51 protein-coding genes, 1 tRNA gene and 1 other RNA gene (2 of these 53 cut by a window edge) are annotated in these 57,230 nt (G+C 66.0%); 34 read left to right on the top strand and 19 right to left on the bottom strand.

Going from position 1 to position 57,230, the window contains the following annotated elements; translation table 11 throughout:
• From NP825_RS12190 to NP825_RS12155, 8 genes are all read left to right on the top strand, one after another.
• On the top strand, positions 1-578 hold the 3' portion of the coding sequence (locus tag NP825_RS12190) for a heme o synthase (RefSeq protein WP_257543752.1). 334 nt of this gene lie to the left of the window's left edge; the window shows 578 of its 912 coding nt (coding positions 335-912); its start codon lies beyond the left edge, outside the window; it ends in the stop codon at positions 576-578.
• Positions 575-724 (top strand): hypothetical protein, encoded by a 150-nt coding sequence (locus tag NP825_RS12185; RefSeq protein WP_257543750.1) that lies wholly within the window; start codon positions 575-577, stop codon positions 722-724. The genes NP825_RS12190 and NP825_RS12185 overlap by 4 nt, the downstream gene beginning before the upstream one ends.
• Positions 721-1,302, top strand: coding sequence for a cytochrome c oxidase assembly protein (locus tag NP825_RS12180; protein ID WP_257543748.1), 582 nt, complete (start codon positions 721-723; stop codon positions 1,300-1,302). Before NP825_RS12185 ends, NP825_RS12180 begins: the two co-directional genes overlap by 4 nt.
• 81 nt (positions 1,303-1,383) lie before the next feature.
• Positions 1,384-2,259 carry a cytochrome c oxidase subunit 3 gene (locus tag NP825_RS12175; RefSeq protein ID WP_257543746.1) on the top strand — a complete coding sequence of 292 codons (876 nt, stop codon included), beginning with the start codon at positions 1,384-1,386 and terminating at the stop codon, positions 2,257-2,259.
• Between the two features lies 1 nt (position 2,260).
• Entirely contained in the window at positions 2,261-2,656 is a 396-nt protein-coding gene (locus NP825_RS12170; protein WP_257543744.1) for a DUF983 domain-containing protein, read from the top strand.
• Positions 2,640-3,281 (top strand): SURF1 family protein, encoded by a 642-nt coding sequence (locus NP825_RS12165; RefSeq protein WP_257543742.1) that lies wholly within the window; start codon positions 2,640-2,642, stop codon positions 3,279-3,281. Before NP825_RS12170 ends, NP825_RS12165 begins: the two co-directional genes overlap by 17 nt.
• 28 nt (positions 3,282-3,309) lie before the next feature.
• On the top strand, positions 3,310-4,707 hold the full coding sequence (thrC, locus tag NP825_RS12160; protein ID WP_257543740.1) for a threonine synthase: 1,398 nt from the start codon (positions 3,310-3,312) through the stop codon (positions 4,705-4,707).
• Positions 4,700-5,590 (top strand): class I SAM-dependent methyltransferase, encoded by an 891-nt coding sequence (locus NP825_RS12155; protein WP_257543738.1) that lies wholly within the window; start codon positions 4,700-4,702, stop codon positions 5,588-5,590. The genes thrC and NP825_RS12155 overlap by 8 nt, the downstream gene beginning before the upstream one ends.
• A gap of 68 nt (positions 5,591-5,658) precedes the next feature.
• Here NP825_RS12155 and NP825_RS12150 read toward each other — a convergent pair whose 3' ends face one another.
• Both NP825_RS12150 and NP825_RS12145 read right to left on the bottom strand, forming a co-directional pair.
• On the bottom strand, positions 5,659-6,789 hold the full coding sequence (locus NP825_RS12150; protein ID WP_257543736.1) for a diguanylate cyclase: 1,131 nt from the start codon (positions 6,787-6,789) through the stop codon (positions 5,659-5,661).
• A 54-nt stretch (positions 6,790-6,843) separates the two neighbouring features.
• Positions 6,844-8,085 carry an MFS transporter gene (locus tag NP825_RS12145; RefSeq protein WP_257543734.1) on the bottom strand — a complete coding sequence of 414 codons (1,242 nt, stop codon included), beginning with the start codon at positions 8,083-8,085 and terminating at the stop codon, positions 6,844-6,846.
• A gap of 387 nt (positions 8,086-8,472) precedes the next feature.
• On the opposite strand from NP825_RS12145, the gene guaB reads away from it, so the two are divergent.
• From guaB to NP825_RS12125, 4 genes are all read left to right on the top strand, one after another.
• Positions 8,473-9,930, top strand: coding sequence for an IMP dehydrogenase (gene guaB, locus NP825_RS12140; RefSeq protein ID WP_257543732.1), 1,458 nt, complete (start codon positions 8,473-8,475; stop codon positions 9,928-9,930).
• Positions 9,931-10,035: 105 nt separating this feature from the next.
• Positions 10,036-11,226, top strand: coding sequence for an RsmB/NOP family class I SAM-dependent RNA methyltransferase (locus tag NP825_RS12135; protein ID WP_257543729.1), 1,191 nt, complete (start codon positions 10,036-10,038; stop codon positions 11,224-11,226).
• 32 nt (positions 11,227-11,258) lie between these two features.
• Positions 11,259-11,783: a tetratricopeptide repeat protein gene (locus tag NP825_RS12130; protein ID WP_257543727.1), complete on the top strand. Its 525-nt coding sequence runs from the start codon at positions 11,259-11,261 to the stop codon at positions 11,781-11,783.
• A gap of 254 nt (positions 11,784-12,037) precedes the next feature.
• On the top strand, positions 12,038-13,435 hold the full coding sequence (locus NP825_RS12125; RefSeq protein ID WP_257543725.1) for a methyl-accepting chemotaxis protein: 1,398 nt from the start codon (positions 12,038-12,040) through the stop codon (positions 13,433-13,435).
• Positions 13,436-13,564: 129 nt separating this feature from the next.
• On the opposite strand, the gene NP825_RS12120 is transcribed toward NP825_RS12125, so the two are convergent.
• The 7 genes from NP825_RS12120 to NP825_RS12090 all read right to left on the bottom strand — a co-directional run bounded on the left by NP825_RS12120 (position 13,565) and on the right by NP825_RS12090 (position 21,208).
• On the bottom strand, positions 13,565-14,410 hold the full coding sequence (locus tag NP825_RS12120; protein ID WP_257543723.1) for a MoxR family ATPase: 846 nt from the start codon (positions 14,408-14,410) through the stop codon (positions 13,565-13,567).
• Positions 14,411-14,508: 98 nt separating this feature from the next.
• Entirely contained in the window at positions 14,509-15,195 is a 687-nt protein-coding gene (locus NP825_RS12115; protein WP_257543721.1) for a hypothetical protein, read from the bottom strand.
• 256 nt (positions 15,196-15,451) lie between these two features.
• Positions 15,452-15,877 (bottom strand): PspC domain-containing protein, encoded by a 426-nt coding sequence (locus NP825_RS12110; RefSeq protein WP_257543720.1) that lies wholly within the window; start codon positions 15,875-15,877, stop codon positions 15,452-15,454.
• A gap of 459 nt (positions 15,878-16,336) precedes the next feature.
• Entirely contained in the window at positions 16,337-18,349 is a 2,013-nt protein-coding gene (rpoD, locus tag NP825_RS12105) for an RNA polymerase sigma factor RpoD (protein ID WP_257543719.1), read from the bottom strand.
• A gap of 37 nt (positions 18,350-18,386) precedes the next feature.
• The gene (gene dnaG / locus NP825_RS12100; RefSeq protein WP_257543718.1) at positions 18,387-20,264 is read right to left on the bottom strand and encodes a DNA primase; all 1,878 of its coding nucleotides are present in this window, start codon (positions 20,262-20,264) and stop codon (positions 18,387-18,389) included.
• Positions 20,264-20,650 (bottom strand): endonuclease domain-containing protein, encoded by a 387-nt coding sequence (locus tag NP825_RS12095; RefSeq protein ID WP_257543717.1) that lies wholly within the window; start codon positions 20,648-20,650, stop codon positions 20,264-20,266. The genes dnaG and NP825_RS12095 overlap by 1 nt, the downstream gene beginning before the upstream one ends.
• 105 nt (positions 20,651-20,755) lie before the next feature.
• Positions 20,756-21,208 carry a GatB/YqeY domain-containing protein gene (locus NP825_RS12090; RefSeq protein WP_257543716.1) on the bottom strand — a complete coding sequence of 151 codons (453 nt, stop codon included), beginning with the start codon at positions 21,206-21,208 and terminating at the stop codon, positions 20,756-20,758.
• 132 nt (positions 21,209-21,340) lie between these two features.
• Here NP825_RS12090 and carA point away from each other — a divergent pair, with 132 nt between their 5' ends.
• From carA to NP825_RS12065, 5 genes are all read left to right on the top strand, one after another.
• A complete protein-coding gene (carA, locus tag NP825_RS12085; protein ID WP_257543715.1) occupies positions 21,341-22,513 on the top strand; it encodes a glutamine-hydrolyzing carbamoyl-phosphate synthase small subunit in 1,173 nt (390 codons plus the stop codon).
• Positions 22,510-22,896, top strand: coding sequence for a hypothetical protein (locus NP825_RS12080; protein ID WP_257543714.1), 387 nt, complete (start codon positions 22,510-22,512; stop codon positions 22,894-22,896). Before carA ends, NP825_RS12080 begins: the two co-directional genes overlap by 4 nt.
• The gene (carB, locus tag NP825_RS12075) at positions 22,896-26,228 is read left to right on the top strand and encodes a carbamoyl-phosphate synthase large subunit (RefSeq protein ID WP_257543713.1); all 3,333 of its coding nucleotides are present in this window, start codon (positions 22,896-22,898) and stop codon (positions 26,226-26,228) included. The genes NP825_RS12080 and carB overlap by 1 nt, the downstream gene beginning before the upstream one ends.
• 96 nt (positions 26,229-26,324) lie before the next feature.
• Positions 26,325-26,801 (top strand): transcription elongation factor GreA, encoded by a 477-nt coding sequence (greA, locus tag NP825_RS12070; RefSeq protein WP_257543712.1) that lies wholly within the window; start codon positions 26,325-26,327, stop codon positions 26,799-26,801.
• A 16-nt stretch (positions 26,802-26,817) separates the two neighbouring features.
• Positions 26,818-27,453, top strand: coding sequence for a rhomboid family intramembrane serine protease (locus NP825_RS12065; RefSeq protein WP_257543711.1), 636 nt, complete (start codon positions 26,818-26,820; stop codon positions 27,451-27,453).
• A gap of 173 nt (positions 27,454-27,626) precedes the next feature.
• Here NP825_RS12065 and NP825_RS12060 read toward each other — a convergent pair whose 3' ends face one another.
• The 5 genes from NP825_RS12060 to NP825_RS12040 form a co-directional block, all read right to left on the bottom strand.
• Positions 27,627-28,172, bottom strand: a complete 546-nt coding sequence (locus NP825_RS12060; RefSeq protein ID WP_257543710.1) for an NUDIX hydrolase — start codon at positions 28,170-28,172, stop codon at positions 27,627-27,629.
• 85 nt (positions 28,173-28,257) lie between these two features.
• Positions 28,258-28,938, bottom strand: a complete 681-nt coding sequence (locus tag NP825_RS12055) for a TPM domain-containing protein (RefSeq protein ID WP_257543709.1) — start codon at positions 28,936-28,938, stop codon at positions 28,258-28,260.
• Between the two features lie 12 nt (positions 28,939-28,950).
• A complete protein-coding gene (locus NP825_RS12050) occupies positions 28,951-29,775 on the bottom strand; it encodes a YgcG family protein (protein ID WP_257543708.1) in 825 nt (274 codons plus the stop codon).
• Positions 29,772-30,296, bottom strand: a complete 525-nt coding sequence (locus tag NP825_RS12045) for a YgcG family protein (RefSeq protein ID WP_257543707.1) — start codon at positions 30,294-30,296, stop codon at positions 29,772-29,774. Before NP825_RS12045 ends, NP825_RS12050 begins: the two co-directional genes overlap by 4 nt.
• Position 30,297: 1 nt before the next feature.
• Positions 30,298-30,900 carry a LemA family protein gene (locus NP825_RS12040; RefSeq protein ID WP_257543706.1) on the bottom strand — a complete coding sequence of 201 codons (603 nt, stop codon included), beginning with the start codon at positions 30,898-30,900 and terminating at the stop codon, positions 30,298-30,300.
• A gap of 118 nt (positions 30,901-31,018) precedes the next feature.
• Here NP825_RS12040 and mscL point away from each other — a divergent pair, with 118 nt between their 5' ends.
• Together mscL and ssrA are read left to right on the top strand one after the other, a co-directional pair.
• The gene (mscL, locus tag NP825_RS12035; RefSeq protein ID WP_257543705.1) at positions 31,019-31,435 is read left to right on the top strand and encodes a large conductance mechanosensitive channel protein MscL; all 417 of its coding nucleotides are present in this window, start codon (positions 31,019-31,021) and stop codon (positions 31,433-31,435) included.
• Positions 31,436-31,496: 61 nt separating this feature from the next.
• Positions 31,497-31,852: a transfer-messenger RNA gene (gene ssrA, locus NP825_RS12030) on the top strand.
• 100 nt (positions 31,853-31,952) lie between these two features.
• On the opposite strand, the gene NP825_RS12025 is transcribed toward ssrA, so the two are convergent.
• Positions 31,953-32,363, bottom strand: a complete 411-nt coding sequence (locus tag NP825_RS12025; protein ID WP_257543704.1) for a helix-turn-helix domain-containing protein — start codon at positions 32,361-32,363, stop codon at positions 31,953-31,955.
• A 69-nt stretch (positions 32,364-32,432) separates the two neighbouring features.
• Between NP825_RS12025 and NP825_RS12020 the strand changes: the two genes are divergently transcribed.
• The 4 genes from NP825_RS12020 (at position 32,433) to NP825_RS12005 (ending at position 37,424) form a co-directional block, all read left to right on the top strand.
• A complete protein-coding gene (locus tag NP825_RS12020) occupies positions 32,433-33,068 on the top strand; it encodes a cation transporter (protein WP_257543703.1) in 636 nt (211 codons plus the stop codon).
• 122 nt (positions 33,069-33,190) lie between these two features.
• Entirely contained in the window at positions 33,191-34,873 is a 1,683-nt protein-coding gene (locus NP825_RS12015; protein WP_257543702.1) for an MFS transporter, read from the top strand.
• Positions 34,870-36,072, top strand: a complete 1,203-nt coding sequence (locus NP825_RS12010) for an HlyD family secretion protein (RefSeq protein ID WP_257543701.1) — start codon at positions 34,870-34,872, stop codon at positions 36,070-36,072. The genes NP825_RS12015 and NP825_RS12010 overlap by 4 nt, the downstream gene beginning before the upstream one ends.
• Entirely contained in the window at positions 36,069-37,424 is a 1,356-nt protein-coding gene (locus NP825_RS12005) for an efflux transporter outer membrane subunit (protein ID WP_257543700.1), read from the top strand. Before NP825_RS12010 ends, NP825_RS12005 begins: the two co-directional genes overlap by 4 nt.
• Here the strand turns inward: NP825_RS12005 and NP825_RS12000 are convergent.
• Positions 37,421-38,056: a TetR/AcrR family transcriptional regulator gene (locus tag NP825_RS12000; protein ID WP_257543699.1), complete on the bottom strand. Its 636-nt coding sequence runs from the start codon at positions 38,054-38,056 to the stop codon at positions 37,421-37,423. The genes NP825_RS12005 and NP825_RS12000 overlap by 4 nt on opposite strands.
• A gap of 109 nt (positions 38,057-38,165) precedes the next feature.
• Between NP825_RS12000 and NP825_RS11995 the strand changes: the two genes are divergently transcribed.
• From NP825_RS11995 to NP825_RS11985, 3 genes are read left to right on the top strand one after another with little or no spacing between them, the layout of a single operon-like run.
• Positions 38,166-39,347: an efflux RND transporter periplasmic adaptor subunit gene (locus tag NP825_RS11995; RefSeq protein ID WP_257543698.1), complete on the top strand. Its 1,182-nt coding sequence runs from the start codon at positions 38,166-38,168 to the stop codon at positions 39,345-39,347.
• A gap of 10 nt (positions 39,348-39,357) precedes the next feature.
• A complete protein-coding gene (locus NP825_RS11990) occupies positions 39,358-42,525 on the top strand; it encodes an efflux RND transporter permease subunit (protein WP_257543697.1) in 3,168 nt (1,055 codons plus the stop codon).
• Complete coding sequence (locus tag NP825_RS11985; RefSeq protein ID WP_257543696.1) at positions 42,518-43,927, top strand: efflux transporter outer membrane subunit; 1,410 nt, start codon at positions 42,518-42,520, stop codon at positions 43,925-43,927. Before NP825_RS11990 ends, NP825_RS11985 begins: the two co-directional genes overlap by 8 nt.
• A 118-nt stretch (positions 43,928-44,045) precedes the next feature.
• On the opposite strand, the gene NP825_RS11980 is transcribed toward NP825_RS11985, so the two are convergent.
• The 3 genes from NP825_RS11980 to NP825_RS11970 form a co-directional block, all read right to left on the bottom strand.
• Complete coding sequence (locus NP825_RS11980) at positions 44,046-45,071, bottom strand: formylglycine-generating enzyme family protein (RefSeq protein ID WP_257543695.1); 1,026 nt, start codon at positions 45,069-45,071, stop codon at positions 44,046-44,048.
• 113 nt (positions 45,072-45,184) lie between these two features.
• The gene (locus NP825_RS11975) at positions 45,185-45,682 is read right to left on the bottom strand and encodes a M3 family metallopeptidase (RefSeq protein WP_257543694.1); all 498 of its coding nucleotides are present in this window, start codon (positions 45,680-45,682) and stop codon (positions 45,185-45,187) included.
• A gap of 88 nt (positions 45,683-45,770) precedes the next feature.
• A tRNA-Leu gene (locus NP825_RS11970) sits at positions 45,771-45,857 on the bottom strand.
• 316 nt (positions 45,858-46,173) lie between these two features.
• Between NP825_RS11970 and NP825_RS11965 the strand changes: the two genes are divergently transcribed.
• The 8 genes from NP825_RS11965 to NP825_RS11930 form a co-directional block, all read left to right on the top strand.
• Positions 46,174-47,799 (top strand): hypothetical protein, encoded by a 1,626-nt coding sequence (locus NP825_RS11965; protein ID WP_257543693.1) that lies wholly within the window; start codon positions 46,174-46,176, stop codon positions 47,797-47,799.
• An 80-nt stretch (positions 47,800-47,879) separates the two neighbouring features.
• The gene (locus NP825_RS11960; RefSeq protein WP_257543692.1) at positions 47,880-50,609 is read left to right on the top strand and encodes a TonB-dependent receptor domain-containing protein; all 2,730 of its coding nucleotides are present in this window, start codon (positions 47,880-47,882) and stop codon (positions 50,607-50,609) included.
• A gap of 260 nt (positions 50,610-50,869) precedes the next feature.
• A complete protein-coding gene (locus tag NP825_RS11955; RefSeq protein WP_257543691.1) occupies positions 50,870-51,736 on the top strand; it encodes a type II secretion system protein N in 867 nt (288 codons plus the stop codon).
• A gap of 5 nt (positions 51,737-51,741) precedes the next feature.
• On the top strand, positions 51,742-53,946 hold the full coding sequence (gene gspD, locus NP825_RS11950; RefSeq protein WP_257543690.1) for a type II secretion system secretin GspD: 2,205 nt from the start codon (positions 51,742-51,744) through the stop codon (positions 53,944-53,946).
• Positions 53,943-55,436 (top strand): GspE/PulE family protein, encoded by a 1,494-nt coding sequence (locus NP825_RS11945; RefSeq protein WP_257543689.1) that lies wholly within the window; start codon positions 53,943-53,945, stop codon positions 55,434-55,436. Before gspD ends, NP825_RS11945 begins: the two co-directional genes overlap by 4 nt.
• Positions 55,429-56,643 carry a type II secretion system inner membrane protein GspF gene (gspF, locus tag NP825_RS11940; protein WP_257543688.1) on the top strand — a complete coding sequence of 405 codons (1,215 nt, stop codon included), beginning with the start codon at positions 55,429-55,431 and terminating at the stop codon, positions 56,641-56,643. The genes NP825_RS11945 and gspF overlap by 8 nt, the downstream gene beginning before the upstream one ends.
• Before the next feature lie 4 nt (positions 56,644-56,647).
• Positions 56,648-57,130 carry a type II secretion system major pseudopilin GspG gene (gene gspG, locus NP825_RS11935; RefSeq protein ID WP_374046565.1) on the top strand — a complete coding sequence of 161 codons (483 nt, stop codon included), beginning with the start codon at positions 56,648-56,650 and terminating at the stop codon, positions 57,128-57,130.
• Positions 57,105-57,230 carry the beginning of a GspH/FimT family pseudopilin gene (locus tag NP825_RS11930; protein ID WP_257543687.1) on the top strand. The gene runs 351 nt beyond the window's last position, so the window shows 126 of its 477 coding nt (coding positions 1-126); it begins with the start codon at positions 57,105-57,107; its stop codon lies beyond the right edge, outside the window. Before gspG ends, NP825_RS11930 begins: the two co-directional genes overlap by 26 nt.

The following is a 57,230-nucleotide window of genomic DNA, read 5'->3' as shown; positions in this document are numbered from 1 at the left end:
TGATGCTGTTCGCCGCCAATTGGCAGGCGGCGCTGCTGCTGACCGTCTCGATCCTCTTCTATGTCTTCGTCTACACCATGTGGCTGAAACCGCGGACGCCGCAGAATATCGTCATCGGCGGCGCCGCGGGGGCCTTTCCGCCGCTGATCGGCTGGGTCGCCGCGACCGGCGGCGTCGCGCCGCTGCCGGTGCTGCTGTTCCTGCTCATCTTCCTGTGGACGCCGCCGCATTTCTGGGCGCTCGCGCTGTTCGTGCGCTCCGACTATGCCGCCGCGGGCATTCCGATGATGCCGGTCGTCGCGGGCGAAAGCTCGACCCGGCGCCAGATCCTTTTCTATGCGCTGATCATGGCGGCGGCGGCGATCGCGCCTTGGCCGCTCGGCTATACCGGCGCACTCTATGGCTGGACCGCCGTGCTGCTGTCGGCGCTCTTCGTGCTGCTCTCGATCCAGGTCGGCACGCGCCGCACGGGCGAGGACGACCGGATGCAGCCCGAAAAGCGGCTCTTCGCTTATTCGATCGCCTATCTTTTCATCCTGTTCGGCGCGGTCGTCGCCGATCATTGGTGGCCGCTATGACCGACGAAAATCCGCAAGAGCCATTCGACGAGGCCGAATATCGTCGCCGCCAGCGCAGCCGGGCGAACCTGATGGGCTGGATATTGGGGGCGCTCGCGCTGCTGTTCTTCTTCATCACTATGGCGCGGATGGTGCCGCATTCATGACCGCCCTGATGCCCCGCCCGATCGCCCGCATGTCCAAGAACGCGAAGACCGCTTCGCTCGCCGCGCTGCTCGCAGTGGCGATGGTCGGGCTCGGTTTCGCGGCGGTGCCGCTCTACAATCTCTTCTGCCGCGTCACCGGCTTCGGCGGCACGACGCAGCGCTATGATCCCGTCGCGGCGGCCGAAACGCCGAAGGTTCTCAGCGACACCATCTCGGTGCGCTTCGACTCCAATGTCGCGCCGGGACTGCCGTGGAAATTCTATCCCGAGCATCCGACCGACACGGTCAGCATCGGCGCGCGCGACATGGCGATCTTCATCGCCCAGAATGAATCGACGCACGACCTGACGGGCACCGCGAGCTTCAACGTCACCCCCGACGCCGCGGGCAAATATTTCACCAAGATCCAGTGCTTCTGTTTCACGCAGCAGACGCTGAAGGCGGGGGAGCAGATTCGCATGCCGGTGCTGTTCTTCGTCGATCCCAAGATCAAGGACGACCCCGACGCGCGCGACATCGAAGAGATCACCCTCAGCTACACCTTCCACCCTGTAGACGGGGACAAAAAGGCGAGCTAAGGCCGCGATCGAAGAGTCTTAATCCAGGACCGGCGGGTGATGGGGAATCACCGGGCTGGGGCAAAAAACGGGAACTGCGACATGGCTGGTGCCAAACATCATGACTATCACCTCGTAAACCCCAGCGTCTGGCCGATGATCGGCTCGATCGCGGCGCTCGTCATGTTCTTCGGCGGGGTGATGTGGATGCACGCCGATTATTTCGGCGGCGCCGGCAAGTGGGTGTTCGGCCTGGGCGTCGCGGGCGTAATCGCCACCTTCTTCAGCTGGTGGTCGGACGTCATCGCCGAGGCGCACGCGGGCGACCACACGCCGGTCGTCCAGCTTCACATGCGCTACGGCATGATCCTGTTCATCGCGTCCGAAGTGATGTTCTTCGTCGGCTGGTTCTGGGCGTGGTTTGATTTCTCGCTCTTCCCGGTGCCGGTCGAGATCGTCGACGGCGCGGTGACCTCGCTGTTCGGGCAGGACGGCGCCTCGGCGATCACCGTCTGGCCGCCGAAGGGCATCCATGTCATCGACGCTTTCTCGCTGCCTTTGCTCAACACGCTGATCCTGCTCTGCTCGGGCACGACGATCACCTGGGCGCATCACTCGCTGATCCATGGCGACCGCGAGGGGCTGAAGAAGGGGCTGTGGCTGACGATCATCCTCGGCGTGACCTTCAGCTGCATCCAGGCCTATGAATATGCCGAGGCGCCGTTCCCCTTCGGCACGATCAACTATACCTCGGCCTTTTTCATGGCGACCGGCTTCCACGGTTTCCACGTGCTCGTCGGCACGATCTTCCTGATCGTCTGCCTCGTCCGCACCTACAAGGGTCACTTCACCCCGCAGCAGCATTTCGGTTTCGAAGCGGCCGCCTGGTACTGGCACTTCGTCGACGTGGTGTGGCTGTTCCTCTTCATCATCGTCTATGTCTGGGGCGGCTGGGGCGCGCCGGTCGCCGCGCACTAAGTTGCCGGACGACAAACCAGCAGCAAAGGGGCAGCCGCCGGTCTGGCGCGCTGCCCTTTTTGCGACCTGCCCCGAATGCGGAGCGCCGGGCCTATTCGAGGGCGCGGCCCGCTTTCGCGAGCGTTGCCCGTCGTGCGGGCTCGAATATAGCCGCTACAATGTCGGCGACGGTCCCGCGGCCTTCCTGACCCTGATCGTCGGCGCGCTGCTGATCGTCTTGGCGCTGTTGCTCGATGCCGCGGTGCGGCCGCCGATCTGGGTGCATGTGATATTGTGGGTGCCGCTGACGATCGTCGCGGTGATCTATGGCTTGCGCGTCGGCAAGGCGGCGCTGCTCGCCAGCGAGCATCAGCGGCAAGCGGCCGAAGGAAAACTCAGCGATGACGGAAAGCCCTGACGCGCCGCGCCGCTGGCCGGTGATCCCGACGATCCTCGTCCTCGCCGCCGCCGCGGCGATGGTTGCGCTCGGCATTTGGCAGCTTCAGCGCAAGGGCGAGAAGGAAGCGCTGATCGCGCTTTACGAGCGCAACCGGGCGATGTCGTCGCTCGTGACCTATCCCAAGCTACCCCCCGTTCCTGACGCGATGCTGTTTCGCAAGAGCAGCGTCGTTTGCCTGGAGGTGGTCAAATGGGATCCGCGCGGCGGCACCGACCGCAAGGGGCAAACGGGCATCCGCATGATCGCCGACTGCCGCACCGGCGCCGAGGGGCCGGGCGTGCTGATCGACGTCGGGATCGCCGACGATTTCACGCCGCCCGCGTGGAAGGGCGGAACGGTGCAGGGGACGATCGTTCCCGGCCCGGAGCAGCCGACGCTGATCCAGCGACTGACGGGGAAAGCGGTGCCCGCGCGCGCGATGCTCGTCGCCGATACGTCGGTTCCGGGGTTGCGCGCCAGCGAGGTGCCGTCGGGGGCCGACGTGCCGAACAATCACCTCGCTTATGCCGTCCAATGGTTCTTTTTCGCCGCGATCGCGCTGATTATCTACGCCCTCGCGGTACGGCGCCGCTTGCAGCGGTGACGGCGCGCCGTTAGGGCGCATTCCCGTGATGGACTATATCAGCACCCGCGGCTCCGCGCCGACCCTCGACTTCCGCGCCGCCACGCTTGCCGGCCTCGCCAGTGATGGCGGGCTTTATGTTCCGGCCGAATGGCCGCAGATGTCGGCGGACGAAATTCGCGCGCTTGCCGGGCTCGACTATATCGAAACCGCGGTGCGGGTGATGGCGCCCTTCGTCGCGGGTATCCTGAGCGAGGACGAACTGCGGGGTCTCTGCAAGGCCGCCTATGGCCGGTTCAGCCACGATGCCGTGACGCCGCTGGTGCAGCTCGACCATCGTCACTGGCTGCTCGAATTGTTTCACGGTCCGACGCTGGCGTTCAAGGACGTCGCGCTGCAACTGCTCGGCCAGCTTTTCGAAAAATTCCTCGCGGGCGGCGAGACCGACCTCACCATCGTCGGCGCGACCTCGGGCGACACCGGCTCGGCGGCGATCGAGGCGGTTGCGGGGCGCGAGCATATCCGCATCTTCATGCTTCATCCCGAAGGCCGGGTCAGCGACGTCCAGCGCCGCCAGATGACGACCGTGCTCGCTCCCAACGTCCATAATATCGCGATCGACGGCAGCTTCGACGACGCGCAGGCGATGGTGAAGCGGCTGTTCGGCGATGCCGAGGCGCGCGGCCAACTGACCCTGTCGGCGGTGAACAGCATCAACTGGGCGCGGCTGATGGCGCAGGTCGTCTATTATTTTTACGCCGCCGTCCGCCTCGGCGCACCCGATCGCCCGGTTGCGTTCAGCGTGCCGACGGGCAATTTCGGCGACGTCTTCGCGGGCTATGTCGCGGCGCGCATGGGGCTACCCGTGGCAAGGCTGGTGGTGGCGACCAACGTCAACGACATCCTTCACCGCGCGCTGTCGTCGGGAGACTATAGCGCGGGCAGCGTCACCCCGACCGCGACCCCCAGCATGGACATCCAGGTCAGCAGCAATTTCGAGCGGTTGCTGTTCGATCTGTCGGGGCGTGACGGCCCCGCGATCACCGGCATGATGGGCGAGTTCGACGCGAACCGTGCGATGACGATCCCAGAGGATATGTTGCGCGGCGCGCGCGACCTGTTCACGAGCGCGCGGGTCGACGGCGACGCGATGACGCTCGCACTGCGCTGGGCGCAGGAGCATGGCGGCCAGATCATCGACCCGCACAGCGCGGTCGGCCTCGCCGCCGCGCGTACGCTCGGCATCGACGCCGACATTCCTGTCGTCACCCTCGCGACCGCGCATCCGGCGAAGTTCCGCGATGCCGTCGAGCGCGCGACCGGCGTGCGCCCGTCGCTTCCCGCGCGGCTCGGCAATCTGTTCGAGCGCGAGGAGCGCTATGTGACGCTTCCGGGCGACTATGACGTGGTGAAGGCGCATATCCTGGCCGAGGCGGCGCGTGGCTGAGCTGCAACCCCTCGTCACGCTCGTCGGCGAGGCTTGGGACGATTATGGGCTGGTCGACAGCGGCGGCGGGCGTAAGCTCGAACGCTATGGCCCGTACCGCTTCATCCGTCCCGAACCGCAGGCGATGTGGCAGCCCGCGCTCGCGGCGAGCGAGTGGGAACAGGCCGATGGCGAGTTCATTCCCGCGTCGGACGAGGATGGCGGCGGCCGCTGGTATTTCAGCAAGCCCGTGCCCGCCGAGGGCTGGCCGCTTGGCTGGCGCGAGGCGCGCTTCACCGCGAGCTGCACGCCGTTCCGCCATCTGGGTTTCTTCCCCGACATGGCGCCGGTGTGGGACTGGTTGCGCGGCGAGATCGCGGACAAGCCCGATCCCGCCTTCCTCAACCTCTTCGGCTATACCGGCGTCGGCAGCCAGGCGCTTGCCGCGGCGGGCGCTGCGGTGACGCATGTCGATGCGTCGAAGAAATCGGTCGCGCAGGCGCGCGAGAATGCCGCGCTCGCGGGGATGAGCGAGAAGCCGATCCGCTGGATCGTCGACGATGCGGGGAAATTCACCGCGCGCGAAGTGCGGCGCGAGCGGCGCTACGATGCGATCCTGCTCGACCCGCCGAAGTTCGGGCGCGGGCCGAACAATGAGCGCTGGCAGCTCGAAGAGGGACTGGCGCTCCTGCTCGCCGATTGCCGGCAATTGCTCGACTCCGACAGCCGGGCGCTGTTCCTGACCGTTTACGCCGTGCGCATGTCGGCGCTCGCGATCGGCGAACTGCTCGCGCAGCTTTTCGCCGACCTGCCGGGCAAGGTCGAATGCGGCGAACTGGCGGTGCGCGAGGAGGCGCGGGGGCTGTTGCTGCCGACCGCGATCTTTGCGCGGTGGAGCCGATAGGAGTGGCGTAGAAAGAATAGCGTGCTCCCCCGCCTTCGCGGGGGAACACGCCTTTTTTTGGGTGCCGTCTATTCCTCCGGCGTCGCCAGCTCGATCCGGTTGCGTCCGCCTTCCTTGGCGCGATAGAGCGCTTCGTCGGCGGCTTTCAGCGCCGCGCGCACCTCGGCATAGCCGAAGACGTCGGCAACCCCGCCCGAGAAGGTGATCTGGCCGAAGGGCTGGTCGGTCTTGCGGTTGATCAGCCGCCGCTCGGACAGGCTTTCGCGCGCTTCGTCGAGCCGTTTCGCCGCTTCGCTCGGCGGCAGGCCGCGGAACAGCATCACGAATTCCTCGCCGCCGTGGCGTGCGACATGGCAATGATCGTTGGAAATCCGCGCCAGCGTGTCGGCGATCAGCTTGATCACGCGGTCGCCGGCTTCGTGGCCGTGGACGTCGTTGACCTTCTTGAACTCGTCGATGTCGCAGAAGGCGACCGACAATGGCTCGCACGCGCCGCGCGCTTCCTCATGATGGCGTTCGAGCAGTACCTCGAAGGCGCGGCGGTTGGGCAGGCCGGTCAGATAGTCGATCTCGGCGTCGCGTTTGGCGCGGGCGAGGCTGCGGCGCAGCGCTTTCGCTTCATCCTCGCTCTTGCGCATCTCGTCCTCGGCGTGCCGCGTGCGTTCGAGCATCACCTTGGCGATGTCGGCGAGGTGCGAGACGAGTTCGCCGGTCTTTTGTACCTGTTCGAGGTCGCTGACATGCGCCTCCAGCTTCGATCCATATTCGCTGGTCGCGCTGCGCGCCGCCTTGGTGTTGGTGTGGAAGGTTTCGAGGTTTGATTCGAGCCGCGCGACCATGCGGTCGAGGTCGGCGCGGTCGGCCACGGCCGGCTCATTCTCCATCAACTCGTCGAGCCATTGCTGGGTGATGCCCTCGTGCGTCTGCGAGCGCGCCGCGATCTGGCGCGCGAGCCGCGGGTTGATCCCCGAAAAGGCGCTGTGCGCGATCAGCAGATTGGCGGGCGAAATATCGAGATCATGGCCCAGAAGAAAGGACGTCATCGCCCCGAGCAGTTGCTCACGCGCCTCGCGGACCAGGTTGCGCGACCCCGGCGGGGCCTCGCTCCCTTCTTCAAAGGTTCCGCTTCGCGCGCGGAGCCCCAGCCAGCCCAGGAGCCGCCCTACCGGCTCGGTCGATGATGTTGCGTGAGTGGTCATGCGCCATTTAACGGGCGCGCGCGGCCCGATTTTAAGCGTCGCCGCAAAATTTGCTCAGCGGTCGATGCGGCCTTCGTCGCGGCCCGGCATGGGCGCCAGAAAGGGCAGGAGCAGCGCGGTCAGCACCAGCCAGCCGCTCGATGACGCCAGCGCGCCGGGCAGCGACCAGAGGTCGGCGAGCAGGCCGAACAGCCAGGCGCCGAGCGCCATCGCGCCGAACGTCACCGCCTGATAGATCGACAGGCAGCGGCCGAGGATCGCTTCGGGCGAGCGAAGCTGCATCGCGACGTTGAGCGTGGTGAGCGTCGATACCCAGGCGAGCCCCGCGACGAAGGTCGACGCCATCACCACCGCGACCGACGGGACGAGCGCCATCGGCACGAGCGCCGCGGCGAAGACCAGCGCCGACGTGCTGACGATCCGGTCGCTGCCCCAGCGGCGGCGAAGATAGCCGACCTGCAGCGCGGCGAGGATCGACCCGGCGCCGAAGGCCGCGAGGCAGAGGCCGTAAATTGTCTCGGTCCCGTGCAGGCGGTCGCGAACGAGCGCGGGGAGCAAGGCCTGGAAACTGATCGCCGCGATGCCGAAGGCAAAGCCGCGGGTCAGGATGCGCCGCACCGGGTTCGACTGGACGCAGAAGCGGATGCCGGTCGCGATCGCCGCGAGCATCGGTGAACGCTTCGGCGGCGCGACCTCGGGATGCCAGCGCAGCAGCACGACGATCAGTGCGAGATAGCTGACAGAATTGATCGCGAAGGCGGGCGCGGGGCCGGTGAGCGAAATGAGCAGCCCGCCGAGTGCGGGGCCGACGCTGCGGGCGAGGTTGAAGGCGATGCTGTTGAGCGCGATCGCCTGCGGCAGGTCCCTGGGCCCGACCTGCAGGCGCACCGACGCTTGCCATGCGGGACCGTTGAGTGCGGTGCCGCAGCCGACCGCGAGCGTGAAGAAAAGCAGCAACAGCGGGGAGATAGCGCCGATCCACGTCGTCACCGTCAGCGCGGCCGAGACGAGCAGCATCCCGGTCTGCGCCGCGAGCATGACGCGGCGGCGGTCGAAATTGTCGGCGATCGCCCCGGCGAAGACGCCCAGCAGCAGGATCGGGATCGTCGCGCCCGCTTGCACCAGCGCGATGAGCTGATGCGAAGTCGTGAGTTCGGTCATCAGCCAGGCGGCGCCCACCGACTGGATCATTGACCCCATGTTCGAGGCGAGATTGGCGATCCAGATCGCGCGGAAAGCGGGATAGCGGAAGGGGGCGAGAGAAGAAGGCGGGGAAGGGGTCTGCGTCGCGCTCACAGATCAAGCGCGTAGCTGCGCCGAGGGGCGGGTGCAATCGGAGCGGAAAGTTTTTTCGGTTTATGTGGCGGCTTTGGGGTGGGAAGCGGCCATTCCCCATCTTCGTCATTCCCGCGAAAGCGGGAACCCAGTGTGGGGTCAGCCCGCGCACGCTCTGGGTCCCCGCTTTCGCGGGGATGACAAAGTAGGGGGCTGCAATCGGTCGTTTCCAGACGTTTGTCATCCAGCATCCCTCCGATCCTCCTACCCGGCCTCGGCCGTGAAATAATCGTGCTTCCCCACTGGCGCGCTTGGCTCCGACTGGTTACATGGGCCGCCACCAAACGAGTCGCGTGTGCCGCCCCGAACCCCGCGGGCAGGCGCCGCCCGCATCAGAAAGTGGCACCCATGGAAATCATCACCGGCCTGACCTTCGACGACGTGCTGCTGGTGCCCGGCGCGTCGGACATCCTGCCGTCGGACGCCAATCTGTCGACCCAGCTTACCAGCGAGATCAGCCTCAACATTCCGATCCTGTCGTCGGCGATGGACACGGTGACCGAGGCCGACATGGCGATCTTGATGGCGCAGATCGGCGGCATCGGCGTCCTCCACCGCAATTTGACGATCGAGGAACAGGCGGCGGCGGTGCGGCAGGTCAAGCGCTTCGAGAGCGGGATGATCGTCAACCCGATCACTATCACCCCCGACGCGCCGCTTTCCTATGCCACCGCGCTGATGGACCAGCACAGGATTTCGGGCATTCCGGTGGTCGAGCCCGGCGGCAAGCTCGTCGGCATCCTGACCCATCGCGACGTCCGTTTCGCCGACAATCCGGGCCAGCCGGTGCGCGAACTGATGACCGCCGAGAATCTCGCGACCGTTCGCCCTGGCGTCGGGCAGGACGAGGCGCGCAAGCTGCTCCACCAGCGCCGCATCGAAAAGCTGCTCGTCGTCGATGATGATTATCGCTGCATCGGCCTGATCACCGTCAAGGACATGGAAAAGGCGGTCACCTATCCCGACGCGACCAAGGATGAAAATGGCCGCCTGCGCGTCGCCGCGGCGACCAACACCGGCGACAGCGGGATCGAGCGCGCCGAGGCTTTGCTCGACGCCGAATGCGACCTGATCGTCGTCGACACCGCGCACGGCCACAGCAAGGGGGTCGGTGCGACGGTCGAGAAGATCAAGAAGCTTTCGAACCGGGTGCAGGTGCTGGCGGGGAACGTCGCGACCGGGGAGGCGACCAAAGCCTTGATCGGTTGCGGCGCTGACGGGGTGAAGGTCGGTATCGGCCCGGGGTCGATCTGCACGACGCGCGTCGTCGCGGGGGTCGGCGTGCCGCAGCTTACCGCGATCCTCGACAGCGTCGAGGCGGCGGAGAAGCTGGGCGTGCCGGTGATCGCCGACGGCGGCCTGCGCACCTCGGGCGACATCGCCAAGGCACTCGCGGCGGGCGCGTCGAGCGTGATGGTCGGCTCGCTGCTCGCGGGCACCGCCGAGGCGCCGGGAGAGACTTTCCTGTTCCAGGGCCGCACCTACAAAAGCTATCGCGGCATGGGCAGCGTCGGCGCGATGGCACGCGGCTCCGCCGACCGCTATTTCCAGCAGGATATCAAGGACCAGATGAAGCTGGTTCCCGAGGGGATCGAGGGTCAGGTGCCGTTCAAGGGCGCCGCGAAGGACGTGATCCACCAGCTCGTCGGCGGCGTGAAGGCGGCGATGGGTTATACCGGCAGCCGGACGCTCAAGGATCTGCGCGAGCGCGCGAAGTTCGTCCGCATCACCAATGCCGGACTGCGCGAAAGCCATGTCCACGACGTCGCGATCACCCGCGAGGCGCCCAATTATCCGGTGGGGTGATTCCCATGTTTCGTCATTGCGAGCGCAGCGAAGCAATCCAGAGTGGCGCAAACCGCTCTGGATTGCTTCGCTGCGCTCCTCGCAATGACGGCTTGATATAGATTTATGACCCCCGCTGCCCGCCTTCAGACCGCGATCGAAATCCTCGACGCCATCGCCGCCGCGGCGCGCGAGGGCGGGGCGCCGGCCGACGCCATCTTTGCCGATGCGATGCGCGCGCGCCGCTATGCGGGGTCGAAGGACCGGCGTGCGATCCGTGGCCACGTCTATGACGCGATCCGTGCGGTGCGCTCGGCGCCGCCATCGGGGCGCGCTGCGATGCTCGCGCTTGCCGATACCGATCCCGCGTTGGCGCCTCTGTTCGATGGCTCGGCCTATGGTCCCGCACCGATCGCGCCCGACGAGGCGTGCGCCGAGACCGGCCTTGCTGCGCAGGCGCTGGTGGACCTGTTCGACCCGCTCGTCGGAACGGAGGAGCACGCCGCGATGCTCGCCCGCGCGCCGCTCGACCTGCGCGCCAATCGCATCAAAGCCGACCGCGACGCCCTTGCGGCGCTCTTCCCCGATGGCGAAGCGATCACCGGCGCGCCCGACGGCTGGCGCTTGCCGCCCGAAACCGCCGCCGTGCAGCACCCCGCATATGCCGACGGCATCTTCGAGGTGCAGGACGCCGCGAGCCAATATGCGTCCGCGGCGCTCGATGCCGCGCCGGGGCAGGCGATCGTCGACCTTTGCGCAGGCGGCGGCGGCAAGACGCTCGCCATCGCCTCCTGCACCGGCAATGACGCCGATATCCTGGCCTGCGACACCAATCGTGCGCGCCTCCAGCAACTGCCGCCGCGCGCGGAACGCGCCGGCGCGACGCGGATCGAAACGCGCCTGCTCAATCCGGGGCAGGAAAGCGCGATGCTGGCCGACTGGCAGGGCAGGGCGACCCGCGTGTTCGTCGATGCGCCCTGTTCGGGAAGCGGGACGTGGCGGCGCAGCCCCGAATTGCGCTGGCGCCTGACGCCCGCGCGTCTCGACCGCCATCTCGCCGACCAGGCGAAGCTGATCGACATCGGCGCCGATCTTGTGGCGCCGGGCGGCAAACTCCTTTATGCCGTCTGCTCGATCATCGCGCGCGAGGGGCGAGCTCAGGTGGACGCATTTCTGGACCGGCATCGGGGCTGGACGGCCGACGAATCCTATCTGCCAAAGGGTATCGGCCGCGCGGCGGGCGGCGGATTTCTGCTGACTCCCGCGGGCGACGGCTGCGACGGGTTTTTTCTCGCACGGCTGACGGCGCCATGTTAGCATCGCCCGACATGAAGAGATGGGAGAATGCGATGCGCGTCAGTTTTCTGGCTCTGGGTGCCGGCCTCATCCTTGCCAGCATGCCTGTCGCCTCCGATGCGCAGCGCGCCGACAGCGACATATTGCCGACCTCGATTGCCCTGCAAAAGCAGGGCGAGGCGGCGCAAAGTGCGGGCGATTTGGGCGGCGCGGTCGATTATTATGAATCGGCGCTCGCCGCCGATCCGCGCAACCGTTCGGCGATCGTCGCGATGGCGCAGGTCGCGCGCGCGCAGGGATTGCCGGGCAAGGCGATCGCTCTCTATCGCGAGGCGCTGCTGCTCGAACCCAATGACCTCACCGCGCTGACCGGGCAGGGCGAAGCGCTCGCCGACAAGGGCGCGCTCGAACTGGCGCGCGAAAAGCTCGCCGAGGCGCAGCGGCTGTGCAAGGATAAATGCCCGCAGGTCGCGGCGCTCGAAAAGGCGATCGCGACCAGCGACACGAAGCGCGTCGTCGCGGCGGAGGCGATCGCACCCAAGCCGGTGGCGACGGTCGGGGCGACTGGCCAGAACTGACCATCGCGCGCGAAGCGGCGTCGAACGCTTCTTCCGATCGGAAACGGACCTATCCTTGATCGTCATTCCCGCGAAAGCGGGAACCCAGAGTGGGGTCAGCCGACGCACGCTCTGGGTTCCCGCTTTCGCGGGAATGACGAAGGGGGAACCCCGCTGACCACGTCCAAACCGGCATCTCGGCCCCACACCCATTGACGCCCCATTAACCAATGTTGGGCATAGCTTCGCGATCCTTCAGAGACGTGGGTAGCGCAATGAAATATGATCCGATCAATCCGGCGGCGCAGATGCTCGACCAGTCGGTCGCCAGCGATTGCGGCGAGCTGGCTGTCGGGTGCAGCGACGCCGCGGGGCGGATCAAGCGGGCGACCGATCAGATGGAGCGCCAGATCGCCGAACTCGGGCGGCTCGAGGAATATGTCGTCGGGCTCGAGGCCGACCAGCGCCAGATCGCCGATTCGACCGACGAGGCGAAGCTGCTGTCGGCGCGGGCGTGCGAACAACTCGACGCGGGGGCGGAGCGCGTCAATCTGGCGGTCAGCGAATTCCGCTCGGTCATCGATCTTGTCGCCCGGCTCGGCACGCATGTCACCAATTTCGCCGCGGTGATGGAGCAGGTGCAGCAGGTCAGCCAGTCGATCGAACAGATTGCCAAGACGACCAACATGCTCGCGCTCAACGCCGCGATCGAGGCCGAGCGCGCGGGCGATGCCGGCCGCACCTTCGCCGTCGTCGCGTCGGAAGTGAAGAAGCTGGCGCAGAACACGCGCGGCGCGACCGACGAAATCCGCCGCTCGATCGGCAGCCTTGCCGCCGAAGCGAGCGGGCTGGTCACCGAAATTCAATCGGGGGTCGAGCAGTCGAGCCGCGCCGAGGCGCAGTTCGAGACGATCACCGACGCGCTGCACGACGCAACGCACCTCGTCGCGCTGCTCGACGGCCAGAGCGACCGTATCGCGCAGTCGAGCGCGATGGTTCATGCCAACGGTGCCAAGGTGCGCGAGGCGATGGATCGTGTGGTCGGATCGGTGCGCGACAATAGCGCGATCCTCGACGGCACGCGCACGTCGATCCTGACGATGGAGCATGTGTCGAGCCGCATGTTCAACGCGGTGATTTCGGCCGGGGTGAGCCCCGCGGACTCGGCGATCGTCGAATTGGCGGCGCGCGTGCGCGACCGCTTCGTGACGCTGGCCGAGGATGCGATCGCCGACGGCAAGCTGACGATGGAGCAATTGTTCGACACCGACTACGTCCGCGTTCCGGGGTCGAACCCCGAACGCTTCCGCACCAGCCTGTGCGACTGGGCCGACGCCAACTGGCGCCCGCTGTTCGACCAGATTGTCGCCGAGCATCCCGAGATCAAGATGTCGTCGGCGGGCGACATGAACGGCTTTCTGCCGACGCACATCACCGATTGTTCGCGTGTGCCGACCGGCGATCTGGAGCATGACACTGCGCATTGCCGCAACGGCCGCATCCTGCTCGACGAAACGGATATGGCGGCGAAGCGCAGCAGCGCGCCCTTCTTCATGACCGTCTATCGGCAGGAGGGCGACGGGATCAATTATCTGACCGTGCGCAACGTCTATATGCCCGCGGTGATCGGCGGGCGGCGCTGGGGCGACGTCGAGGTGGCGTATCAGCTTTAAGGCGCGCAGATAATGGTCGTGCTCTCCCCCCTAAGGCGGGGGTCCATCTTCTGTAGGAGCAAGATGGAGCCGACCGGTGATGGGTCCCCGCCTTCGCGGGGACACACAATCAAATTTACCGGATTAGGCTCAGGCGCCCTGCCGCCGCGCCATGAAGGCGAGCTTTTCGAACAGCATCACGTCCTGCTCATTCTTGAGCAGCGCGCCGTGCAGCGGCGGAATCGCCTTGCCGACATCGCGGTTCTGGAGAACCTCCAGCGGCATGTCCTCGGCCAGCAGCAGCTTCAGCCAGTCGATCAGCTCGCTGGTCGACGGCTTCTTCTTGAGCCCCGGCACGTCGCGCACCTCGTAGAAGATGTCCATCGCGCGGCTGACCAGCGTTTTCTGGATGCCGGGGAAGTGGACCTCGACGATGTCGGCCATCGTGTCGCGGTCGGGGAATTTGATGTAATGGAAGAAGCAGCGGCGCAGGAAGGCGTCGGGCAGTTCCTTTTCATTGTTCGAGGTGATGACGACGATCGGGCGCTCCTTCGCGCTGATCGTCTCGTCGGTCTCATAAACGTGGAACGCCATGCGATCGAGTTCCTGAAGCAGGTCGTTCGGGAATTCGATGTCGGCCTTGTCGATCTCGTCGATCAGCAGGACGGGAAGCTTGGGGCTGGTGAATGCCTCCCACAGCTTGCCCTTCTTGATGTAATTGCGGATGTCGTGGACGCGTTCCTCGCCGAGCTGGCCGTCGCGCAGGCGCGCGACCGCGTCATATTCATACAGGCCCTGCTGCGCCTTGGTTGTCGACTTGATGTTCCAGGTGATCAGCGGCGCGTCGAACGCCTTGGCAATCTCTTCGGCCAGCACGGTCTTGCCGGTGCCCGGTTCGCCCTTCACGAGCAGCGGCCGGCGAAGCATCGTCGCGGCGTTGACCGCGACCTTCAGGTCGTCGGTCGCGATATAGGCGCTGGTTCCTTCGAAACGCATCGGTGCGCTGCCTTTCCCTTAACGTGAACGTCAAGCGAATGGCACAGCGGAGGAAGAGGCGCAAGAGAATCTCCCCTCCCGCTTGCGGGAGAGGAGGGTCAGGGGTGCGCGCGGCTGGCGGCGCGCGCCGCCAACAAATCCCAGAGGCCGCTGTGCTGCGCGGTCAGTTGCTGGGCGCCAAAGACGATCGCGCGTTCGACCGCAGGGCCGTCCGCGATCTGCGCCGCGACGCGTGCGGTGTCGCGCAGGTCGGGCAGGGTGCAGCGCGGCGCCGCGAGTTCGAGCCGCTGCGCGCTGATGTCGAGCAGCACGCGGATCGTGCGCCAGTCGAGCGTCAGCGCGATCGCGGCGCCCATCGCACAGCCCTGGCGGTCCGATTCGGCGAGCATGTCGAGCGCGCGGCGTTGCGCCGCGACGGCGGCTTCGCACTGTGCCTGGCCTTGGGTGCTCGGCACCGGGCCGACCGCGGCGGCGATCTTCGACAGAAAGGCGCGTTCTTGCGCAAAGGCCTGTGCCGCTTCCTCCATCCATTTGCGCGACGCGGGATCGACCGCCTTGCGCGCTGCGCTATCGACGACGCCGGGATAGCGGCCATGGAGCAGGCAGAGGAAATGGACGGCGTCGGCCAGATTGCGCATCGCCTCGGGCCCGCTTGACAGCGCCCCCGATCGGACGTGGGGATGCGCGCCCGTGCCGTCGCTGGCGACCAGATTGTCGAGCAGTTCGGCGACGCCGCGCGGTTGCGACGCAGGCCGGGCCGATTGGGGCTGGGTTGAAGAACTCAACGCTGGATCCTTGCCTGTTGCGTGGGCTGGTCCCCCAACGCGTGGATTTCGAGCGTCCAGTCTTAAGGCAACGTCGTAAACGCCCCGTTTATGAGCAGCCTTCGATTCGTCGCATTGCTGTGCCGGATAGAGACGGGCCGGCCGGAAGCGAAGACAGAAGGACCGGCAAGCCCGGGGAAGCTTGCCGGTCCGGTGACGGCGCCGGGGAGCGCCGATCGGGGGTGCGGGGGGAAGAGGGGAGCCGGCCCGCCGCCTGTCAGGCCGCGAGAGCCATTTCGCCGACCTTTTCACCAGCCGGCGCGATGTCCTCCACGACGGCCGGCAGCGGCTGCGCGGCAGCAGCAGCGGCCTTGTTCGGGAAGAGAAGCCGCGACAGCAGTACGACGGCACCGAGCGCGAAATAGGCCATGAAGGTCTGCACCGGCAGAAAGAAAAGCGGCGCGATGAAGGCAAGGCGGAGCCACAGCGGGTTGAAGCCGAAATCCTGACCCACGGCCTCGCAGACACCAAAGAAGGTGTCGCGGCGGCGGAAGAGATTGGTGGTTTCGTTTTCCATCATATTGTCTTTCCCTTTGGCTGCGGCCATCGCCCCGTGCCGATGCCGAGTGCATCGCAAAGGCCGTGCCAATTTGTGCAGCCCCCGAATTTCCGGGCTTTTCCCGCGCCGGCCGATGCCGGTCACCTGCCCTGATCCTCGAATCATTTCCCATCGAGTGGGAATGTTCGCCATTTGATGGGTGGCGCCTGAACCGCTCATGAAGCCCCCGCATCCGATGACGGGCGCTATCTGGCGAGGATATATGAAGATTTAAAGAGAGGCAGTGAAAAAATTGTGCGGCGCAGCATTCTGGCAACAGTTTGATCCGAAGTGCGAAACAACGGCGCTTGTGATGATTGCCGAAGTCGATGCCGATGACGGCTTTGGGAGTAGCCCTTCCTAACTTTCGTCATTCCCGCGAAAGCGGGAACCCAGAGCGTGCGTCGGCTGGCCCCGCACTGGGTTCCCGCTTTCGCGGGAATGACGAAGTGATGAGATCGTCAGCGTGTCGCCTTTCGGTTGCTAACGGGCATCACATATCGACAAAGCAAAACACCCCGCCGGCGAGGGCGGGGTGTCTGCTGTCCGGAATGTCCCCAAAACCTATTGGTCGAGGAAGCTGCGCATCTTGCGGCTGCGGCTCGGGTGCTTGAGCTTCCGCAGCGCCTTCGCCTCAATCTGGCGGATGCGTTCGCGGGTCACGCTGAACTGCTGGCCGACTTCCTCGAGCGTATGGTCGGTGTTCATGCCGATGCCGAAGCGCATGCGCAGCACGCGTTCCTCGCGGGGGGTCAGCGACGCCAGAACGCGCGTGACCGTTTCCTTGAGGTTCGACTGCACCGCGGCGTCGACCGGGATGACGGCATTCTTGTCCTCGATGAAATCGCCGAGGTGGCTGTCTTCCTCGTCGCCGATCGGCGTTTCGAGGCTGATCGGTTCCTTGGCGATCTTCATCACCTTGCGAACCTTTTCGAGCGGCATCGACAGCCGTTCGGCCATTTCCTCGGGCGTTGGCTCGCGGCCGCTTTCGTGGAGGAACTGGCGGCTGCAGCGCACCAGCTTGTTGATCGTCTCGATCATGTGGACCGGGATGCGGATCGTGCGCGCCTGGTCGGCGATCGAGCGGGTGATCGCCTGCCGGATCCACCAGGTCGCATAGGTGCTGAACTTGTAGCCGCGGCGATATTCGAATTTGTCGACCGCCTTCATCAGGCCGATATTGCCTTCCTGAATGAGGTCGAGGAATTGCAGGCCGCGGTTCGTGTATTTCTTGGCGATCGAGATGACGAGGCGCAGGTTCGCCTCGACCATTTCCTTCTTGGCGATGCGCGCTTCGCGTTCACCCTTCTGGACCATGTTCACGACCCGGCGGAATTCGGTCAGGCTCATGCCCGCGGCCTGCGCGATTTCCGAAATTTCGATGCGGATGCGGTCGACCGCGCCGGCTTCATTCTCGGCGAAAGCAGCCCATTTCTTGTCGATGCCGCTGACGCTATCGAGCCAGTTCTCCTCGAGCTCGCGCCCGACATAATTGTCGAGGAACGACTTGCGCGGCACCTTGTGCCGCTCGGCAAGGCGCAGCATCTGGCCGCCGAGCGCGGTCAGGCGGCGGTTGTAGCTGTAGAGCTGGTCGACGAGATATTCGATCTTGGTGCCGTGGAACTGCACGCTCTCGATCTGCGCGGTGAGTTCCTCGCGCAGCTTGTGATATTTCTTCTCCGATGCCGCGGGGAATTCCTCGCCGCCCGACAGCGATTCGAGGCGCGCTTCCTGCAGCTTCTGGAACGCCTTGAAGCTTTTGGTGATGTTGGCGAATTTTTCGAGCGCGTCGGGCTTGAGCAATTCTTCCATCGCCGCGAGGCTCAGCGTATTGTCCTCGTCGTCTTCCTCGAAGCTCTCGCGCTTGCCCGAGGTGCCTTCGCCGTCTTCGTCGTCGCCGTCGGCGGACGGCTCTTCCTCGACCTCATCCTCGTCCTTGAACGAGACGCCGGCGGTCTTTTCGCTGATCTCGCCGTCGTCGCCCTCGGCCTCGTCGTCGAGATTTTCGGGCGCCGGGTCCTTCGAGAGCATCGCCTCGAGGTCGACGATCTCGCGAAGCTGCATGTCGCCGTTGTTGAGCGCGTTTGACCATTCGATGATCGCGTTGAAGGTCAGCGGGCTTTCGCACAGGCCGAGGATCATCGTGTCGCGGCCAGCCTCGATGCGCTTGGCGATCGCGATTTCGCCCTCGCGGCTGAGCAGTTCGACCGCGCCCATCTCGCGCAGATACATGCGCACCGGGTCGTCGGTGCGGTCGATGGTTTCCTTCTTCTTCTCGATCGCGGGGTTGGAGACCGATCCGGTGCCGGCGCTGACGTCGACCTCGTCGTCGACCTCCTGCTCGGCCTCTTCCTGCACATCCTCGTCGCTTTCGACGATGTTGATGCCCATGTCGGAGATCGCCGACATGATGTCCTCGATCTGCTCCGACGACATCTGGTCCTGCGGCAGCGCCTCGTTGAGCTCGTCATAGGTCAGGTAACCGCGCTTCTTGCCGCGCGCGATCAGCTTTTTGACGTCGGCTTCGTTGAGGTCGATCAGCGGGGCGTCGGTGTCGGCTTCGTTCTTGGTGGCCATCAAATCTTCCTGCCTAGGGCATCAAAAGGGTCGGTCTTCACTGGCTGCTGCTGTCGGACAGCGCGGCCAGGCGGCGGGTCATCTCTTTGTCGATCGCGCGCAGCTTTTGCTGCCGCGCAAATCCGTCTTCATCCATCGTGCGCTGGAAATCCGCGGTGGCCTCTGCCAGCCGGGCGCGGATTTCGGGCTGGGTGACCAGCACGCCGATATATTCGTCGAGGTCGCGCAGCGCGATTTCGCGTGCTGCATCAGCCTCTTCGCCTTCAAGCCTTCGATTGAATGAGAAGTGCATTCCGTCGGCTCTGAGCAATGTCGTCGCCCTATTATACACTTTCATGGGCTCCAATATGGCAAGCAACCCCTCGCAATCAAGCCCTTCCTGGGCATTTGCGATGTCAAGCATCACGCCCAGCAATTCGGCGTCGCCGGAATCGGGGATGGCGAGGCGGAAAAGCGCTTCCTCGTTGCGCCTTATGGCCTCGGGATAGCGGAGCAATCCGCCGAGCAGCGCGGCCGCATAGGGCGCCTCGATGCCGGTCCGGCTGAGCGCGCGGGTTTCGTCGGCGGGGGGCTGGAGTCGCGGGTCGGGCACGAAGCGGCGGCCGCCGCGCTGCGGCTGCGGTGCCCAGGGCATGCGCGGACCGCGTTCGGGGCGTTGCCTAGCAAACAGCGTGTCGAGCTTTTCGCGGAAGGCTTCGCGATAATGGTGGCGGACGTCGGCATCCTCGATCGTGTCGGCGTGGGCGAGGAGCCGCGTCTTGAGCGCGGCGCGTTCCTCGGGCGTTGCGAGCGGCCCGGCCGCGACCTCGTGCGCCCAGAGCCGTTCGACGAGGGGCTGCGCTTCGTTGAGAACCGCCGCAAACCCCTCGGCGCCGCGCGCGCGGACAAGATCGTCGGGGTCCTGTCCGGCGGGGAGCGTCGCAAAGGCGAGGCTGAAGCCGGGGCGAAGCAGCGGCAGCGCGCGCATCGCCGCGCGCATCGCGGCCTTCTGCCCCGCCGCGTCACCGTCGAAGCAGAGGATGGGCACCGGCACCATCCGCCAGAGCAGGCCGAGCTGGTTCTCGGTGAGCGCGGTGCCGAGCGGGGCGACCGCGTCAGCGACCCCCGCCTCGGCGAGCGCGATGACGTCCATATAGCCCTCGACGACGATGATCCGGTCGGTCTGCCGCGACGCGGGGCTCGCCTTGTCGAGATTGAAGAGGGTGCGGCCCTTGTCGAACAAAGGCGTGTCGGGCGAGTTCAGATATTTGGGCTCGCCGTCGCCGAGGATGCGCCCGCCGAACGCGATCACGCGGCCGCGCGCGTCGCGGATCGGGATCATCAGCCGGCCGCGGAAGCGGTCATAGGGCTCCTTGTCCTCGACCGAAATCAGCATCCCCGATTCGACGAGCATCGCGGTCGGGAATTTCTTGAGCGCCTCTTTGAGCGCGCTGCGGCTGTCGGGCGCGAGGCCGAAGCCGAAGGCCGCGCGGGTCGCATCCGAAATGCCGCGCTTCTTCAGATAATCGCGCGCGGGGGCGCCGTTGCTGCTGCCGAGTTGCTGGACGAACCAGTCGGCCGCGGCCTGCGTCACGTCGCGCAGGCTCGCCTGCTCCTCGGCCTTTTTCGCGGCGCGCGGGTCGGGGGCGGGGACCTCCATGCCCGCTTCGGCGGCGAGTTCCTTGACCGCGTCTATGAACGACAGGCCGCGCTGGTCGGTCATCCAGCGGATCGCATCGCCATGCGCCGAGCAGCCGAAGCAGTGGTAGAAGCCCTTTTCGTCGTTGATCGTGAAGCTGGGGGTCTTCTCGTTATGGAAGGGGCAGCAGGCCTTGTACTCGCGCCCGGCGCGGGTGATCTTCACCGTGCGGCCGATGAGGGTCGACAGCGTGATGCGCGAGCGGAGTTCGTCCAGCCATTGCGGGGTGAGGGCCACTAATCTCCCCTCCCATTTATGGGAGGGGTTGGGGGAGGGCATGTTTGGAGAGTGCGCTCGATCTCGCTGACGACCCCCTCGATCCGTTCCAACACATCATTGTTCCAGAACCGGATCACCCGATAACCCCGTGCTTCCAGATAGGCCGTGCGCGCTTCGTCCTTCGCTACATCAGCCGCGTGCTGTCCGCCATCGACTTCGATGACGAGCCTGGCCGCGCGCGAGACGAAATCGCAGATGAAGGGCCCGATGGGGAATTGGCGATTGAAGCGGACGCCTGCAAGTTTTCGGGCGCTGATCTGCTGCCAGAGTTTTCGTTCGGCGTCGGTAGCGTTGAGCCGGAGTTCGCGGGAGCGTGCGGTCGGTCGTTTGTAGCCCTTGTCCAAACAGGCCCTCCCCCGACCCCTCCCGCAAGCGGGAGGGGAGAATATGCGCTCGCGACCCGGCCTGTTCCCCTCCCGCTTGCGGGAGGGGCTAGGGGAGGGCGTGTCTCAGCCCAGCGCCGCCTTCACCCACCCGCTCGCCTTGCTCATGTCGAGCTCGGAGCCGTGGCGTTCCTTCACCGCAGCCATCACGCGGCCCATGTCCTTGAGGCTCGCCGCGCCGAGTTCGGTGACGATCGCCTTGATCGCAGCAACCGCGTCTTCTTCCGAAAGCTGTGCGGGCAGGAAGTCCTCGATCACGACGACTTCGGCGGCTTCGATATCGGCGAGTTCCTGGCGGCCGCCCTGTTCGTACATGGTGATCGATTCGCGCCGCTGCTTGACCATCTTTTGCAGAACATCGGTCACCAGCACATCGTCGTCGGCCGGCGCGGTGCCGGTTCTGAGTTCGATGTCGCGGTCCTTGATCTTGGCCAGCATCAGCCGGATCGTGCCCAAACGCGCCTTGTCGCCCGCTTTCATCGCGGCAACCTGCGCAGCCTTGATGTCATCGCGAATCATGCGTGTCCTCTTTGCGCTGCAAATTTCGGAAAGGCCCTCTCTAGCGGCAAGATTCACAATCCGATAGCTTGTGAATCATTTTTTTGGCTCCTAGTTGGTCGGCCGTTTAGCCTTCCATCCGGAGCAGATTAAATGGCACCAGCCAATCCTTCCGTCGCGCCTTCTGGAGCGACCGGCGTCCTCGTCCTTGCCGACGGCACGATCCTGTGGGGCGTGGGATATGGCGCCGCGGGCGCGGCGGTCGGCGAGATCTGCTTCAACACCTCGATGACCGGCTATCAGGAAATCCTCACCGACCCGAGCTATGCCGGGCAGGTCGTCACCTTCACCTTTCCGCACATCGGCAATGTCGGCGCGAACCCGGAGGATATGGAGCGCGGCGTCCATGGCGCAGTCGGCGCCATCACGCGCGAGCTGCCGACAAGCCCAAGCAATTTCCGCAGCGTCCAAACACTGCCCGAATGGATGACCGAACAGGGCGTGATCGGGCTGGCAGGCATCGACACGCGCGCGCTGACCCGCCGCATCCGCGACGCGGGCGCGCCGAACGGCGTGATCGCGCACAGCCCCGATGGCCGGTTCGACGTGGATGAGTTGCTCGCGATGGCGCGGGCGTGGCCGGGGCTGGAGGGGCTGGACCTCGCTAAGGACGTCAGCCGGACCGATACGGGCGACTGGACCGGCGGCGCGTGGACGCTGGGGCATGGCTATGCGACCGAGGATGGCGGCGAGCGCCCGCATGTCGTGGCGATCGACTATGGCGCGAAGGACAATATCTTCCGCAACCTCGTGAAGGCCGGCGCGCGCGTCACCGTGGTGCCCGCGACCGCGAGCCTCGACGAGGTGCTGAGCCACAAGCCCGACGGCGTGTTCCTCTCGAACGGCCCCGGCGACCCCGCGGCGACGGGCGACTATGCGGTGCCGGTGATCAAGGCGCTGCTCGATCGCGACATTCCGCTGTTCGGCATCTGCCTCGGCCACCAGATGCTGGGCATCGCGGTGGGGGCGAAAACGGTGAAGATGCATCAGGGCCACCGCGGCGCGAACCACCCCGTCCAACGCGTCGGCGGCGATTTTGGGGACGGCGTGGTCGAGATCACCAGCATGAACCACGGCTTCGCGGTCGACGCCTCGACGCTGCCCGCGGGCGTGGTCGAAACGCACAAGAGCCTGTTCGACGGATCGAACTGCGGCATCGCGATCACGGGGAAGCAAGCGTTCAGCGTCCAATATCACCCCGAGGCAAGCCCGGGGCCGCAGGACAGCTTCTATCTGTTCGAGAAATTTGTTGGGGCGCTCAATTGAAGCGCGACGCACTGATATGGATTGCAACGGGAGCATTTGCTGCCTCGGCCAGCTGGCTTTTGGTTGATGTCCTGTCGCAACCGAAAAGAGAGCCGGCTTTGGTGGTTTGGGACAATTTTTCGGACGAATTGTATGAGAAGCGCAAGGCCGAGGCTGAGGACTTGCTTCCGCGATCTGCTTATCAATGCAAAATAGGTCAATTCACCTATAATGCCCCGATTCCAGATGGTTACGGAGAGCTATTTGTGCCAATCGGTAGGAATTCTCCCAATGCAATAAATTGCCTGCTTGATATCGCCAAGGAATGGCAAGTGACCGTACGGTTCACCAATGAATTCGAATGGTCGATGGCTGGCAAAGCTGCGCAGACAGAGAAGAAATAATGCCCAAAAGAACCGACATTAAATCCATCCTCGTCATCGGCGCCGGCCCGATCGTTATCGGTCAGGCGTGCGAGTTCGACTATTCGGGGACGCAGGCGATCAAGGCGTTGAAGGAGGAGGGCTATCGCATCGTCCTCGTCAACTCCAACCCGGCGACGATCATGACCGATCCCGACCTCGCCGACGCCACGTACGTGGAGCCGATCACGCCCGAGATCGTCGCCAAGATCATCGAAAAAGAGCGGCCCGACGCGGTGCTGCCGACGATGGGCGGGCAGACCGCGCTCAACACCGCGCTCGCGCTGTTCAACGACGGCACGCTGACGAAGTACGGCGTCGAGATGATCGGCGCCGATGCCGAGGCGATCGACAAGGCCGAGGACCGGCAGAAATTCCGCGACGCGATGGACAAGATCGGGCTGGAGAGCGCGCGCAGCGGCGTCGCGCACACGCTCGACGAGGCGTTTGCGGTGCTCGAACGGACCGGGCTGCCGTCGATCATCCGTCCGTCCTTCACCTTGGGCGGCACCGGCGGCGGCATCGCCTATAACCGCGAAGAGTTCGAGCATATCGTCCGCGGCGGCCTGATCGCCTCGCCCACCACCGAAGTCCTGATCGAGGAATCGCTCCTCGGCTGGAAGGAGTTCGAGATGGAGGTGGTGCGCGACCGCAAGGACAATTGTATCATCATCTGCTCGATCGAGAATGTCGATCCGATGGGCGTCCATACCGGCGACAGCATCACCGTCGCCCCCGCGCTGACGCTGACCGACAAGGAATATCAGATCATGCGCAACGCGAGCATCGCGGTGCTGCGCGAGATCGGGGTCGAAACAGGCGGTTCCAACGTGCAGTTCGCGGTCAATCCGAAGGACGGCCGCCTGATCGTGATCGAGATGAACCCGCGCGTGTCGCGCTCGTCGGCGCTCGCGTCGAAGGCGACGGGCTTCCCGATCGCCAAGGTCGCGGCGAAGCTCGCGGTCGGCTATACGCTCGACGAGATCATGAACGACATCACCGGGGTCACCCCGGCGTCGTTCGAGCCGACGATCGACTATGTCGTCACCAAGATCCCGCGCTTTGCCTTCGAGAAGTTCAAGGGCGCCGAGGCGACGCTGTCGACCGCGATGAAGTCGGTCGGCGAGGTGATGGCGATCGGCCGCACGATCCATGAATCGTTGCAGAAGGCGCTGCGCGGGCTGGAAACTGGGCTTTCGGGCTTCAATTTCGTCGAGCGGCTGAAGGGCGCGAGCCATGACCAGCTTCGCAGCGAGCTGGCGCAGCGCAGCCCCGACCGGCTGCTCAACACCGCGCAGGCGATCCGCGAGGGGCTGCCGCTCGCCGAGATCAGCCGCGTCGCGGGCTACGACATGTGGTTCCTCGAACGCATTGCCGAGATCGTCGCGGCCGAGGAGGATGTCTGCCGCAATGGCCTGCCGCGCGATGCCGAGGGGCTGCGGCGATTGAAGGCGATGGGTTTCTCCGACAAGCGGCTCGCCTATCTGGCGCTGCAATCGGCGAATTTGCAGCCGGGCGCGAGCCACGCGACCGCGCGCGGCAGCGGACTGATCCACGAAGCGGTCAAGGCGATGACCGGCGGTGTGACCGAAGCCGAGGTGCGTGCGCTGCGCCACAAGCTCGGCGTGCGGCCGGTGTTCAAGACGATCGACACCTGCGCGGCGGAGTTCGCCGCCAAGACGCCCTATCTCTATTCGACTTACGAAGCGCCGACCTTTGGCGAGCCCGAGAATGAGGCGAACCCGAGCGACCGCAAGAAGGTCGTCATTCTCGGCGGCGGGCCGAACCGGATCGGGCAGGGGATCGAGTTCGACTATTGCTGTTGCCACGCCTGCTTCGCGCTCGAAGAGGCGGGCTATGAAACGATCATGGTCAACTGTAACCCGGAGACGGTGTCGACCGATTACGACACGTCGGACCGCCTCTATTTCGAGCCGCTGACCGCCGAGGATGTGCTCGAAATCCTCCACGTCGAAATGTCGAAGGGTGAGCTCGTCGGGGTGATCGTCCAGTTCGGCGGGCAGACGCCGCTCAAGCTCGCGCAGGCGCTGGAGGAGGCGGGCATCCCGATCCTCGGCACCTCGCCCGATGCGATCGACCTTGCGGAAGACCGCGAGCGTTTCGCGGCGCTGGTCAATAAGCTCGGCCTCAAGCAGCCCGAGAACGGCATCGCTCGCAGCCGCGAGGAAGCCGTCGCGGTCGCGGCGCGCATCGGCTATCCGGTGTTGACGCGCCCCTCCTATGTGCTTGGCGGCCGCGCGATGGAAATCGTCGACGATCAGGCGCAACTCGAACATTATATCGAGACCGCGGTGCAGGTGTCGGGCGATTCGCCGGTGCTGATCGACCGCTATCTGCGCGACGCGATCGAGGTCGATGTCGACGCGCTGTGCGACGGGACCCCCGGACCTTCTGGCGTCGTTGTCGCAGGCGTGCTTCAGCATATCGAGGAGGCGGGCGTCCATTCGGGCGACAGCGCTTGCTCGATCCCGCCCTACAGCCTGTCGCCCGCCATCGTCGCCGAGATCGAGCGCCAGGCCGATGCGCTCGCGCGCGCGCTCGAAGTCCGCGGCCTGATGAACATCCAGTTCGCGGTCAAGGATGACGAAGTCTATCTGATCGAGGTCAATCCGCGCGCCAGCCGCACCGTGCCCTTTGTGGCGAAAGCGGTCGGTTCGCCGATCGCTAAGATCGCGGCGCGGGTGATGGCGGGCGAGAAGCTCGCCGACCTGCCGACGATCAACCGCGACATCGCGCATGTCGCGGTGAAGGAAGCGGTCTTCCCCTTCGCGCGCTTCCCCGGCACCGATCCGGTGCTGTCACCCGAAATGAAGTCCACCGGCGAAGTCATGGGAATCGACAGCAATTTCAACCTGGCTTTCGCCAAGGCGCAGCTCGGCGCGGGCGACCGGCTGCCGACCAGCGGCCGGCTGTTCGTGTCGGTCAAGGACAGCGACAAGCCGCGTATCCTCGATGCCGTCCGCCGCCTCGTCGGCTGGGGCTGGCAGGTGATCGCGACCGGTGGAACCGCGACCTATCTCGCCGAACAGGGGATAGCGGTCGAGCGCGTCAACAAGGTTGCCGAGGGGCGCCCGCACATCGTCGACCGGATCAAGGACGGCGACGTCCAACTCATCTTCAACACCACCGAAGGGTGGCAGTCGCTGCAGGACTCGCAATCGATCCGTGCCTCGGCGCTGGCGGCCGACGTCGCTTATTATACGACCGCGGCGGGAAGCGATGCCGCGACCCATGCGATCGGCGCGCTGCGCGCGCACTCTCTTGAAGTGAAGCCGCTACAAGACTATTATTGAAGAACCGCTCCACCTCCCCGACATTACGGAAACAGCGGCTCAGCCGCCCGGCGCTCACCCGCCGAGGCGGAATTTTTGACGAAGGACAACAGGATAATGGCAAGCGTTGAAAAGGTGCCGATGCTGGCAGAAGGCTATGAGAAGCTGAGCACGCAGCTCGCGGCTCTGAAAGCCGAACGCCCCCTCATCGTCGATGCGATCGAGGAAGCGCGCGCGCATGGCGACCTATCGGAAAATGCCGAATATCACGCCGCGAAAGAGCGTCAGGGCCAGGTCGAAGCGTCGATCGGCGACCTCGAGGACCGGCTATCGCGCGCCCAGATCATCGACCCGACGACGCTGTCGGGCGACCGCATCGTGTTCGGCGCGACCGTCACGCTCGCCGACGAGGACGACAAGCCGGTTCGCTACCAGATCGTCGGTCAGGCCGAGGCGGACGCCAAGGACGGCAAGATCAGCTATAATTCGCCGCTCGGCCGCGCGCTGATCGGCCGCAAGGTCGACGACGAGATCGAGGTGACGGTGCCCGCGGGCGACAAATATTATCTGGTCACCAAGATCGAATTCGTCTGATTTCGGAGCGCGGACGATGAAGCCGCAGGACGCGCCGCTGGTCACGGGCTTTGCACTCGTCTGCGTGGTCCTTTTCGTCCTGCTCCAGATCACCGGCTTTCAGGGCGAGGCGATCATGCGCGCGGGCTTCATTCCCGCGCGGTTCGGGACCGAGGTCATCGCGCCGCCGGGGACGATGCTGCCCTTTTTCCTGACGCCGCTCAGTTCGGCCTTTCTGCACGGCGGCTGGCTGCACCTGATCTTCAACATGGTGATGCTGCTGTTCATCGGCCGCCAGCTCGAGGCACCGCTAGGCGCGAGGGCAATGGCGGTGCTGCTGCTCGCAGGCGCCTATGCCGGCGCGCTCGCGCAGTTCCTTGCCGATCCAGGTTCGGCCATCCCGATGATCGGGGCGAGCGGGGCGATTTCGGCGCTGCTCGCGGTGTTCGCGCTGATCTTCAGCCGCACGCAGACCTCGGCGATCGGGCCGATCCCGGCGCATTGGGTGCGCGCGCTCTGGCTCGCCGCGGCGTGGATCGGACTGCAACTCGCGCTCGGCTTCGCGGGCGGCGGCGGGTTCGGCGCGGTCGCGATCTGGGCCCATGTCGGCGGATTTCTGGCGGGGCTGCTGCTGGCACGGCCGCTGCTGCGCTGGCGGTTCGGGGGGCGGTAGAGGCTGGTCCGAAGCGGAGCACGGCTCTGGGTTCGGGAGCGTATCCCCATCTTCGTCATTCCCGCGAAAGCGGGAACCCAGAGTGAGGTCAGCCGACGCACGCTCTGGGTTCCCGCTTTCGCGGGAATGACGATGCTATGAGACGCTGAATATCGCCTATCGGTTGGTAGCGGCTATTCTGCGAGCAACCCACCTGCCAGTAACATTGCCACGCGCACGTCGATCCCGCAACCTTCGGCGCGTTTCGCCGCGATGAAATCCTCGATGCCGTTCAGCGGGACGCGATGGACGGTGATATCCTCGCCATCGACCCCGCCGCCGTCGCCGACCCTGGTCAGTTCTTTCGCGACGAGCAGCGTGAAGCTTTCGCTCACCATGCCGGGCGAGCTGTAGAATTCGCCGACGGTGCGCCAGTCGGCGGCGCGATAGCCGGTCTCTTCCTCCAGTTCGCGCCGCGCCGCGATCTCCGAAGCCTCGCCCGCGGTGTCGTCGCCGACGAGACCGGCGGGCAGTTCGAGGCAGCGGACCTTCAGCGGCACCCGATATTGCTCGACCAGAAGGACGTGACGCCCGTCGGATGCTTCGTCGATCGCGAGGATCACCGCGGCGTGGATGCCGCGCGAGCGCGAGACATATTCCCACGTTCCCTGCTGTTTGACGGTGATGAAGCGGCCCTCCCAGCGGGTTTCGATGGGCGTGTCGGGGGAGGGGATGGGCATGTTCATCCTTTCGGGACAGGGCGCAATAAATAGGGACAGTCCCTATTTATTGCGCGTGGCGCGATTTATTGCGCGTGGCGCGGTGTTAAAGCTCGATCAGGCGATCGGGCAATTCGTTGGGATTCTCGCTCCCGCGCGGGAAATGCGCGGCGAGGACCACTCCCATCTGGCGCACCGCTTCGGCCATGCCCTCGCCGGGCTGGCCCTTGCGGACGAGGTCGATCAGCGCGGTCATCGCGTCGCCCCAGACTTCGGGCGCGACCTTGGCGGCGATCGCTTCGTCGGCGACGATGTCGGCGCGATGCTCGCGGAGGCTGACGTAGAGGAGGATGCCGGTGCGGCCCAATGTCTTCGCCTCGGTGCCGACCTTGAACAAATCGATCGCGCGGGCGCGGACGCGCGCCGCGAGGATTGCGCGCGGCGTCAGCCACAGGCGCAGCGGACGCCACAGCAAAATCAGCCATACGCCGATCCATTTGAGGACGCCGATCGCGATGACCGTCCCAAGCCATTGATTGGGCGTCAGTTCATGCCCCCAGCCGCCGGTAATCCGATAATAAAGCTCCTGATAGAAATCGGGGAACAGCGCGACGATCGACATGGCGAGGAACGCGATCACGCTTGCCCAGACGAGCGCGACATCGTCATAATCGTTCGATTGAGCCGCGATCACGGTGACGATCTCGCCGCTCGTGCCCTCCTCGGCTGCGGCGACCGCAGCGGTAACGCGGTCGTGGTCGGCTTCGCTGACGTGGCTGACTTTCATCGCTTCGCTCCTTTACCAGCCGCCCGAGGCGCCGCCGCCGCCGAAGCTGCCACCGCCGCCCGAAAAGCCGCCGCCTCCGCCGAAGCCGCCGCCGCCTCCCCATGAGGAACCGCCGCCGCCCCACGATGATCCGCCGCCCCCGCCCCAGTCATTGTCGCCCCAGACGATGATCGGCGCGCCGCCCCAAGGGCGGTTCTTGCGATGCCGCTTGCCGCGACCACGGAAGGCCGACAGCATTGGCAGGACGAAGAAGATAAAGACGATGAAGCCGATAAAGAAGAGCCCACCGAAATCGCCGTCGTCGGCGCGGTCGCGTTCGGCCTTGTCGGCGGCGGCGACGCGCGCGGCGGCTTCCTCGGGCGGGAGCTGGATTTGCTGCGCGATCGCATCGACGCCCGCCTGGATGCCGCCGGGAAAGTCGCCGTCCCTGAATTTCGGGGTGATCGTGTCGCGTATGATGCGTCCCGACAAGGCGTCGGTCAGCACGGGTTCGAGGCCATAGCCGACCGCGATATGCATTTTCCGTTCGTTGGGTGCGATCAGGAAGACGACACCGTCATCCTTTTCCTTGTCGCCGATCTGCCATTCGCGGCCGAGGCGATAACCATAATCGGCGACGTCATGACCCTGCAGATCCTTGACCGTCGCCACGACGAACTGATGACCGGTCGTCTTTTCAAGCTGTTCGAGTTGGGTGTCGAGATGGGCTTCCTCCGCAGGCGGAATGATATCCGCCTGATCGACGACACGGCCGGTGAGCTTTGGAAAAGTCTGTGCGGTCGCGGGCGCCGCGAGCAGCGAAAGGCCCAGCGCCCAGCCGAGCAGAAGCGATCTCATGGTGTGTCTCCGGTCTGGGCGGCGATGGAGTCGATTCCGATCGACAGGCCGCCCGCGTAATCCGATTTGGCAAAATAGGGTGTCATGCGATGGACGATCGCCAGCGCCTTGTCGTCGGTCAGTATCTTTTCCATGCCGGTGCCCGTGGCGATCCGCATCTGCCGTTCGTTGGGGGCAATGAGGAGGAGTATCCCGTCATCATGATCCTGCCGCCCGATCTTCCAGCGATTGCCGAGGCACGTTCCGAAATTGTCGACGCGGGCGCCGTTGAGGCTGGCGGCCGTCGCGACAACCATCTGGTGCTTGGTCCGCTCTTCGTAGCGGCGCAGACGATCGGACAGCCGGGCTTCCTCCTCGGCGCTCAGGATATCCGCTGCGTCGGTCACGTGGCCTGTGAGCGCCATTTGGGGAACGCCATCGCACGCCGCCGTTTCCTTTGCGGCGGCCGGTTCGGGTGTCGCCTTGCAGCCGCCCGCGACCAGCAGGATCGCGAGCGGAGCGGCAAGGGCAGCGGCGCGCACCTTATTGGCCGAAGTCGACCTTGGGCGCGACGTTCGCGTTCGGCGTGATCGCCTTGTACGGCGTCATCGGCTTGGCGCCGTGGACGATCTTCGCGCCGATGATGTCGGGGAAGGTGCGGATCGTCGTGTTATAATCCTGCACCGCGCTGTTGTAATCCTGGATCGAGACGTTGATCCGGTTCTCCGTGCCTTCGAGCTGGGTCATCAGGTCGGCGAAGCGCGCCTGGCTCTTGAGCTCGGGATATTGTTCGACGGTGACGAGCAGGCGGCCGAGCGCGCTCGACACATTGCCTTGCGCCTGCTGGAACGCCTGGACCTTCGCCGGGTCTTCGAGGTCGTCGGTGCTGAGCTTGACCTGCGTCGCCGAGGCGCGCGCCTGGATCACGCCCTCGAGCGTCGACTGCTCGATCTTGGCGGCGCCCTTCGCGGTTTCGACGAGGTTGGGGATCAGGTCGGCGCGCCGCTGATAGGCGGCCTCGACATTCGCCCACTTGGCCTTTGCGGCCTCTTCCTTGGTGGGAACGCTGTTGATGCCGCACGCGGACAGCGAGACGGCGGCAAGCGGAACGATCAGCCAGCGGGCGGAACGATAGGTCATGGTCATCAATGCTCCCTCGCGCGGCGTTTTGCCGCAACAATACACATAATAGGATCGTGCTTGCCTTTGCGCAATCGTCGCGGCAATTTCGCGCCACGGAATATATCATCCGGGGAGCAGCAACATGTTGTCGGAATTCAAGGAATTTATTGCCAAGGGCAATGTCATGGACCTGGCGGTCGGTGTGATCATCGGCGGCGCGTTCGCAACGATCACCGGCTCGCTGACCGAGGATCTGATCATGCCGCTGGTCGGCTGGATCTTCGGCGGGGTCGATTTTTCGAGCAAGTTCATCCTGCTCGGCAGCGTTCCCGACGGGATCGCCGCGACCGACTATGCCGCGCTCAAGAAGGCCGGCGTCGCGATGGTCGGCTATGGCGCCTTCATCACCGCGGTGATCAATTTCCTGATCCTGGCGTGGGTCATCTTCATGCTGGTCAAGATGGTAAACCGGGTAACGCGCCGCGGCCCCGATGCGCCCGCGGGGCCGACTGAGGTCGATATCCTCACCGAAATCCGCGACGAATTGCGGAAGAAATGAGGGTTTCCGGCTGATGCCGGAAGCGGGGCGGTGCCGCCGCCCGACAAAAACGCCCGCACGCGCTCTTTCCAAGCGCGGGCGGGCTTCCTATATGGGTCATGCCGGTTTCGGCCGGCTATGAGGATAAATGGTGTCGTGGAATAGACACAGCGGACCCGGGGGCAGTACCCGGCGGCTCCACCACAAACCCGCCGATCCGCAAGGACAAAGCGGGCTTCTGACGGGGCCGAACCAGGATCGACGTGTGTTCAAAGACGATGTTTTCTTCCGGGCTGAGTAACCCGTTCAAGGCTCAAACCTATAAGTGCTAACGATAACGAAGCACTCGCTCTGGCTGCGTAACCGATAAGCCTCACGGCCTAAGGTTATTCAAATAGAACGCGGTTCGGACCGAACCGGGCAACAGAATCGGATACCAGCGGCTGGGGACGAGCCGGGCAACAGAATCGTCCCACCTTTCCCCAAATTCCTTGCCCGTCATTCCCGCGAAGGCGGGAATGACGAAAGAGGAGGAGCGCTAGTGCGCGCCCTCGCATTGTCCATGATCCCCCAGCGCCTCGATCACGCGGCAGTCGCCCGCGAGTCCGCCGCGGCAGCGGCCGACGATGCGCTGGAGCTCGTCGCGGAGCACCGATAGTTGCGCGATCTTTTCCTCGACCTGTTGCAGGTGCCTGGTCGCGATCCGGTCGGCTTCGCCGCAATCCCGGTCGGGGTGGTCCGACAGGTCGAGCAGCGAGCGAATTTCCTCGATCGTGAAGCCGAGGTCGCGCGAATGGCGCACGAAGCTGAGCCGCGCGCGGTGCCCGCCATCATAGCTGCGATAATTGGCGTCGGTGCGCGCGGGCGGCGGAAGCAGGCCGATCCGCTCATAATAGCGGATGGTTTCGATGTTGGTGCCGGTGGCACGCGACAGTTCGCCGATTTTCATCGCTTGACCCTGTAGTGGCTACAGGCTGCATATAGGATGCCGACTCGACGATGTAAGGAGGCTTCGGCGATGGCCGATCAATGCTGTGCCGGGAAAAGCGGCAAGACCGCGCTCAACGATCCGCGCTGGCGGCGCGTGCTGTGGATTGCGCTGGTCGTCAACGCCGCGATGTTCGGGGTCGAGATCATCGCGGGCGTCGCGGCGGATTCGCGCGCGCTGCAGGCCGACGCGCTCGATTTTCTGGGCGACAGCGCCAATTATGCGATCAGCCTCGGCGTTGCGGGCATGGCGATCGGCTGGCGAGCGCGGGCGGCGCTGCTTAAGGCGGCGACGATGCTCGCTTTCGGCCTCTGGGTTTTCACATCCGCCGTGTGGGGCTTCGTCGCGGGCACCGCGCCCGAGGCGGAGACGATGGGACTCATCGGCGCGCTGGCGCTGGTCGCGAATGTCGTCGTCGCGCTGATGCTCTATCGCTGGCGCACTGGCGACGCCAACATGCGATCGGTCTGGGTCTGCTCGCGCAACGACGCGATCGGCAATCTCGCGGTGATGGCGGCGGCGCTCGGCGTGTTCGGCACGGGGCAGGGCTGGCCCGACCTTCTGGTCGCGGCGATCATGGCGGGGCTTGCCATCTGGGGCAGCATCGACGTTTTTCGTCACGCGCGCAGCGATCTGTCGGCGGCGGCGGCGGGCGAGGCCGCGTGACGAGCGGATAGCGAAAAGGGTTTTCGCGTCCCCCGCCCGCGCATATTGTGCGGTGGCCATGACGATGGAGCCGATCCTGCAAAGCGCGCGGAAATGCGCCGCCAAAGCGCGAAGCGAATCGCATGGCTGAGGCGCGCCCCACCGCCGCGCCGGCGCAAGAATATGTCTTCAAGCCGCACGAACGGCCCTTCATGCCGGGCTCGCCCGCGTCGCCCGATCATCCGGTGCGGCGCAAGATCGGCTATTTCTTCATCGGCCTCTATCTTGCGATCGTCGGGGGGTTCACCAACGGCCTGCTGATCGCGAACCTGACGAGCATCCAGGGGCATATGGACCTGACCCCGGCCGAAGGCGGCTGGGTGACCGTCGCCTACAACATGACGAACGCGTGCATGAGCATATTGCTCTATAAATCGCGTCAGCAGTTCGGCATCCAGCGCTTCGTGCGCGTGATCATGATCGCGCTGCTCGTCGCCAATTTCCTTCAGCTTTTCGACGCCGGATACCGGATGGAGCTGATCGCGCGCGGGGTGTCGGGGATCGCCGCGAGCGGCCTCACGACGCTCGCGGCCTTTTACCTGATGCAGGGGCTGCCCGCGGAAAAGCGCATCGCGGGCTTTCTGCTCGCGATCGGCCTGACGCAGGTTGCGGTGCCCTTTGCGCGCGCCATCTCGCCGCTGCTGCTTTTCGATGGCGACGTGTCGCATCTGTTCGATTTCCAGTTCGCGCTGTCGCTCGTCGCGGTCGGGCTGGTCTTTCTGTTGCAGGTGCCGCCGGGCGAAACGATCAAATCCTTCGAAAAGCTCGACTTGCTGACCTTTCCGATGCTGGCAGCCGGGGTCGGGCTGCTTTGCGCCTTTCTGGTCCAGGGGCGCATCCAGTGGTGGTCGACCCCGTGGCTCGGCGGCGCGCTTGCGGCGTCGGTCGTGCTGATCGGCGCGGCCTTCCTGATCGAGCACAACCGCCAGAATCCGATGCTCCAGACGCGCTGGATGGGCAGCGCGGCGCTCGTCCAGTTCGCGCTGATCGGCGCGCTGGTGCGCGTGCTGACGTCGGAGCAGAATTTCGGTGCTTCGGGATTGCTGGCGGCGACCGGGCTCATCAACGATCAGCTCGTTTCCTATTATTGGGTGCTGACCGGCGCGACGCTTGCGGGGGCGATCCTCGCGATCCTGCGGCTCGACCCCACCGATTTGCGCCGTCCGGTGCTGGTATCGCTCGCGGTGATCGCGGTCGGCGCCTTTCTCGATACCCATTCGGGGCTGCGCACCGGGCCGGTGAACCTCTATTTCTCGCAGGCGGCGATCGCCTTTGCCGCGGTCTATTTCATGGGGCCGATGATGATGGAGGGGCTGCTCCGCGCGCTGACCAAGGGGCCGTCCTATCTCGTCAGCTTCGTCGGTGTGTTCAGCCTGTCGCAGACGCTCGGCGGCCTTGCGGGCGTTGCGGCGCTGTCGGCCTTTCATACGCTGCGCACCAAGGCGCATCTGATGACGCTGGGACAAAGCATCTCGACCAATAATCCCGCGGTCGCGCAGGGGATCAACAGCCTGGCGGGTGCGCTCACCGGCGACATGACCGACCCGGTGCTGCGCAGCGCGGTCGCGGGGTCGCAGGTGGTGCGCGAGGCGGCGCGCGAAGCGACGATCCTGGCGTTCAACGACGTCTTCTTCGTCATTGGCGCCTTTTCGGCGCTGGCGTTCGTCCCGCTATTCGTGCGTTGGGCCTATGACCGGCGGCGCGGGCACAACCCGCTGGCGAAGGAACTGGAAGCATTGCAGAAAATGAGGGCGCAGAACCAATGAGCGACGACAGGTCCGACACGCCGCAGCCGGAAACGCCCGAGGCAGCCGCCAAGGCGCCCGTGCCTGCGCCCGCCGCAGAGCCGGCGCCCGAGGTCCACAAGGGATCGCCCGACGATCAGATCGGCCCGCCGCCCGCGGGTTGGCGGCCGCCGCAGTCGCGCGGCCGGATCATCCTGTTCGGCGCGATCATCCTCGCCGGGGCGCTTGCCATCCTCTATGCCTGGGGCCTGCCGCCCTTCCGGCCCGACAGCCAGACCACCGACAACGCCTATATCCGCGGCCAGACGACGATCATCGCGCCGCAGGTCGGCGGCTATGTGACCGAAGTGCTGGTGCAGGATTTCGAGCGTGTCGCGGCGGGACAAGTGCTCGTGCGGATCGACGACAGCATCTATCGCCAGCGCGCGGCACAGGGGGCGGCGAATATCGCAGCGCAGAGCGCGAGCCTCAGCAACAGCCAGCAGAGCCAGCGCTCGGCCGAGGCGCAGGTGCGGTTGCAGGACGCCGCCGTCGCCAACGCGCAGGCGCAGCTTCAGCGCGCGCAGGCCGACATGCGGCGCGTGAACGAACTCGTCGACGCGGGATCGGTGTCGCTGCGCGAGCGCGATCAGACGCTCGCGGCGCTCCGCCAGGCCGAGGCGGCGGTGCGTCAGGCGCAGGCGCAGCACCAGATCGCGGTCGAGCAGGTGCGATCGGTGACGGTCGGACGCAGCGGGCTCGAAGCCGGGGTGGAGAATGCCAAGGCGGCGAGCGGTCTCGCCGCCATCGACCTTGGCCGCACGGTGATCCGCGCGCCGCGCTCGGGCAGTCTCAGCGAGGTGTCGGTGCGCGTCGGCCAACTCGTCAATCCGGGCACCCAGCTCATGTATCTGGTGCCGCAGACGCATTGGGTGGTTGCCAATTTCAAGGAATCGCAGACCGCGAACATCCGCGTCGGGCAAAAGGCGCGGATGCGCGTCGACGCGCTCGGCGGGGAAGCGCTCAAGGGCACGGTCGAGAGCGTCGCGCCCGCGGCGGGAAGCGAGTTCAGCGTCATCAAGCCCGACACAGGATCGGGCAATTTCGTGAAGGTGCCGCAACGCATCGCGGTGCGCATCCGCATCGATCCGGGGCAGAAGCTCGCGGCGCGGCTCGGCCCGGGCATGTCGGTCGTCGCCACCGTCTATACGGGCAGCGCCGATACGGATGGCGGGCGGTGAGACGCGCGGCGCTTTTGCTGCCGTTGCTGCTCGGCGCCTGCGTGCCGGCGCTGACGCCGCGCCCCGAGGGCAGCACCGTCGCACCGCCCGCCGACTGGCGCACGGCATTGCCCGCCGACGGCGCGATCGACGCCGCCTGGTGGGCGCGCTTCGGCGATCCCGAGCTTACCGCGCTCGTCGAGCAGGCACGCGCGAACAATAGCGACCTCGCTATCGCCGCGGGGCGCGTCGCCGAGGCGCGGGCGCAGGAGCGCGTCGCGCGATCGCTGCTGCTGCCCACGCTGTCGGCGAGCCTGCCGGGATCGGAAGCGCGGACGGTCAACGCCTTCGGCCAGCCGAGCGAGAGCGTTTCGGCGCAGCCGACGTTCCAGGCGGCCTATGAGATCGATCTGTTCGGCGGCAATGCGGCGCGGCGCGATGCTGCGCGCGCCAATGCCGCGGCGGTCGCGGCGGCGCGCGAGGCGGCGACGCTGTCGGTCAGCGCGGCGGCGGCGAGCGGTTATATCACGCTGCTGGCGCTCGACGCGCGGCGCGCGCTTTTGAAGCAAACGTTGGTTTCGCGCGGCGAGGCGCTGCGCATCGCACGCGACCGCGCCGAGGCAGGCTATACGTCCCAGCTCGAACTGCGGCAGTCGGAGGCCGAATATCGCGCCGCCGAACAGCAGATTCCGGCGATCGAGGCGGCGATCGCGCGGCAGGAAAATGGGCTGTCCTTGCTCGTCGGCGACACGCCGCACGCGATCGCGCGCGGGGCGAATTTCGATGCACTGGCGACCCCGGCAGTGCCCGCCGTTCTGCCCTCCGAACTCGTCCGCCGCCGGCCCGACATCGCGCAAGCCGAATATGCGCTCGCCGCGACCGACGCCAATCTGCGCGCCGCGCGCGCGCAGTTCCTGCCGCAGATTCGGCTTTCGGCGTCGGCGGGGGCGGTGGCGTCGAACCTGCTTGGCGATCCGATCAGCATCTGGTCGATCGGCGGCAGCATATTGGCGCCGATCTTCCAGGGCGGGCGGCTGCAGGGCCAATATGACGTCGCGACGGCGCAGCGCGACCAGGCGGCCTTCGCCTATCGCAAGTCGGTGCTCACCGCCTTCCGCGAGGTCGAGGACCAGCTTGCGCTGATCGACCGGCTCGGCGCGCAGGAACAGGCGCTGCTCGCGCAGCACACCGCCGTCGCCGAAGTGCTGCGCCACGCGACCAACCGCTATCGCGCCGGCTATTCGCCCTATCTCGAACAGATCGACGCGCAGCGCGCGCTGCTCGCGGTCGATCAGGCGCTGATCCAGCTTCGTGCCGACCGGCTGACCGCTTATGTCGCGCTTTATCAGGCGCTTGGGGGAGGGGTGGATTAAACGATCCGGAAATGCGCGAAGAAGGGCCGGAGCCGCCAGCGGACCTGATCCTCGTCGAGCATCCCGTCCTCGACCCCCGCCAGGGCGCTGAGCATCGAATCGCCCGAGACCGTCGAGATGAACAGTTGCGCCGCGGCTTCGGGATCGTCGATTTCGGCTTCGCCCGTCGCAGCCCAGTCGGCGAACAGGTCCGAAAGCTCGCGGACCGCGGGCATATGCAGGTCGCGATAGATTTGCAGCGCGAAGTCCCGGTCGCGAAGGCATTCGGAAACCAGCATCTTCATCAGCGCGATCGCGCGCGGCGAGCGGCGGAATTCGCGCTCGCTTTCGACATAATTCATCAGCGTTTCGACGTTCGATTGCGCCGCGATGTCGATGCGTTCCATGCGGCTCAGCATTGCCTGGTCGCGCCAGCGGGTCGCGATCGCGTGAAGCAGTCCCTGCTTGTTGCCGAAAAGTTCGTATAACGTGGCGAGCGAGCCGCCCGACCGCCGGACGATTTCGGCGAGACTCGTTCTGTCATAGCCCTGTTCGATGAACAAGGTTTCGGCCGCGTCGAGAATCGCCTCGTGCCGCCGCTCGCGCGGGGTTGGCCTATCCGCCTGACATATCGTCGATTCGCACTTGTCCAACGCGTCTTCTCTCCCTTGCTCTTGTCTGTAATTTATATTACACGGCGATTCAACGCAACGGTTCCGGCCCGTTCCACGTTCAGCAAACATCGATTTTCCAGGGGTCCATATGATTCGCCTTCGTCCCGTGGCAAGCGCCGCCTGCGCTGCGCTGGCACTTGCGCTCGCTTCCTGCTCGTCCGAGGCGCCGCCCGCGCCACCGCCGGCCGAGGTCAATATCGTGACCGTCGGCACCCAGCCGGTGCCGAACGTCATCGAACTGCCCGGCCGCGTCCAGGCCTATCGCACCGCCGAAGTGCGCGCGCGCGTCGACGGTATCGTCGAGCGGCGATTGTTCGAGGAGGGCAGCTATGTCGCCGCGGGCAAGGCGCTGTTCCGCATCGATCCGCGGCAGCTCACCGCGAACGTCAACGCCGCGCGCGCGCAGCTCGCCCGCGCGCAGGCAACCGCGGCGAACGCGCGGCAGGTGGTGAACCGCTATCAGCCGCTCTTGTCGGAGCAAGCGATCGGCAAGCAGGAATATGACGCCGCGGTCGCGGCACAGCGGACCGCCGAGGCCGACGTCCAGTCGGCGCAGGCCAATCTCGATTCGGCGCGGCTCAGCCTGGGCTATGCGACGGTCACCGCGCCGATCGGCGGCCGGGCGCGACGCGCCGAGGTGACCGAGGGCGCGCTGGTCAGCGCCGCGCAGGGCACGCTGCTGACGACGATCGAGCAGATCGACCGCGTCTATGTCAATTTCGGCCAGTCGAGCTCCGACCTGATGGCGATCCGCCGCGACATGGAATCGGGACGGCTGCAATTCCCGCCGGTCGGCCGCGTCGAAGTGCAGCTGATCCTTGAGGACGGCACGCCCTATCCGGTGACGGGCCATCTCGATTTCTTCGACCTGTCGATCGACGAGGCGACCGGCACCGCGGCGCTGCGCGCCGAATTCCCGAACGCGAGCAATGCGTTGCTGCCGGGACAGTTCGTGCGCGCGCGCATCAAGGCGGGGGTGCGGCCGAACGGCATTCTGATCCCGCAGCGCGCGGTCAAGCTGTCCGCCGACGCCGCGACGGTGATGATCGTCGATGCCAAGAATGTCGCGACGCTGCGCCCGGTGAAGCTGGGCGAGATGCAGGGCGGGCAATGGGCGATCCTCGACGGGTTGCGGCCGGGCGACCGCGTGATCGTCGACGGCCTGCAAAAGGTGCAGCCGGGACAGCCGGTGAAGGTCGCGGGAGCCGCCGCGGCCCGGCCCCAGCCGGCCCGAACCGCGCCGGCCAAGACCGCACCGGCCAAGCGCTGAGGCCGATCGCATGTCTCCCCGTTTCTTCATCGACCGGCCCATCTTTTCGTGGGTCATCGCCATCGGCATCCTGATGGCCGGGATCATCGCGCTGCGCGGGCTTCCCGTGGAGCAATATCCGTCGGTCGCGCCGCCGTCGCTGACGATCAGCGTCACCTATCCCGGCGCCGACGCCGGGACGCTCGAGCAGAATGTCACGCAGGTGATCGAGCAGGAACTGAACGGGGTCGAGGGCTTCCTCTACATGGCCTCGACCAGCGAATCGAACGGCACCGCGTCGATCACCCTGACCTTCGAGGCGGGGACTGACATCGACAATGCGCAGATGGAGGTCCAGAACCGCCTGCGCCGCGTCGAGCAGCGCCTGCCCGAGGATGTGCGACGGCAGGGCATTTCGGTGACCGAGGCCAATTCGGGCTTTCTGCTGATCGTCGCGATCACGTCGAAGAGCGGCAAGACCGACCCGATGGAGATCAACAATTTCGCCAACACGCGCGTGCTCGACGAGCTGCGCCGCGTCAACGGCGTCGGCAACGTTCAGGCCTTCGCGCCCGAATATGCGATGCGCATCTGGCTCGATCCGCAGAAGCTCGCGTCCTATCACCTCTCGCCCGCCGAGGCGCTCGGCGCGGTGCAGGAGCAGAACAGCCAGACTCCGGGCGGCCAGCTCGGCGACCAGCCGCTCGCCAAGGGGGCCGAACTCAACGCGGTGATCACGACGCAGGGCCGCTTCACCAAGCCCGAGCAGTTCGAAAGCATCATCCTGCGCGCCAACCCCGATGGGTCGGCGGTGACCTTGGGCGACGTCGGCCGCGTCGAACTCGGCGCCGCGAGCTATCTCTTCTCGTCCGAACTCAACGGCAAGCCGATGGCGGGGCTCGCGGTCCAGCTCACTCCCGGCGCCAACGCGCTTTCGACCGCGAAGGGTATCCGCGAACGGATGGACGAGCTGGCGAAGGGTTTTCCGCCCGATGTCACCTGGTCGATCCCCTATGACACGACCCCCTTCATCAGCCTGTCGATCGAGGAAGTGGTCAAGACGCTTGCCGAGGCGATGGCGCTCGTCTTCCTCGTCATGTTCCTGTTTCTCCAGAACTGGCGCGCGACGGTGATCCCCAGCGTCGTCGTCCCGATCGCGCTCGCGGGCGCGTGCCTCGGCCTCTGGCTCGCGGGCTTCTCGATCAACGTGCTGACCCTGTTCGGCATGGTGCTCGCGATCGGCATCCTCGTCGACGACGCGATCGTCGTGATCGAGAATGTCGAGCGCATCATGAGCGAGGAGCATCTCTCGCCCTATGAGGCGACGGTGAAGGCGATGAGCCAGATCACTTCGGCGATCATCGGCATCACGCTGGTGCTGATCGCGGTGTTCATCCCGATGGCCTTCTTCCCCGGATCGACCGGCGGCATCTATCGCCAATTCTCGCTGACGCTGGCGATCTCGATCGGCTTCTCGGCGCTGCTCGCGCTGACGCTGACCCCGGCGCTTTGCGCGACGCTGCTCAAGCCCCACGATGCGGCGAAGCGCAGCGGGCCGATCGGCGCGCGCGTCGACCGCTTCTTCGATCGCTTCAATGGCTGGTTCGGGCGCACGACCGACCGCTATCAGGGGCAGGTCGGCCGCGTGCTGTCGGCGCCGCTGCGCTGGCTCGGCGTATTCCTGGCGCTCGTCGGAATCACCGCCTTGCTTTTCTTCCGCCTGCCGGGTTCGTTCCTGCCGCAAGAGGATCAGGGCTTTCTGATCACCGTCGTCCAGGCCCCGCCGGGCGCGACGACGCAGCGGACGAATGTCGCGGCGAACGAGGTGCAGAAATTCTTTGCCGGGCAGCCGCAGGTTGCGAACACCGTGCTCGTCCATGGCTTCAGTTTCTTCGGCCAAGGGCAGGCGAACGCGATCATGTTCACTCCGCTGAAACCGTGGAAGGAACGTCACGGCAAGGAAAACAGCGCCGAGGCGATCGCCGGCAAGGCGATGGGCGCCTTCATGGGCATCAAGGAGGCGTTCGTCTTTTCGCTGAGCCCGCCGTCGATCCCCGAACTTGGCACGTCGAGCGGCTTCACCTTCAAGCTGCAGGACCGCGGCGGGGCGGGCCGCGACGCGCTGCTCGCCGCGCGCAACCAGATGCTCGGCGGCGCGATGCAGAGCAAGACGCTCGCCAACGTCCGGCCCGAAGGGCAGGAGGATGCACCGGTGCTCAAGGTCGACATCGACCGCATCAAGGCGCGCGCGCTCGGCCTGTCGATCGGCGACGTCAATGCGACGCTCGCGATCAGCTTCGGCAGCGCCTATGCCAACGACTTCACCCGCGAGGGCCGCGTGCTGCGCGTTCTGCTCCAGGCCGACGCCGCGAGCCGGATGACGCCGCAGGACGTGCTCGACCTCAAGGTGCGGAGCGCGGCGGGCGAGATGGTGCCCTTCGGATCGTTCAGCACCGCCGAATGGTCGGCGCAGGCGCCGCAGCTTCAGCGCTACAACGGCTATCCCGCGATGACGATCTCGGGCGAGCCCGCGCCCGGCCAGTCGACCGGCGAGGCGATGGCGGAGATGGAGCGGCTGGCGCAGGCGCTGCCCGCGGGCTTCGCCTATGAATGGACCGGCATCTCCTATGAGGAGAAGCAGTCGGCGGGGCAGATCGGCATGTTGCTCGGCCTGTCGCTCGTCGTCGTCTTCCTGCTGCTCGCGGCGCTCTACGAAAGCTGGTCGGTGCCGGTTTCGGTGCTGCTCGTCGTGCCATTGGGCGTGCTCGGCGCGGTGCTTTTCTCGATGCTGCGCGGGCTCAACGCCGACATTTATTTCAATGTCGGGCTGATCACGATCATCGGGCTCGCCGCGAAGAATGCGATCCTGATCGTCGAATTCGCGATCGAGCAGGAGGCCGAAGGCAAGGGGACGCTCGACGCGGTGATGGAGGCGGTGAAGCTGCGCCTTCGCCCGATCATCATGACCAGCATGGCCTTCATCCTCGGCATGGTGCCGCTGGTGATCGCGAGCGGGGCGGGGGCGGCGAGCCGCCGCGCGGTCGGCACCGGCGTGATGGGCGGCATGATCGCCGCGACGTTGCTCGGCATCTTCTTCATCCCGCTCTTCTACCTGTCGGTGCGCAAGTGGCTCAGCCGCAAGCGGCCCCCGGCGCCGTCCGAGAAAAGCCATCATGAGGAGGGGCTGACCCATGCGTAAGCCGATCCTGCTTCTCGCCGCGGCGACGATGCTGTCGGGGTGCGTCAACCTTGCGCCACCGCACACGCGGCCGCCGCTTTCGACCGCGCCCGACTATCCCGAAGGCTTTGCGAACGACGTCACGCTCGGCCAACGCGCGACCGAGATTTCGTGGCGCGATTTCTTCGCCGACCCGCAGCTCGCGGCGCTGGTGTCGCGTGCGCTCGAGCGCAACCGCGACCTCGCGATCGCCGTCGCGCGGATCGAGGAGGCGAAGGGGCAATATCGCATCCAGGACGCCGACCGCCTGCCGACCGTCGGGGCGAGCGCCGATGCGACGCGCAGCCGCGCCTTTTCGGCCTTCACCACGCCGCCGGGCCCCGACACCTCGAACCGCTATTCGGTCGGGGTCGGGGTCACCGGCTTCGAGCTCGATTTCTGGGGGCGGGTGAAGAATCTGTCCGAAGCGGCGCGCAGCCAGTATTTCGCGACCCAGCAGGCCGAGCGCGCCTTTCGCCTGTCGCTGATCCGCGACACCGCCTCGACCTATTTCGCCGCGTGCGGGGCGGAGGAGCAGATCGTCCTGGCCGAAGCGACGGTGACCAGCCGTCGCGAGGGGCTGCGCATCGCCAAGCTGCGGCTCGACGCGGGGGTGACCTCGGCGCTCGACTATCGCCAGTCGGAGACGCTGCTGACGCAGGCCGAGACGCAGCTTGCCAGCCTGAAGCTCGCCAAGGCGCAGGCCGACAATTTCCTCGCCGTGCTCGTCGGCGGACCGCTTCCGGCCGACCTGCCCGCGCCGCTGCCGCTCGTCGACCAGTCGCGTCCGCCCGCGCTGACCGCGGGGCTGCCCTCCGAGCTGCTGGTGGCGCGGCCCGACATCTTGCAGGCCGAAGAACAGCTTCGCGCCGCGCGCGCCAATGTCGGCGCGGCGCGTGCCGCTTTCTTCCCGTCGATCTCGCTGACGGGGAATATCGGCTTCGCGTCGTCGTCGCTCGACAGCTTGTTCGGTAACAACGGCCTGAGCTGGAGCTTCGGGCCGACGATCAGCCTGCCGATCTTCGATTTCGGGCGCAACAAGGGCAATCTGACCGTCGCCGAAGCGCGTGAGAATATCGCGGTCGCGACCTATGAGAAGACGGTGCAGTCGGCGTTCCGCGAGGTCGCCGACGCGCTCGCGGGCCGCCGTCACCTCGCCGAGCAGGTCGAAGCGCAGGAGCGCGGGACCGAGGCGACGCGCCGCATCGCCGACCTTGCGCGCAAGCGCTATCGCGAGGGGGTATCGACCTATCTCGAAGTGCTCGACGCCGAACGCAATCTCTTCGCGTCCGAACAGGCGCTGATCGAACTGCGCCGCGCGCAGGTCGACAATCTGGTGACGCTCTATGTCGCGCTGGGCGGGGGGCTGGTCGAACCGTCGTAGGGCCGTCCTCTCTTTCCCGTCATCCCGGCGAAGGCCGGGATCTCATCGTATCGGCCTGACGCACCGGCGAGATCCCGGCCTTCGCCGGGATGACGATTTCATCGGGAAGAATCACGTCTTAGCGAGGTCTCGGCGGCGTGTCGTAAACGAGGCGGAAACCGACGTTGCTCGTCCCCATGCCCGGGTCGCGCCCCTGGCGCGAGGCGGGGCGATAGCGCTGGCAATAGTTGGGCGCGCAGAGATAGCTGCCGCCCTTCACCGTGCGCGACGGCACGTCGGCGCTGAACGGATCATAGGCCGATCCTTCGTCGGGGCCTTTGGGATCGTCGCTGTCCTTCGGATCGTGGCCGGGGCGGAAGAAATCCGACGTCACCTCCCACACATTGCCGACCATGTCGTAAAGGCCGTTGGCGTTGGGTTTGTAGCAGCCCACCGGCGCCACGCCCTTGAAGCCGTCGGTCCCGGCATTGTAATTGGGGAAGGCGCCCTGCCAACTGTTCGCCTCTTCGGGCTGGACATTCTTCGACCGCTGCCCCGCGCTCGCCGCATATTCCCATTCGGCCTCGGTCGGGATGCGCCCGCCCGCCCATCTGGCATAGGCGACCATATCATCCCACGCGAGATGAACGACGGGTTCGTCGGGCACCGCGCCGGGACCGTTCGGGCCATAGGGTTTCTTCCACGACGCGCCGGGGACATATTTCCACCAATCGGTGTAGCGGTTCGACGGAAAGTCGGGCGGGGTGAAGACCGCCGATCCGGGTTTCAGCATGTCGGGTGGGATCCGGTCGGCGGGGACGTTGAACTGTTTGGGATCGACCGGCTTCTCGGCGACCGTGACATAGTGGGTCGCCGCGACGAAGGCGGCGAACTGGCGGTTGGTCACTTCGTGCGGATCGATCCAGAAGCCGTGGACGGTCGTCGTCCGCACCGGCCCCTCCTCGTCATAGACATCCTCTTCGCCCATCTCGAACGTTCCGCCAGCGAGGCGCACCGGCGTGTCGGCGATGCGCGGGCAGGCGCGCGCATGGGCGGCCGCTTCCTCCTTCGCCTGCGGCGCACCCTCTCCGCCGCATCCGGTCAGCGCCGCAAGCGACGCCGCGGTCAGCAGCGCGCCGAAAAGCGTGAATGTGCGACGCGGCATGACCTTCTCTCCCCTCGTGCGGGCCTATCATTGCCCCGGTCGCGACCTCATACCCGCGCCGCCGCATCGAATAGGGGAAAGCCCCGCGGCAAGGAACCCCGATCTGCCGCCGGCTACCGGCCTGACTGCAACTCCGCCCGATAGGCGTCCACCGTCCAGTCGCGGCCGAGGAAATTTCGCGCGAGCTGATTCATCGACGCCGACCCGCCGGGCGCGAGGATCAGGTTGCGATAACGCATGGCGGTGACCTGATCGCGCAGGCCATGTTTGCGGAATTCGCTGAGCAGATCGCTCGCGAGCGCCTTGGACCATTGATAGGTGTAATAGGACGCGCCGTAGCCGGTGAGATGGCCGAACGCGGCGTAGCCGTGCGTGCCTTCGGGGTTGGGAGCGAGAGCGTAGCGATTATAGGCCGCGTCATAGACCGCGGCCAGATCGCGATCCTTGGGAACGCCCGAATAGAAAGCGAGCGAGGCGCTGGCATAGCCGCGATGGCATCCTGAGGCGGTTCGCGAATGGGGCGAGGATGCGAAGCACCGAAATTTACGTTCGCCGAGGTCGTCCCCGCGACGACTGAATCGGGGGCAATCGAGCCCCGAACGCAGCCTCATTCATCTTGCATTTTGAACGGGCCGCAGATTCCTCTGTGTAGCAAATTGTACCAGAGTTCCAAAATTTCCCTTTGTTATCAAGGGATATTGGTGCGGTCGAGAAGACTCGAACTTCCACGGCCTTTCGGCCACAACGACCTCAACGTTGCGCGTCTACCAGTTCCGCCACGACCGCACATCATGATGGTCCGGACGGGCCGGCACCAGGTAGGAGCGGGCGCCTAGCAAAGCTTTTCGGGCGATGCAAGCGAGCTTCGCCGCTTTTATTTCGTCGCCCGGCGGTCGCACCGCGAAGGCGCGGACCTCAGCGCTTTTTGCGAATGTCATCGAAGCGACCCCGAAGCGTCATCGGACTGTCACGGCTCTGGCGTCAGACCGTCATCGAATCACCCTAGTGGCGGCGTCACCGGGGGCGGGGCGGCACATCCTCCTTTGTTCGCCGGTGGTTTTTCACAGCGCCCCTCGTGCGCACACCGGGAACGGAGAATTTCATGGCGGCTTTCGCACGCGTTCGTCTGATCATGCTAACCAGCGTGGCCTGTTCCACCCTTGCCGCCTGCGGCGCCGACGATATCGCGTCGCCGGGCGAGGGCGGTACGATCATCATCAATCCGACGCCGACCCCCACGCCGACCCCGACCCCCACGCCGACTCCGACGCCGACCGTCACTCCGGCCGCGGGCTGCCCGACCATCGGCGGCGGGGCGCTGACCGACGCCGGCACGATCAGCAATAGCGCGCTCGGCAGCTGGCGCGTCTGCACGCTGCCCGCGCGCATCACCGCCAATTCGACGCTGCCGAAGATCGCCGGCCTCCTCTATCGCATCAACGGCCGCGTCGATGTCGGTTACGATCAGGGGCCGACCGAGGAAGCGAGCGACAAGCCCGATGTCACGCTGACGATCGATCCCGGCGTCATCCTCTATGGCGAATCGGGTCCGTCGTGGCTGAACGTCAATCGCGGCAACAAGATCCAGGCGGTCGGGACCGCGACCCAGCCGATCATCTTCACCAGCCGCGACAACGTCCAGGGGCTCAACACCGAAAGCTCGTCGGGCCAGTGGGGCGGCGTCGTGCTGAGCGGCCGCGCCCCGGTCACCGACTGCGCCGCCACCGGCGCCGCGCCCGGCACCGACGCCTGCGAGCGCCAGACCGAAGGCGCGGTCGACGACGCGCTCTATGGCGGCAGCCTCGCCAACGACAACAGCGGCCGGATGAGCTATGTCCAGATCCGCTATTCGGGCTATGTCCTCTCGTCGAACAGCGAGCTTCAGTCGCTGACGCTCGAAGGCGTGGGGTCGGCCACGCAGATCGACCATATCATGTCGTACAACAGCTCCGATGACGCGGTCGAAGTATTCGGCGGCCATGCGCATGTGAAACATTTCATCGCGGTGGGCGCCGAGGACGACAATCTCGACACCGACGTCGGCACCAAGGCGAACTTCCAATACGGTATCGTCGTCCAGCGCCCGAATATCGGCGACGCGATGATCGAGGCCGATACCGACAATGCGCTCGACGGCAACAATCCGCGCCAGAACACGCGGGTGGCGAACTTCGTCTTCTTCCAGAATTCGCAGAACGCCTCGTCGGACAAGGCCTCGATCCTGCTGCGCGGCGGCACCGATTATGGCCTCTACAACTCGGTGCTGGTCAGCCCGACCAACCCCTGCATCAACATCAGCCGGACGCAGACCGCATCGGGAACGCAGAGCGCCGCGATCGACGAATATGGCGCGCCGATCTTCCGTTCGGTGCTGATGCAGTGCGCGTCGCCCAAATATATCGACAGCGGCATCACCGCGGGCGCGGTGGCGTCGATCTTCGGTTCGGGGTCGAACGGCAATGACGACGCCTATACGCCGACCTTCGCCAGCCTGTTCATCAACGGGGCGAACGAAACCAAGGTGGCGGCGTTCGACGTGTCGACGCTGAACGGACAGATGTTCAACGGCATCGAACTGACCCGCGCCGGCTTCTTCGACAAGACGAGCTATGTCGGCGCGGTCAAGGATGCCAGCGACACCTGGTATCAGGGCTGGACCTGCAACAGCACGACCGCCGACTTCGGCACCGGCAACACGGGGCTCTGCACCTCGCTGCCGACCAGCTGAGGCCTTTGCTCCGATGGGAGGGAGCGGTGCGTGCCGCTCCCTCCCACGCATGTTTCTGCCCGCTTTCTGGGGAAATCGTCATGTCCAAGCCGCTCCGGCTCGTCCGCCTGTTGTTGATCTCCACCGCGCTCGTCGCGCCCGCCGCGGCGATGGCGCAAGCGGAGCCCGCGGCGGAAACCCCCGCGCCGGCGCCCGCCGATACGGCGGCCCCCGCGGACGACGAGACCGATGTGTCGATCCCCGGTGCCGACATCGTCGTCACCGGCCGCCGCACCGCCAATATCGAACGCAGCGCGCCGCAGGTCGTCTCGGTCCTCGGCGCCGCGGACATCGCGCGGACGGGCGAGGGCAATATCGCCGGCGCGCTCGGCCGCGTCACCGGCCTCAGCGTCGTCGGCAACGGCTTCGTCTATGTCCGCGGGCTCGGCGACCGCTATTCGCTCGCGCTGCTCAACGGCTCGCCACTGCCGAGCCCCGAGCCGCTGAAGCGCGTCGTCCCGCTCGACATCTTCCCTTCCAGCATCATCGCCTCGTCGCTGGTGCAGAAAAGCTATTCGGCGAATTTCCCCGGCGAGTTCGGCGGTGGCGTGATCAACCTGACGACCAAGGCGGTCCCGCGCGAGGCGTTTCTGGAGATCGGCGCGAGCATCGGCGGCAATTCGGAAACCACAGGCCGCCTCGGCTACACCTATTACGGCACCGGCAGCGACTGGACCGGCTTCGGCGACGGCGGCCGCAAGCTGCCGCCCGCTTATGCCGCGTGGCGTGCCTCGGGGCTGCGTATCAACGACCCCAGCGTCAACCAGCAGGCGATCGCCGGCCAGTTCGTCACCGCGCGCAACGGCATCGTCCAGCGCAACGACGACATGCCCGTCAACTGGGGTGCGAATATCACCGGCGGCAAGGCGTGGGACCTCGGCGGCACCGAGATCGGCCTGATCGCGACCGCGGGCTATACCAGCAAATGGCGCAGCCGCGCGGTGACGCAGCAGACCGCGAACGCGCTCGACCTGTCGTCGCTCAACACGGACATCCACCGCGTGATCACCGACAACCGCGTCGTCGCCAACGCGTTGCTGGGGCTCAGTGCCGAGTTCGGCGAGAACAAGGTCCGCTGGACCAGCCTCTATATCCGCGACACGATCAAGCAGGCGCGTCTCGGCGCCGAGAATCGTCCCGACACCGCCGACGCGAATCCGGGCGTCAGCTTCCAGTATCAGGACACCGCCTGGTATGCGCGCCAGCTCATCGACACCCAGTTCGTCGGCGAGTTCAAGCCGTTCGACGACCTCGGCATCGACGTTCGCGCGGGCTATGCCAATTCGCAGCGCGAGGCGCCGTTCGAACTGAGCTTCCTCTACAGCCGCTCGAACAGCCCGACCGATCCCTATGGCCAGTTCTTCACCAACACGCTGAACACCGGCCAGCGGCCGGGCAGCGCGTCGATCGCCTTCTCCGACCTCAACGAGGATCTCTATTCGGCGGGGATCGACCTGACGTGGGAAATCGCGCCGCGCGTCAAGGCGGTCTACGGCTATGCCTATAGCGACACCAACCGCGTTACCGAGCGCCGCGACTTCCTGTTCCAGGGCAACAATAATATCCCGATCGCGGTCTCGCTGCTGCGGCCCGACCTGCTGCTGTCGCAGACGATGATCTGTTTCCCGCCGCTCAATCCGCCGACCGATCCCGATTGCCCGGCGAACCCCAGCCCGACGGGGATCAGCCTGGTCGACAGTACGGGGTCGAATCCGACCTTCCGCGCGACGCTGCGCAATCATGCGGCCTATTTCCAGATTCAGGCCGACCTGCTCGACCAGCTCAACGTCAATATCGGCGCCCGCTATGAAAGCGCGGTCCAGCGCGTGTCGCCGGTTCAGGTCTATACGGTCAGCCCGACGCTGCCGCCGGCGACGAACCTCAGCCGCGACTATCTGCTCCCCGCGGCAACGCTGACATACGAGATCCAGCCGCAGATGCAGATTCGCCTCAGCGCGTCGAAGACGATCGCGCGGCCGCAGTTTCGCGAACTGGTGTTCCAGACCTATTACGATCCCGACACCAACCGCAATTTCCAGGGTAACCCTGAGCTCGTCGACAGCCAACTCTACAACGCCGAAGGCCGTTTCGAATGGTATTTCGCGCCCGAACAGCGCGTGTCGATCGGCGGCTTCTGGAAGAAGATCAAGAATCCGATCGAAACCTATGCCAGCTTCGACGGCAACAGCGTGACGACCCGCTTCGCCAACGCGCCCGAGGCGACGCTTTATGGCGTCGAGTTCGAGTTCAAGAAATATTTCGACCTCAGCGGCTGGGGCGAAGGTTTCTGGGCCAACCGCCGCGCCGTGTTCATCGGCAATTATACCTGGTCGCAGTCGAAGCTGAAGGTCGGGGCCGACGATCCGGTGCGGGCCTATCCCTTTACCGGCGCGACGCTGGCGAGCCAATTCTTTCGCGACGGCGCGCCGCTGACCGGCCAGTCCGATCATCTGGTCAACGTCGAATTGGGGCTGGAGGATACCGAACGCCTGTCGCAGCAGACGATCCTGATATCCTATGCCTCCGACCGCGTCACGCGGCGCGGGCCGTCGGGGCAGCCCGACATCTTCGAACGGCCCGGCGTCCAGCTCGACTTCGTCGCGCGGCAGGGAATTTCGACCTTCGGCAAGCAATTCGAGCTCAAGTTCGAGGCACGCAACCTGCTCGGCACCAAATATAAGGAAATGCAGGAATCGGGCGGCAACCGGATTTATTATAATCTGTACAAGCCCGGCGCGACCTTCTCGCTCGGCGGATCGGTGAAATTCTGAGCTGCGTTCAGCTCTATCACGTCACCCCCGCGAAGGCGGGGGTCCAGCTATACGGAAAGCCGCGAGGCCGCAAAGAAAGCTGGACCCCCGCCTTCGCGGGGGTGACGTGGCTGGCATGAGGGCAAATTCCCTCGACCGCCCAGCTTTCCCAGACTCGCCCCTCTGACAAAAAACTGTAATCTTCCCGTCAACTGATTGTCATCGATCGCGCCTAGGCGATTCGCGATGCAGCCTTTCAGTTGGGGGACAGGGACGACGCCATGGCAGTGCTGATGACCGGATCGGCCGTTCGGCTGCCGCGCGCGCTGCCGTCGTGGCTGCGCATCGGCAAACGGGCGCCGCGCGACATCGCGCCGATGCTGCTCGTCGGCCTACTCGGCGCCTTGCTGATCTGGCAATGCGTTCGCTTGGCCTGGGCGCTCGTCGTGCCGCTGTCGCCGCTCGGCGCGTGGCAGCCGCAGACCGCAGTGATCGCGTCCCCGGCGGAGCGGCGCGCGCTCTTTTCCAGCATCGATCCCTTTTTTCGCACCGCGCAGCAGGGCCCGGCGAACGCGACCGTCACCGCGCTCGGCCTGACGCTGTTCGGCGTCAATCTCAACGAAGCGACCGGCGGTGGATCGGCGATCATAGCGGGTGAGGACGGGGTGCAGACCAGCTATGCCGTAGGTGAGGAGATCGCGCCGGGGGTGAAGCTCGTCGGCGTGGCTTTCGATCATGTGCTGCTCGACCGCGGCGGCGCGCGCGAAAGCCTGTTCCTCGATCAGAGCGGCGAAGCGCCGGTTGCCAATCCCGCGCTGCCCGCGCCGACGCCCGAGGTCGGTAGCGCTGCCGCGGCAGCGGAAGGCGCGATGACTCCCGAGGCGCTCAACGCCGGGGTCGGCTTCGCGCCACGGACCGAAAACGGCCGGATCACCGGCCTTGTCGTGCAGCCGCAGGGCGACGGCGCTGTCTTTCGCACCGCGGGGCTGAAGCCCGGCGACGTCATCCGTTCGGTGAACGGCCGCCCGATCGCCTCGGCAGGCGATGCCGCTTCTCTCGCGAACCAGTTCACGCCCGGCGCGCGCCTCTCGCTCGAGATCGAGCGCGGCGCCAGCGTCGTGCCCGTCGCCATCCTTCTGTCGAAATAGGTCTCATGCGTCTCAAACTGTCCCTGATGCTCGCCGCCGCACTGGTTTCCGCCACGCCGGGACCGGCGCTCGCGCAATATACGCTGAACGTCCGCGACGCCGACATCCGCGCCTTCATCCAGGATGCGGCGCGGATCACCGGACGGACCTTCGTCATCGACGGCCGCGTCAACGGCAAGGTGTCGGTCGTCACCGACCGGCCGCTGTCGCGCAGCGAATATTTCGAGATTTTCCTGTCGACCCTGCGCTCGAACGGGCTCGTGGCGGTGCCGGGGCCGAACGGTGCCTATCGCATCCAGCCGATCGACGGCGCCGCGTCGCAGCCGGGGCGTATCGGCAGCAATCAGGCCGCGCAGAACCAGTTCGTCACCGAAATCATCCGCCTCAAGCATATCGACGCCGTCGCGGCGGTCGAGACGTTGCGCCCGCTGGTCAGCCCGCAGGGATCGCTGACCGCGAACCGCAACGCCAACAGCCTGGTGGTCGCCGATTTCGCCGACAATATCCGCCGCATCCGCACGCTCGCCGCGAGCATCGACCGCGACAGCTCGACCAGCCAGATCGTCACGCTGAAGAATGCCGGCGCGCGCGAAATCGCCGCCGCGCTCACCGCGCTCGTCCCGGCGGCGGGCGAGGGGGCGAAGGCGCCGCTCGCGATCGTGCCGATCGACAGCAGCAACGCCATCGCGCTGCGCGGCGATCAGGCGCTGGTCGCGCGCTTCGTCTCGATGGCGAACGACCTCGATGCCAAGGCGGCGGGCGGCACCGAACTTCGCGTCTACTGGCTCGAACATGCCAATGCCGAAACCTTGCTGCCGACCTTGCAACAGCTTGTCGGCGGCGGCAGCGATCCGGCGCAGAAGGCGGGCTTGCCGCCGGCGACATCCTCCTCGACGACGGCGGGCGGCAGCACGCCGGCTCCTAGCGCCGCGCCCGCGGCGACGACGCCCACGTCGGTCAGTGGCACGGGCGGCAGCATCGCGACGCGCGGCCCGGCGATCGTCACGCGCTACGAAGGAGCGAACGCGATCATCGTCGCCGCGAACAGCGAGGTGCAGCGGATGCTCGGCGAGTTGATCCGCCAGCTCGACAGCCGCCGCGAACAGGTGCTCGTCGAGGCGATCGTCGTCGAGATCGGCGACGATGCCGCGAAGCGCCTCGGCGTCCAGTTCCTGCTCGGCGGCAAGAACATCCCCTTCGTCGCGACCAATTACAGCAATGCGCAGCCGAACATCTTCACCCTCGGCGGGGCCTATGCCGCGACGAAACTGACCGAGGACAAGACGACGGTCGACGGCACGACCGTCGTTACCCAGACGTCGAGCGCGCTAGGCAGCAGCCTGCAGGAAGCGGCGGCGGCGTCGCTGCTCTCGGCGACCGGCGGCTTCGCGGGCTTCGCGGGCGACATCGGCAAGAACACGGTGTTCGGCGCGATCATCAACGCGGTGAAGTCGGACACGACGTCGAACCTGCTCGCGACCCCGCATATCGTGACGCTCGACAATCAGGCCGCGAAATTCCTCGTCGGGCAGGAAGTGCCGATCACGACCGGCGAAGCGCTCAGCGACAATTTCGACAACGCCTTCCGCACCGTCCAGCGCGAGGAGGTCGGCATCAAGCTGGAGGTCACGCCGCAGGTCAACGGCGCGGGCGAGGTCAAGCTGTTCCTGCGCCAGGAAGTGTCGAGCGTCGCCGGGCCGGTGTCGTCGCGCAACAGCGACCTCATCCTCAACAAGCGCTCGTTCGAGACGGTGCTGACCGTCGACGACGGCGAAATCCTCGCGATCGGCGGCCTGCTCAACGACGATGAGCGCCGGACGATCGAGCGCATTCCGCTGCTCAGCGACATTCCGCTGATCGGCGAACTCTTCAAGTCGCGCAGCCGCAGCCGGTCGAAGACGAACCTGATGGTCTTCATCCGCCCGACGATCCTGCGCAGCCGCGAGGATAATGCCGCGCTCACCGCGCGCCGCTATGGTTATATCCGCGACTTCCAGCTGCAGCGGAACCCGAATGAGGAGCCCGCGATCGACACGCTGGTGCGCGACTATATGGGGACGACCCCGCCGTCTCCCCCGACGGCGGACGATGTGACCGTCGGTCCGGTCGATCTGCCCGCGCTGCGCGGGCAGGGCGGCACCGTGACCCCTGCCGAGGTTCCACCTTCGATCTCGCAGGCGCCCGCTCCGCCGGCCGGAGAGCATCCGTGACCGACGCCGAACCGACCGCGCCGCCCGCGGCGCCGGTCGATATTCCCTATGCGTTCGCGCGCACGCACGGTGTGGTGATCGCCGAGGACGAGGGCGGGCGCTGGCTCGCGACTTTGCGCGAGGGCAGCGATCCGGCGGTGCTGATCGAGGTGAAGCGCTATCTTGCGCAGCCGATCCGCGTCGCGACCGCGAGCCCGGCCGACTTCGACCGGCTGCTCTCCGACCATTATGCCGTCGATGCCTCGGCGGCGGCGATGGCGGGAACGGTGGGCGGCAGCGACCTCGAACTCGGCATCCCGAGCGCCGAGGATCTGCTCGACAGCGCCGACGACGCGCCAGCGATCCGTCTGATCAACGCGATCATCGCCGAAGCGGTGCGGCAGGGCGTCAGCGACATCCATGTCGAACCCTATGAAAGCGGGCTCGTCGTGCGGATGCGCACCGACGGCGTGCTGCGCGAGCACCTCCGCATGCCGCCGCACGTCGCGCCCGTCGTCGTCAGCCGCATCAAGGTGATGGCGCGCCTCGACATCGCCGAACGCCGGGTGCCGCAGGACGGGCGGATCGCGCTGACGCTGGCCGGAAAGGCGGTCGACGTTCGCGTCTCGACCTTGCCGAGCCGCGCGGGCGAGCGCGTCGTGATGCGTATTCTCGACAAGGATACGGCGGGGATCGATTTCGACGTCCTCGGCCTCTCGGGCGAGGCCGACCGCATATTGCGCGAGGCGCTGGCAGAGCCCAACGGCATCATCCTCGTCACCGGGCCCACGGGGTCGGGCAAGACGACGACGCTCTATGCGGCGCTGAAACAGCTCAACGACGGTCAGCGCAACATCCTGACGGTCGAGGATCCGGTCGAATATGCCGTCGACGGCATCGGTCAGACGCAGGTCAATGCCAAGGTCGGGCTCGATTTCGCGGCCGGGCTGCGTGCGATCCTGCGCCAGGACCCGGACGTCGTGATGGTCGGCGAAATCCGCGACCGCGAAACCGCCGACATCGCGGTGCAGGCGTCGCTGACCGGCCATCTCGTCCTCTCGACCGTCCACACCAATGATGCGGTCGGCGCGATCACGCGCCTCAAGGATTTGAAGGTCGAACCGTTTTTGCTTGCCTCGACGCTGCGCGCGGTGCTCGCGCAGCGGCTCGTTCGCAAGCTCTGCGATCATTGCCGTGAGCCGGTACAGGCCGACAACGGCATCGCCGCCGTTCTCGGCCTCGATATCGGCACGGTGATCTGGAAGCCGAAAGGCTGCGAAGCGTGCGGCGGCACCGGCTTCAAGGGCCGCGTCGGGGTGTTCGAGGCGATCCGCGTCGACGAGACGGTGCGCCGCTACATCTACGCCGGTGGCGACGAAGCGATGATCGCGAAGCACGCTTTCCTGAAAGCGCCGACGCTCGCCAGCGCGGCGCGCGCGATGGTCGCGAAGGGACTGACGACGCCCGAGGAAGCGATCCGCATCGCGCGGCGCGAGGACGTCGATGCCTGATTATCGCTATGTGGCGATCGATCCCCAGGGCCGCGAGCGCAAGGGGCGGCTGACCGCCGCGAACGACGATGCCGCGCGCGCCGGCCTGATCGCACGCAAATTCCATATCGTCGCGGTCGAAGAGGCAGGGGCGAAGCCCGCCGGCCGCTCGCTGCTCGCTTTCCGCAAGGACAAGCTCGGCCACAAGGAACTCGCGCTCTTCACGCGCCAGCTCGCGACGCTCGTCGAGGTCGCGCCGCTCGAAGAGGCGCTGCGCACGCTGACGCGCCAGAGCGAGGCCGAAAGCGCGCGCGCGGTGATCGGCGACGTTCACGCGGGGCTTCTCGAAGGCCGCCGCCTCGCCGACGCGATGGCGCGCCAGCCGGGCAGTTTCCCGCCGCTCTATCGCGCGATGGTCGCGGCGGGCGAGACGACGGGCAGCCTGACGACGATCCTCGCGCGGCTTGCCGACCTGCTCGAACGCCAGGCCGAGGTGCGCGGCAAGCTGATCGCCGCGCTCGCTTACCCCGTCGTGCTCGCTTTCGTTGCGGTCGGGGTCGTCGCGGCGCTGATGATCTTCGTCGTGCCGCGCGTCGTTGAGCAGTTCGACGATGTCGGGCAGCAATTGCCGTTCCTGACCCGCGCGGTGATCGCGATTTCCAGCTTCGCCGCGAACTGGTGGTGGCTCGCGCTGCTGCTGATCGCCGGTGCTGTTTTCGGTTGGGTTCGTGCGATGCACCGTCCCGCGTTCAAGGCGGCGATCGATGCGCGGCTGCTCCGCCTGCCGCTGATCGGCCGGCTGCTCCGCGACCTTTATGCCGCGCGCTTCGCCCGCACGCTCTCGACGATGGTGTCGAGCCGCCTGCCGCTGGTCGAGGGGCTGCGGCTCACCGTGCCGACGATCCGCAATGCGGCGCTGGCGACCGCGACCGCGGGCATCGTCGATCAGGTGCGCGCGGGCGGCAGCCTGTCGGCGGCCTTGCGCGATGCCGGGGTCTTTCCGCCCTTGCTTGTCTACATGACCGCAAGCGGCGAAAGCGCGGGGCGGCTGGAGCAGATGCTCGAACGCGCCGCCGACTATCTGGAGCGCGAGTTCGATCGCTTTACCGCCGCGTCGATGGCCTTACTCGAACCTGTCATAATTGTCGTTATGGGGTCGTGCGTCGCACTCATCATCCTTTCCATCCTGCTGCCGATCCTCCAGTTGCAGAACCTTGCGGGGCTATAATATCATGTCGCTGATGCAGCTTTTCCTTCGCCTGATGCTCGACCCGTCGCGGCCTGTTCGCCGCGGGAAGGACGAGCGCGGCTTTACCCTGACCGAGCTGATGGTCGTGATCTTCATTATCGGACTGCTCGCGACGGTGGTGGCTATCAATGTCCTGGGTGCGCAAGATAAAGCGATGGTCACAAAGGCCAAGGCCGACATATCGCAAATTGAACAGTCGCTTGAGAACTATAAACTCGACAATCTGACTTACCCCTCGACCACCGACGGGCTGAACGCGCTCGTCACCGCGCCGCCCGCGCTCGCGCAGCCCGAACGCTATCGCCGCGGCGGCTATATCAAGAAGCTGCCGAGCGACCCTTGGGGACGGCCCTATAATTATCAGGCGCCCGCCGCGAACGGAAAGGCGTTCGACGTCTGGTCGATGGGCGCCGACGGCGCGCCGGGCGGAACCGACGACAATGCCGACATCCACGGAGAGAATTGAGCCGCATCCCGGTGAGCGCGGCTTCACGCTCGTCGAACTGATGGTCGTACTCGCGATTCTCGGCCTCGCCGCGACCGCGGTCGTGCTGACGATCCCCGGC

It is taken from the genome of Sphingopyxis sp. DBS4 (genome assembly GCF_024628865.1).
Taxonomy (GTDB): domain Bacteria; phylum Pseudomonadota; class Alphaproteobacteria; order Sphingomonadales; family Sphingomonadaceae; genus Sphingopyxis.
Note: the sequence above shows the minus strand (reverse complement) of the source record. Positions and strands in the feature narration are given on the sequence as shown.

What these genes read in the sequence shown, in the direction of transcription:
- NP825_RS11990 (WP_257543697.1), top strand. Translation starts at nt 39,358, where the DNA reads ATGTCTCCCCGTTTCTTCATCGACCGGCCCATCTTTTCGTGGGTCATC.
- NP825_RS12175 (WP_257543746.1), top strand. Translation starts at nt 1,384, where the DNA reads ATGGCTGGTGCCAAACATCATGACTATCACCTCGTAAACCCCAGCGTC.
- NP825_RS11975 (WP_257543694.1), bottom strand. Translation starts at nt 45,682, where the DNA reads ATGAGGCTGCGTTCGGGGCTCGATTGCCCCCGATTCAGTCGTCGCGGG.
- mscL (WP_257543705.1), top strand. Translation starts at nt 31,019, where the DNA reads ATGTTGTCGGAATTCAAGGAATTTATTGCCAAGGGCAATGTCATGGAC.
- NP825_RS12135 (WP_257543729.1), top strand. Translation starts at nt 10,036, where the DNA reads ATGACCCCCGCTGCCCGCCTTCAGACCGCGATCGAAATCCTCGACGCC.
- guaB (WP_257543732.1), top strand. Translation starts at nt 8,473, where the DNA reads ATGGAAATCATCACCGGCCTGACCTTCGACGACGTGCTGCTGGTGCCC.
- NP825_RS11955 (WP_257543691.1), top strand. Translation starts at nt 50,870, where the DNA reads ATGGCAGTGCTGATGACCGGATCGGCCGTTCGGCTGCCGCGCGCGCTG.
- NP825_RS12180 (WP_257543748.1), top strand. Translation starts at nt 721, where the DNA reads ATGACCGCCCTGATGCCCCGCCCGATCGCCCGCATGTCCAAGAACGCG.
- NP825_RS12060 (WP_257543710.1), bottom strand. Translation starts at nt 28,172, where the DNA reads ATGCCCATCCCCTCCCCCGACACGCCCATCGAAACCCGCTGGGAGGGC.
- gspF (WP_257543688.1), top strand. Translation starts at nt 55,429, where the DNA reads ATGCCTGATTATCGCTATGTGGCGATCGATCCCCAGGGCCGCGAGCGC.
- NP825_RS11980 (WP_257543695.1), bottom strand. Translation starts at nt 45,071, where the DNA reads ATGCCGCGTCGCACATTCACGCTTTTCGGCGCGCTGCTGACCGCGGCG.
- greA (WP_257543712.1), top strand. Translation starts at nt 26,325, where the DNA reads ATGGCAAGCGTTGAAAAGGTGCCGATGCTGGCAGAAGGCTATGAGAAG.
- carA (WP_257543715.1), top strand. Translation starts at nt 21,341, where the DNA reads ATGGCACCAGCCAATCCTTCCGTCGCGCCTTCTGGAGCGACCGGCGTC.
- NP825_RS11985 (WP_257543696.1), top strand. Translation starts at nt 42,518, where the DNA reads ATGCGTAAGCCGATCCTGCTTCTCGCCGCGGCGACGATGCTGTCGGGG.
- gspD (WP_257543690.1), top strand. Translation starts at nt 51,742, where the DNA reads ATGCGTCTCAAACTGTCCCTGATGCTCGCCGCCGCACTGGTTTCCGCC.
- NP825_RS12125 (WP_257543725.1), top strand. Translation starts at nt 12,038, where the DNA reads ATGAAATATGATCCGATCAATCCGGCGGCGCAGATGCTCGACCAGTCG.
- NP825_RS11965 (WP_257543693.1), top strand. Translation starts at nt 46,174, where the DNA reads ATGGCGGCTTTCGCACGCGTTCGTCTGATCATGCTAACCAGCGTGGCC.
- NP825_RS12010 (WP_257543701.1), top strand. Translation starts at nt 34,870, where the DNA reads ATGAGCGACGACAGGTCCGACACGCCGCAGCCGGAAACGCCCGAGGCA.
- NP825_RS12055 (WP_257543709.1), bottom strand. Translation starts at nt 28,938, where the DNA reads ATGAAAGTCAGCCACGTCAGCGAAGCCGACCACGACCGCGTTACCGCT.
- NP825_RS11960 (WP_257543692.1), top strand. Translation starts at nt 47,880, where the DNA reads ATGTCCAAGCCGCTCCGGCTCGTCCGCCTGTTGTTGATCTCCACCGCG.
- NP825_RS11995 (WP_257543698.1), top strand. Translation starts at nt 38,166, where the DNA reads ATGATTCGCCTTCGTCCCGTGGCAAGCGCCGCCTGCGCTGCGCTGGCA.
- NP825_RS12020 (WP_257543703.1), top strand. Translation starts at nt 32,433, where the DNA reads ATGGCCGATCAATGCTGTGCCGGGAAAAGCGGCAAGACCGCGCTCAAC.
- carB (WP_257543713.1), top strand. Translation starts at nt 22,896, where the DNA reads ATGCCCAAAAGAACCGACATTAAATCCATCCTCGTCATCGGCGCCGGC.
- rpoD (WP_257543719.1), bottom strand. Translation starts at nt 18,349, where the DNA reads ATGGCCACCAAGAACGAAGCCGACACCGACGCCCCGCTGATCGACCTC.
- thrC (WP_257543740.1), top strand. Translation starts at nt 3,310, where the DNA reads ATGGACTATATCAGCACCCGCGGCTCCGCGCCGACCCTCGACTTCCGC.
- NP825_RS12015 (WP_257543702.1), top strand. Translation starts at nt 33,191, where the DNA reads ATGGCTGAGGCGCGCCCCACCGCCGCGCCGGCGCAAGAATATGTCTTC.
- NP825_RS12165 (WP_257543742.1), top strand. Translation starts at nt 2,640, where the DNA reads ATGACGGAAAGCCCTGACGCGCCGCGCCGCTGGCCGGTGATCCCGACG.
- NP825_RS12090 (WP_257543716.1), bottom strand. Translation starts at nt 21,208, where the DNA reads ATGATTCGCGATGACATCAAGGCTGCGCAGGTTGCCGCGATGAAAGCG.
- NP825_RS12025 (WP_257543704.1), bottom strand. Translation starts at nt 32,363, where the DNA reads ATGAAAATCGGCGAACTGTCGCGTGCCACCGGCACCAACATCGAAACC.
- NP825_RS12040 (WP_257543706.1), bottom strand. Translation starts at nt 30,900, where the DNA reads ATGACCATGACCTATCGTTCCGCCCGCTGGCTGATCGTTCCGCTTGCC.
- NP825_RS12130 (WP_257543727.1), top strand. Translation starts at nt 11,259, where the DNA reads ATGCGCGTCAGTTTTCTGGCTCTGGGTGCCGGCCTCATCCTTGCCAGC.
- gspG (WP_374046565.1), top strand. Translation starts at nt 56,648, where the DNA reads ATGTCGCTGATGCAGCTTTTCCTTCGCCTGATGCTCGACCCGTCGCGG.
- NP825_RS12120 (WP_257543723.1), bottom strand. Translation starts at nt 14,410, where the DNA reads ATGCGTTTCGAAGGAACCAGCGCCTATATCGCGACCGACGACCTGAAG.
- NP825_RS12050 (WP_257543708.1), bottom strand. Translation starts at nt 29,775, where the DNA reads ATGAGATCGCTTCTGCTCGGCTGGGCGCTGGGCCTTTCGCTGCTCGCG.
- NP825_RS12150 (WP_257543736.1), bottom strand. Translation starts at nt 6,789, where the DNA reads ATGACCACTCACGCAACATCATCGACCGAGCCGGTAGGGCGGCTCCTG.
- NP825_RS12065 (WP_257543711.1), top strand. Translation starts at nt 26,818, where the DNA reads ATGAAGCCGCAGGACGCGCCGCTGGTCACGGGCTTTGCACTCGTCTGC.
- NP825_RS12185 (WP_257543750.1), top strand. Translation starts at nt 575, where the DNA reads ATGACCGACGAAAATCCGCAAGAGCCATTCGACGAGGCCGAATATCGT.